General features: G+C 69.3%; 47 protein-coding genes and 2 pseudogenes (1 of these 49 running past the window's edge). 13 read left to right on the top strand and 36 right to left on the bottom strand.

Annotated elements, in window-relative coordinates; all coding sequences use genetic code 11:
• Positions 1-1,700: the beginning of a CHAT domain-containing protein gene (locus D1J63_RS00235; protein WP_125627187.1), read on the bottom strand. The gene continues 3,313 nt to the left of window position 1, outside the view; the window shows 1,700 of its 5,013 coding nt (coding positions 1-1,700); it begins with the start codon at positions 1,698-1,700; the stop codon falls past the left edge of the window.
• A gap of 103 nt (positions 1,701-1,803) precedes the next feature.
• Positions 1,804-2,057: pseudogene (locus tag D1J63_RS00230) on the bottom strand (hypothetical protein); the annotation flags it as partial.
• 66 nt (positions 2,058-2,123) lie between these two features.
• Here D1J63_RS00230 and D1J63_RS00225 point away from each other — a divergent pair.
• Both D1J63_RS00225 and D1J63_RS00220 read left to right on the top strand, forming a co-directional pair.
• Positions 2,124-3,623, top strand: coding sequence for a hypothetical protein (locus tag D1J63_RS00225; protein WP_241235489.1), 1,500 nt, complete (start codon positions 2,124-2,126; stop codon positions 3,621-3,623).
• A gap of 57 nt (positions 3,624-3,680) precedes the next feature.
• Positions 3,681-4,223 (top strand): hypothetical protein, encoded by a 543-nt coding sequence (locus D1J63_RS00220; RefSeq protein WP_125627185.1) that lies wholly within the window; start codon positions 3,681-3,683, stop codon positions 4,221-4,223.
• Positions 4,224-4,301: 78 nt separating this feature from the next.
• On the opposite strand, the gene D1J63_RS00215 is transcribed toward D1J63_RS00220, so the two are convergent.
• The 4 genes from D1J63_RS00215 to D1J63_RS00200 all read right to left on the bottom strand — a co-directional run bounded on the left by D1J63_RS00215 (position 4,302) and on the right by D1J63_RS00200 (position 7,039).
• The gene (locus D1J63_RS00215) at positions 4,302-5,456 is read right to left on the bottom strand and encodes an NAD(P)/FAD-dependent oxidoreductase (protein WP_125627184.1); all 1,155 of its coding nucleotides are present in this window, start codon (positions 5,454-5,456) and stop codon (positions 4,302-4,304) included.
• Positions 5,453-5,698 (bottom strand): helix-turn-helix transcriptional regulator, encoded by a 246-nt coding sequence (locus tag D1J63_RS00210; protein ID WP_102930112.1) that lies wholly within the window; start codon positions 5,696-5,698, stop codon positions 5,453-5,455. Before D1J63_RS00210 ends, D1J63_RS00215 begins: the two co-directional genes overlap by 4 nt.
• Positions 5,698-6,189 (bottom strand): DUF2975 domain-containing protein, encoded by a 492-nt coding sequence (locus D1J63_RS00205; protein ID WP_125627183.1) that lies wholly within the window; start codon positions 6,187-6,189, stop codon positions 5,698-5,700. The genes D1J63_RS00210 and D1J63_RS00205 overlap by 1 nt, the downstream gene beginning before the upstream one ends.
• A gap of 103 nt (positions 6,190-6,292) precedes the next feature.
• Positions 6,293-7,039, bottom strand: coding sequence for a helix-turn-helix transcriptional regulator (locus D1J63_RS00200; RefSeq protein ID WP_125627182.1), 747 nt, complete (start codon positions 7,037-7,039; stop codon positions 6,293-6,295).
• A 54-nt stretch (positions 7,040-7,093) separates the two neighbouring features.
• Between D1J63_RS00200 and D1J63_RS00195 the strand changes: the two genes are divergently transcribed.
• Positions 7,094-8,281 (top strand): MFS transporter, encoded by a 1,188-nt coding sequence (locus D1J63_RS00195; RefSeq protein ID WP_125627181.1) that lies wholly within the window; start codon positions 7,094-7,096, stop codon positions 8,279-8,281.
• Between the two features lie 155 nt (positions 8,282-8,436).
• Here the strand turns inward: D1J63_RS00195 and D1J63_RS00190 are convergent, their stop codons facing one another.
• Entirely contained in the window at positions 8,437-9,108 is a 672-nt protein-coding gene (locus D1J63_RS00190) for a DUF4328 domain-containing protein (RefSeq protein ID WP_240798602.1), read from the bottom strand.
• A gap of 373 nt (positions 9,109-9,481) precedes the next feature.
• On the opposite strand from D1J63_RS00190, the gene D1J63_RS00185 reads away from it, so the two are divergent.
• The gene (locus D1J63_RS00185; protein ID WP_125627179.1) at positions 9,482-10,264 is read left to right on the top strand and encodes a hypothetical protein; all 783 of its coding nucleotides are present in this window, start codon (positions 9,482-9,484) and stop codon (positions 10,262-10,264) included.
• Between the two features lie 257 nt (positions 10,265-10,521).
• Here the strand turns inward: D1J63_RS00185 and D1J63_RS37515 are convergent, their stop codons facing one another.
• Positions 10,522-10,647: a hypothetical protein gene (locus D1J63_RS37515; RefSeq protein WP_276323108.1), complete on the bottom strand. Its 126-nt coding sequence runs from the start codon at positions 10,645-10,647 to the stop codon at positions 10,522-10,524.
• A gap of 659 nt (positions 10,648-11,306) precedes the next feature.
• Here D1J63_RS37515 and D1J63_RS00170 point away from each other — a divergent pair.
• Together D1J63_RS00170 and D1J63_RS00165 are read left to right on the top strand one after the other, a co-directional pair.
• A complete protein-coding gene (locus D1J63_RS00170; protein WP_125627177.1) occupies positions 11,307-12,008 on the top strand; it encodes a restriction endonuclease in 702 nt (233 codons plus the stop codon).
• Between the two features lie 178 nt (positions 12,009-12,186).
• Complete coding sequence (locus D1J63_RS00165) at positions 12,187-12,714, top strand: GNAT family N-acetyltransferase (protein ID WP_125627176.1); 528 nt, start codon at positions 12,187-12,189, stop codon at positions 12,712-12,714.
• Between the two features lie 464 nt (positions 12,715-13,178).
• Here the strand turns inward: D1J63_RS00165 and D1J63_RS37000 are convergent.
• The 5 genes and pseudogenes from D1J63_RS37000 to D1J63_RS00140 form a co-directional block, all read right to left on the bottom strand.
• Positions 13,179-13,301: pseudogene (locus D1J63_RS37000) on the bottom strand (transcriptional regulator); the annotation flags it as partial.
• Between the two features lie 9 nt (positions 13,302-13,310).
• Complete coding sequence (locus D1J63_RS00155) at positions 13,311-14,051, bottom strand: hypothetical protein (protein WP_125627175.1); 741 nt, start codon at positions 14,049-14,051, stop codon at positions 13,311-13,313.
• A 291-nt stretch (positions 14,052-14,342) separates the two neighbouring features.
• Positions 14,343-15,005 carry a response regulator transcription factor gene (locus D1J63_RS00150; RefSeq protein WP_125627174.1) on the bottom strand — a complete coding sequence of 221 codons (663 nt, stop codon included), beginning with the start codon at positions 15,003-15,005 and terminating at the stop codon, positions 14,343-14,345.
• A 92-nt stretch (positions 15,006-15,097) separates the two neighbouring features.
• Positions 15,098-16,816: a histidine kinase gene (locus tag D1J63_RS00145; RefSeq protein ID WP_125627173.1), complete on the bottom strand. Its 1,719-nt coding sequence runs from the start codon at positions 16,814-16,816 to the stop codon at positions 15,098-15,100.
• Positions 16,817-17,259: 443 nt separating this feature from the next.
• Positions 17,260-17,895, bottom strand: a complete 636-nt coding sequence (locus D1J63_RS00140) for a PKD domain-containing protein (RefSeq protein WP_125627172.1) — start codon at positions 17,893-17,895, stop codon at positions 17,260-17,262.
• A 1,500-nt stretch (positions 17,896-19,395) separates the two neighbouring features.
• Between D1J63_RS00140 and D1J63_RS00135 the strand changes: the two genes are divergently transcribed.
• Entirely contained in the window at positions 19,396-19,836 is a 441-nt protein-coding gene (locus tag D1J63_RS00135) for a MarR family transcriptional regulator (protein WP_125627171.1), read from the top strand.
• 275 nt (positions 19,837-20,111) lie between these two features.
• Here D1J63_RS00135 and D1J63_RS00130 read toward each other — a convergent pair whose 3' ends face one another.
• From D1J63_RS00130 to D1J63_RS00095, 8 genes are all read right to left on the bottom strand, one after another.
• Positions 20,112-20,435, bottom strand: a complete 324-nt coding sequence (locus D1J63_RS00130) for a hypothetical protein (protein ID WP_125627170.1) — start codon at positions 20,433-20,435, stop codon at positions 20,112-20,114.
• Positions 20,436-20,504: 69 nt separating this feature from the next.
• Complete coding sequence (locus tag D1J63_RS00125) at positions 20,505-21,482, bottom strand: hypothetical protein (protein ID WP_125627169.1); 978 nt, start codon at positions 21,480-21,482, stop codon at positions 20,505-20,507.
• The gene (locus D1J63_RS00120) at positions 21,479-21,727 is read right to left on the bottom strand and encodes a hypothetical protein (RefSeq protein WP_125627168.1); all 249 of its coding nucleotides are present in this window, start codon (positions 21,725-21,727) and stop codon (positions 21,479-21,481) included. Before D1J63_RS00120 ends, D1J63_RS00125 begins: the two co-directional genes overlap by 4 nt.
• A gap of 71 nt (positions 21,728-21,798) precedes the next feature.
• Entirely contained in the window at positions 21,799-23,763 is a 1,965-nt protein-coding gene (locus D1J63_RS00115; RefSeq protein WP_125627167.1) for a DUF3732 domain-containing protein, read from the bottom strand.
• A 4-nt stretch (positions 23,764-23,767) separates the two neighbouring features.
• Positions 23,768-24,247: a three component ABC system middle component gene (locus D1J63_RS00110; protein WP_125627166.1), complete on the bottom strand. Its 480-nt coding sequence runs from the start codon at positions 24,245-24,247 to the stop codon at positions 23,768-23,770.
• Positions 24,240-25,262: an ABC-three component system protein gene (locus D1J63_RS00105; protein WP_241235488.1), complete on the bottom strand. Its 1,023-nt coding sequence runs from the start codon at positions 25,260-25,262 to the stop codon at positions 24,240-24,242. The genes D1J63_RS00110 and D1J63_RS00105 overlap by 8 nt, the downstream gene beginning before the upstream one ends.
• Before the next feature lie 543 nt (positions 25,263-25,805).
• Complete coding sequence (locus D1J63_RS00100; protein WP_125627164.1) at positions 25,806-26,750, bottom strand: hypothetical protein; 945 nt, start codon at positions 26,748-26,750, stop codon at positions 25,806-25,808.
• A protein-coding gene (locus D1J63_RS00095; RefSeq protein WP_241235487.1) for an IS5 family transposase occupies positions 26,747-27,618 on the bottom strand; the annotation gives its coding sequence in 2 pieces (ribosomal slippage) (positions 26,747-27,258 and positions 27,258-27,618; 873 coding nt in all). The genes D1J63_RS00100 and D1J63_RS00095 overlap by 4 nt, the downstream gene beginning before the upstream one ends.
• A gap of 469 nt (positions 27,619-28,087) precedes the next feature.
• Between D1J63_RS00095 and D1J63_RS00090 the strand changes: the two genes are divergently transcribed.
• The gene (locus tag D1J63_RS00090) at positions 28,088-28,789 is read left to right on the top strand and encodes a hypothetical protein (protein WP_125627163.1); all 702 of its coding nucleotides are present in this window, start codon (positions 28,088-28,090) and stop codon (positions 28,787-28,789) included.
• 293 nt (positions 28,790-29,082) lie between these two features.
• Here D1J63_RS00090 and D1J63_RS36995 read toward each other — a convergent pair whose 3' ends face one another.
• The 6 genes from D1J63_RS36995 to D1J63_RS00065 form a co-directional block, all read right to left on the bottom strand.
• A complete protein-coding gene (locus D1J63_RS36995) occupies positions 29,083-29,508 on the bottom strand; it encodes a hypothetical protein (protein ID WP_241235486.1) in 426 nt (141 codons plus the stop codon).
• A gap of 743 nt (positions 29,509-30,251) precedes the next feature.
• A complete protein-coding gene (locus D1J63_RS36625; protein ID WP_164712661.1) occupies positions 30,252-30,719 on the bottom strand; it encodes a hypothetical protein in 468 nt (155 codons plus the stop codon).
• 329 nt (positions 30,720-31,048) lie between these two features.
• Complete coding sequence (locus D1J63_RS00080) at positions 31,049-32,077, bottom strand: TniB family NTP-binding protein (RefSeq protein WP_125627161.1); 1,029 nt, start codon at positions 32,075-32,077, stop codon at positions 31,049-31,051.
• Positions 32,065-34,209, bottom strand: a complete 2,145-nt coding sequence (locus D1J63_RS00075; protein WP_164712660.1) for a Mu transposase C-terminal domain-containing protein — start codon at positions 34,207-34,209, stop codon at positions 32,065-32,067. The genes D1J63_RS00080 and D1J63_RS00075 overlap by 13 nt, the downstream gene beginning before the upstream one ends.
• The gene (locus tag D1J63_RS00070) at positions 34,206-34,976 is read right to left on the bottom strand and encodes a TnsA-like heteromeric transposase endonuclease subunit (RefSeq protein ID WP_241235485.1); all 771 of its coding nucleotides are present in this window, start codon (positions 34,974-34,976) and stop codon (positions 34,206-34,208) included. Before D1J63_RS00070 ends, D1J63_RS00075 begins: the two co-directional genes overlap by 4 nt.
• A gap of 225 nt (positions 34,977-35,201) precedes the next feature.
• The gene (locus D1J63_RS00065; protein WP_125627160.1) at positions 35,202-36,197 is read right to left on the bottom strand and encodes a hypothetical protein; all 996 of its coding nucleotides are present in this window, start codon (positions 36,195-36,197) and stop codon (positions 35,202-35,204) included.
• 819 nt (positions 36,198-37,016) lie between these two features.
• On the opposite strand from D1J63_RS00065, the gene D1J63_RS00060 reads away from it, so the two are divergent.
• The 5 genes from D1J63_RS00060 to D1J63_RS00040 all read left to right on the top strand — a co-directional run bounded on the left by D1J63_RS00060 (position 37,017) and on the right by D1J63_RS00040 (position 48,793).
• Positions 37,017-38,609 (top strand): DUF2397 family protein, encoded by a 1,593-nt coding sequence (locus tag D1J63_RS00060; RefSeq protein WP_125627159.1) that lies wholly within the window; start codon positions 37,017-37,019, stop codon positions 38,607-38,609.
• Positions 38,606-39,979, top strand: coding sequence for a DUF2398 family protein (locus D1J63_RS00055; RefSeq protein WP_241235484.1), 1,374 nt, complete (start codon positions 38,606-38,608; stop codon positions 39,977-39,979). Before D1J63_RS00060 ends, D1J63_RS00055 begins: the two co-directional genes overlap by 4 nt.
• Complete coding sequence (locus tag D1J63_RS36990; RefSeq protein WP_241235483.1) at positions 39,976-45,918, top strand: SbcC/MukB-like Walker B domain-containing protein; 5,943 nt, start codon at positions 39,976-39,978, stop codon at positions 45,916-45,918. Before D1J63_RS00055 ends, D1J63_RS36990 begins: the two co-directional genes overlap by 4 nt.
• Before the next feature lie 156 nt (positions 45,919-46,074).
• On the top strand, positions 46,075-48,522 hold the full coding sequence (locus tag D1J63_RS00045) for a DEAD/DEAH box helicase (RefSeq protein WP_125627158.1): 2,448 nt from the start codon (positions 46,075-46,077) through the stop codon (positions 48,520-48,522).
• Between the two features lie 85 nt (positions 48,523-48,607).
• Complete coding sequence (locus D1J63_RS00040) at positions 48,608-48,793, top strand: hypothetical protein (RefSeq protein WP_125627157.1); 186 nt, start codon at positions 48,608-48,610, stop codon at positions 48,791-48,793.
• A 22-nt stretch (positions 48,794-48,815) separates the two neighbouring features.
• Here D1J63_RS00040 and D1J63_RS00035 read toward each other — a convergent pair whose 3' ends face one another.
• From D1J63_RS00035 to D1J63_RS00005, 9 genes are all read right to left on the bottom strand, one after another.
• Positions 48,816-49,055: a hypothetical protein gene (locus tag D1J63_RS00035; protein ID WP_125627156.1), complete on the bottom strand. Its 240-nt coding sequence runs from the start codon at positions 49,053-49,055 to the stop codon at positions 48,816-48,818.
• Between the two features lie 438 nt (positions 49,056-49,493).
• Positions 49,494-51,218 (bottom strand): hypothetical protein, encoded by a 1,725-nt coding sequence (locus D1J63_RS00030; RefSeq protein ID WP_125627155.1) that lies wholly within the window; start codon positions 51,216-51,218, stop codon positions 49,494-49,496.
• Positions 51,219-51,552: 334 nt separating this feature from the next.
• Positions 51,553-51,837 (bottom strand): hypothetical protein, encoded by a 285-nt coding sequence (locus D1J63_RS36985; RefSeq protein ID WP_241235482.1) that lies wholly within the window; start codon positions 51,835-51,837, stop codon positions 51,553-51,555.
• The gene (locus D1J63_RS36980; RefSeq protein WP_241235481.1) at positions 51,795-52,421 is read right to left on the bottom strand and encodes a hypothetical protein; all 627 of its coding nucleotides are present in this window, start codon (positions 52,419-52,421) and stop codon (positions 51,795-51,797) included. Before D1J63_RS36980 ends, D1J63_RS36985 begins: the two co-directional genes overlap by 43 nt.
• A 57-nt stretch (positions 52,422-52,478) precedes the next feature.
• Positions 52,479-52,658 carry a hypothetical protein gene (locus tag D1J63_RS36975; RefSeq protein WP_241235480.1) on the bottom strand — a complete coding sequence of 60 codons (180 nt, stop codon included), beginning with the start codon at positions 52,656-52,658 and terminating at the stop codon, positions 52,479-52,481.
• A gap of 629 nt (positions 52,659-53,287) precedes the next feature.
• Positions 53,288-53,521: a hypothetical protein gene (locus D1J63_RS00020; protein ID WP_125627154.1), complete on the bottom strand. Its 234-nt coding sequence runs from the start codon at positions 53,519-53,521 to the stop codon at positions 53,288-53,290.
• Positions 53,522-53,926: 405 nt separating this feature from the next.
• Entirely contained in the window at positions 53,927-54,679 is a 753-nt protein-coding gene (locus D1J63_RS00015) for a hypothetical protein (RefSeq protein ID WP_125627153.1), read from the bottom strand.
• A 416-nt stretch (positions 54,680-55,095) separates the two neighbouring features.
• On the bottom strand, positions 55,096-56,046 hold the full coding sequence (locus D1J63_RS00010) for a helix-turn-helix transcriptional regulator (protein WP_241235479.1): 951 nt from the start codon (positions 56,044-56,046) through the stop codon (positions 55,096-55,098).
• 728 nt (positions 56,047-56,774) lie between these two features.
• A complete protein-coding gene (locus D1J63_RS00005; protein WP_125627152.1) occupies positions 56,775-57,569 on the bottom strand; it encodes a hypothetical protein in 795 nt (264 codons plus the stop codon).
• Positions 57,570-57,671 lie beyond the last annotated feature (102 nt).

The following is a 57,671-nucleotide window of genomic DNA, read 5'->3' as shown; positions in this document are numbered from 1 at the left end:
TGGTCCGGGCCGAGGGACTCAAGCCCTTGGTGGGCTTCACGCAGCTCGGCCAGGGCCGCCTCCAGGTCTCCCGGCCGGCCGTGGAACTGGTGGCGTCTCAAAAGGGCTTGACCCAGGTAACCGTGCGCCTCGGCCGTCGTCACGGGATCGCCGCCGGGCGTGCTGGGCATGGCTGCGCGGATCGCGTCCACTGCCTCGTCCAAACCTGTGGAGTCGCCCGTATGCGTGACGCGGGCCAGCAGAGTGACTCCCAGGTTGGCTTGGTAGACACGGTAGTTGGGATGGGCGTCCCTGGTTGCGTGGACAGCCGCCCGCCCCGCCTCCACGGCTTCATCGAGATCCGCAGGCACCCGGCTGCGCTCGAAGCGCCTCCGCAACGCGATGGCCACATTGGACAGGTAGTCGGCACGGTCCGGGTAATCACGAGGAGTCACTCGGACAGCCTCCCGTCCCGCCTCGACTGCCTCGTCCAGATCGGAGAGCTCGCCGGTGCACTCGAAACGCATCTGCAGCGCGGCATCGAGATTGTTCAAATAGGCGGCGCGACGGGGTGGGTCGGACAGGGCGGCATGCGCAGCCGCTCGCGCTGCTTCAATTGCCTCGTCCAAATCCGTGAGGTCCTCGGTGTGTTCGAAACGCTCCTGCAGTGCGAAACCGAGGAGGTGGAGAGAGTAGGCATGCGCGGAATCGTGACCATGAGTGCACCGGACGGCCTCGCGCCCCATCTCCACGGCCTCTCGCAAGTCCTCCAGGTCCTGCGTTCGCTGAAACCGGATCCGCAGATTGCGAATCAGGAAGTTCAAGTACTCGGCCCGGTCGGCGTGGTCTTCCGGCATGGCCCGGACAGCGGCACGGCTCACCTCCACAGCCTGCTCCAGATCCGCCGCCTCGGCTGTCCGGTCGAAGCGGACCCGCAGTGCAGAAGCAAGGGTTCCCAGATGCATCGCTCTGTGAGGGCTGTCCTCTGGAGTGGCCTGGACAGATGCCCGTGCCGCGTCCACCGCGTCGTCCTGATCCCGGGGCGAGCCGAAGCACTCGAACCGCCCCACCAGGGCGACCGCCAAGTCCGACAGGAGCATGGCGTTGTAGGGGTGATCGTCAGGAGTTCCTCCGACTGCCGCATCGATCGCGTTCACCGCCTCATCGGCGTCTGCCGCTTCCCCAAGGAGTGCGAACCGCCGCTGCAATGCGGCACCAAGGTTCGCCTGGGCCCGGGGCCACTCCGGAGCACCAGCCGGGATGTTGTCCGCGATGCGCCGCCACAATGCGACGAGAGATGTCAGAAACGTCGGGTCGGCAGTTCCCTGGGACGCGTATTCGAGCCCGTCCATCCCGGCAGGGACCGCCCGTTCGGCCAGAGCGGCGAGAAGCGGACGTGGGAGATCGTTCCATCCCGCGATGAAGCATCCGGTGAAGAACTGGAGCGAGTCCTCCAGGTCCCGTCCAGCTGTCGCATCGGGCAATGCCTCAGACCGCAAGTAGTGCAGCCAGCCCAGGGCATACGCTGCCTCCACATCGAATTCGCCCTCGACGCGCTCAGCCAGACGGCGCGCTTCCGAGCGAGCCGCAGCGGTCAGCACCGCAGACGAGTCGCCTGTGGAACTCACCTCGTCCACCCGTGCCCGCACCGCGGTCAACAGTTCGTCACGCTGCCCCACGAGCCCCCCGCAATCGCCGACCCGACACTTATCAATCAGCAAAGAAGGATGCTAGTGGCTGGGAAGGGCCGGCGTGGGGGGTTGAGATACGTCCGAGAGGGATCACTCGGCGTAGCCAAGTGCTACTAGGGGGCTTTCACTTCCTAGCCGTCCACATCACCCGATCGACGGCACCGGCGCGGTCGCACAGAGCCAAGGACGATTCGTACCGGCCACAGGCCCGGGGCAGCCTGGCCATGGCGGCCAGTGACTCCGGGACGGGATCCCGTTCGGACACCACGTCGAGGCCATGGAACCAGGGCGCGAACCCCTCGCGCATCTCGTCGGTGTCCAGGTCGTGGCCGTAGTCCAACGTCCGCAGACACGCCTCGGCCAGCGCGCCGCGGCACTCACCGCACCATCGGCGGGGACGGATGCAGAACCTGGCGGTCTGCCGCGTACGGTCACGGAGGGCATGATGACGTGGTGCCCGACTCTCTCCGTGAACTCTGGCTGCGCGGCATCGCCTTCAACGCGGCGGCGCCCGCCGACGTGCTGACACGTCTCCTGGACGAAGCGGCCGGTGAGGCCGGTTCGCTGATGTGCGAGGGCCGCGACCTGCCCGACGACGTCACCGACATGGCCCTCCGCCACCCGGCCGAGCGGATCCGCGGCGCCCTCGCCCGCAACCTGCACGTCGACCCCGCACGACTCGCTCCCTTGGCATCGGACCCTTCGGGACTCGTCCGTGCGTATCTCGCCGGTGGCCCCCGGCTCCAGCCGCGGTGGGTCCGGCCCCTGCCGGACGACATCCTCGTCACCTTCCTGACCGCCCAGGAGGGAGGCGAGGACGGCAGGCTCACCGAAAGGGAGATCGCCGGAGAGCTCTGGTCCTCCCGGCAGGTCCCTCCGTCCTTCCCGCGGGACATGGCCGGTCACGACCACCCCGCACTCCGTCTGTACGCCGCCTTCCAGTGGCAGTCCCTCACCGCTGCGCAGCGCGATGCCCTGCTGGACGATCCCGACCCCGCCGTACGGGAAGCAGCCAGGAGGGGTGGCCGACAGCTGGACCCGGCGACAGTGGAGGCCGAGCTGCCCCCCATCGGATCACGCAACAGATGGTTCGTACTCGGCACGTGTGCCCTGTCACCCGCGGTCGTCGAGCAGTGCTTCGCGCACGACGAGGCGTACCCGCTGGCCCGGAACCGTCACACTCCGGCCGATGCCCTCGCCAGGCTCGCCCGCCACCCCGATACGGAGATTCGCAGGCTGGTCGCCACCCGGCCCGACCTGGGACCGGAGGCGGCGGAGCTGAGACAGGACCCGGACGAGGACGTGCGGATGCGTGCCCGCCTCCAGTCCTCCATCCGTACCTGGGCCGAATTCGAGGAGGTTCAAAAGGTCGTCGACCACGGTCCCGACTGCACCTGCCCGATCACGCGGCCGGCCACCGAACCGTCGTCCGACTGGTACGTCGCCTGCGCGGCGTCCGAAGAGCCGGTGCTTCGCCGGGTCGCGGCGAGCTGGCCCGGTCTGCCCGCAGAGCTCGTCGGGACTCTGGCGCTGGACGATGACGAGGAGGTACGGATCCGGCTGGCCTGCCACCACCCACTGGCCCCGCCCCGTCTCCTGCTGGACGTCTTCGTCACCCGCCCGGCCCACCGTCCGCACCTGCTGACCCTGCCCGCGTTCCCCTGCACCGGCCGGGCGCACCTCGTCGGTCACCCGGACCCGGAGGTGCGCGCCCTGGCCGCGGCCGACCCGACCGTGCCCGAACCCCCGCTGGAAGACCCCGACGATGCGGTACGCCGGGCAGCCGCCACCAACCCGACCCTGACACCGGAAACCTTGGAAACCCTCCTCACCGACCTTCGCACCGCAGAGGGCGCCGCGGCCAACCCGTCCCTCCCCGTCCCCCGCATGCACACGCTCCTCGACCACTGCCTGAGCGGAGCCGCCACCCCACAGACGGGGGCGCGGCGTTGAACGACGCCCCCTGTAGCGATCGCAGGGGGTGTCAGTGCCCGTCCATAGAATCACCGCATGTCTGATGCCTTCACCGTGTTGTGGACCCAGGACGTGTGCCGCGCGCTGCGCAAGGCCGGCCGTGTGGGGGAGCGGCCGCCGGTTGCGTTCAGCGGTGTTCATTCCTCCCTCCCCGCGTGGACGGGGGCTCAGGCGGGCGATGAGGTGTACGCGTTGCATGTCAACCGGCGTGAGGTGTTCGTGGTGAGCCGGATGCGGGTGGTCGATCGTGAGCGGCGCGCCTGCTGCGGTACGGCTCCCGCAACGTGGGAGGACCCTGCCCACCCCGGGCACGACGACTGGTCGATGCTCGGCGCCGGGGGCTGCGGCGCCGAGCCGGTGCATGTGGACGCCACACCCGTACGCTTCGACACCCCCATTCCCGGTGAGCTGCTGGCCAGACTCACCTGGCGCAACCGCCGAGGTCGGACCCGCCAGCTGAAGTATGTGGTGGACGGCCGTCTCGAGAACTCGGTCAGCCTCCAGGGCTTCTACCGTCTGACCTCCGACTCGGCCGCAGAGCTGGCCGACGTCACCGCGAGCGCCGTCTCCAGCCGCTGACAGACAACCCGGGGTACGCCTCTTCACCTAGCTGATCACCACGGAGTGGCCCTGGGCGGCGGGCGATCGGTCTCGTGGTCAACGGGCAGGGGTCGGGAAGGACTTGTCGCCGAAGAGGATCCGGCCCGCCGCGGCCCGGCCGACCGGCGTGCGGAGCAGTGTGAAAGCCGCTTGGGCCATGGCGGGTGTGCGCACCTGGGCCAGTCCTCTGCGCAGGGTCAGCCGGCTTCGGAATGCGGCACGCAGAGCGGCTCCGTCGTAGGTGGACAGCGTGTCCGGCCGCCCGATACGCAGTGCGTGGTCCAGGACTTCGGCCGCGAACTCCGACAGCCGCAGACAGGGATCGAGGCCGCCGGCGGTGAGCGGGGAGACCGCGCCGGCCGCGTCCCCCACCAGAAGGCCGACGGCGCAGCCGATCCGGCGCAGTACGCCCCCGACGGGAATCGGGCCGCCGCGCCGCTCCACCGCTTCCGGACGGTCCACGCCGGACACGCCGGGCGCTGACGCGCTGAACCGTCGCAGTGCTCCTCGGAGTCCGTCCGGGAAGCGGTCCGCATAGCCTGCGACGCCCACGTGCGCGTGCTGGCCGTCGTTGACCACCCACGCCAAGTAGCCAGGAGCGATCGAGGGGTCGAGCACGCAGTGGAAGGTCGGAGGCCCGTCGCGGCCCGCAAGCTCGAAGACCTCTTCGGCTCCGACCAGCAGGTGGTGGTTGCGGTCGAGGGCGAGGTCGCGGGCGACGCTGGAGCGGGCTCCGTCGGCACCGACGACGAAACGCGCTCGGACCGCCGTGGGCCCGTCGCGGCCGAGGAGGCGGAACGTGTCGCCCTGCCGTCCGGCGTAGCGCGTGCCCAGGGCGATCCGCACGCCGGCGGTCGTCGCGGTGGCTGCCGTCGCCGTGTAGAGAGGGGCCATGTCTCCTACGCGGTACTCGTCGCGGCTGCTGACCAGGGCGACGGGGCGGCGCAGGTCGGGTGGGTACAGGACGACCCGACGAATCGGTGGGCCGAGGTGCTCGGGCGGCAGCGGGAAGTCGTCGAGCGTCTTCCGTACGAAGATTCCCGTGGTGCGGACAGCGCCGGCGAGACTGGTGCGCCGGTCGACCAGGAGGACGTCGTGTCCCTGCCGTGCGAGGAGTGTGGCGGTGTGGAGGCCGGCCAGCCCGCCGCCGACGACGAGGACGTCGGTACGGGCGGTGGGCCCGAGCTGGTCGGTGCCGGTCGGTGTCGTCACAGGTGACGCCCCGCGGCCGTGGCCTCGTTCGCCAGGCTTTCGGGCTCCCAGCGCAGCAGGTCCCCGGGCTGGCAGTCCAGGACCTCGCAGAGCGCGGCCAGGGTGGTGAACCGGACCGCCTTGGCACGGCCGTTCTTGAGAACCGCCAGGTTGGCGGGGGTGATGCCGACGCGTTCGGCGAGTTCGCCCACGGACATCTTGCGCCTGGCCAGCATCACGTCGATGTCGACGACGATCGGCATCAGATCACCCCGGCCAGCTCGGCCTGCATCCGGGTCGCCTCGACCTCGCGGGCGACCGCCTGGGCGAGCAGCATCCGCAGCACGAGCACGATCAGGGCGACCGCGAAGACCGCCAAGGAGATACCGCCGAGCAGCAGGACGACGCCCGGGGCCACGGCCTCACCCGGCGCCAGAACGACGCCCAGCACGAAGACCAGGAGCGCCGCAGCGGTGAAAGCGCCGATCACGACATGCACGTACCGGAAGGCGCCGTCGGAGAACACGTTCCCGCGTCGCACCATGTTCACCAGCCGCCATACGCAGACCAGGACGGTCTGGGCCGTGCCGATGCCCAGGACCACGATCAGCAGGATCGGCACGCGCCGGTCGGCGAGCACACCGCCCTCCATGTCGTCGGCCAGCAGCGCGACCATCACGGTCTGCACGAACAGCGAACCGGCGAGCAGTGCCACGAGCACGGCGCGCAACGCCAGCACGGTGATCTTTCCCATCACTTCTCCTTCGATCGAAAGGCAATGGGAATCTATCGAGATTCGATAGGTGAGGCAAGGTGGCGGCCGGCGGCCGGGCCGCACGCGCACACGCGCAGTCACGTCAAACGGCGTTGTGGTGGCTGCCCGGCGTGTGGCCGAAGGTGCGGCGGAAGACGTCGATGAAGGTGCTGGCCGACGACCAGCCGCACTGGTGGGCCACGGAGGTGACGGGCGTCTTCTCGGAGAGCAGGACCAGCGCATGGTGCAACCGCATCTGTGTACGCCACTGCGTGAAGCTCATGCCCAGGTCGCGACGGAACATCCTGGACAGGGTCCGTTCGCTGGTGCCGACCCGTCGGCCCAGCTCGGCCAGGGAACGGCCGTCCGCCGGGTCCGAGCGCAGCATGTCGCACACCTCAGCCAGAAGCGGCATGGAAGGGGCAGGCAGGTGCAGCGGCTGCTGGGGAGCGAGCCGCAACTGGTCGAGCAGCACCGCCCGCAGCCGGAGCTGCTCGTCGCTGTGCCCTTCAGGGGCACTGGTGTGGGAGATGATCAGCTCCCGCAGCAGCGGGCTCACTCCCAGTACGGCGGGCTCGTCAAGAGCCAGTGGATTCTCGCGCGAGGGAACGCCCACCAGATGCAACTCAAGTTGCCCGTGGGCCTGGTGGGCGTGCACGGTTCCGGCGGGCACCCAGATCGCGCGCGTGGCCGGCGTCACCCACGTCCCCGCGACAGTGGTGACCGCGATGGTGCCCCGGCCGGCATAGATGATCTGGTGATCGTCGTGCCGGTGCGCGTCGATACAGGCGCCGGAGGCCAGGTGCTGGGTACGTGTCGGCGCCACCGGCGTGTGGCGGATTTCCTGCATAAGTTGGCACCTTACCGAAAGCGCGACAGCCGGACGGCCGCCAGCATGGGAGGGGTGCGTACCAGAACCTCCCTCACCCTCTTGTCCGTCGGACACGCCTGCGTCGACATCTACCAGGGCGCCGTGGCCTCTCTCGTGCCGTTCTTCGTGGCCGAGCGCGCCTACAGCTACGCCGTCGCCTCCGGGATCGTGCTGGCCGCGTCCTTGCTGTCGTCCGTCGCCCAGCCGGTCTTCGGGGCGCTCACTGATCGCTGGGCCATGCCCTGGCTCCTCCCGCTCAGCACCTTGCTGGGCGGCGTCGGCATCGCCCTGAGCGGGCTGAACGGTTCATACGGCATCACGCTGGTCTTCGTGGCCCTTTCGGGGATCGGCGTCGCCGCCTACCACCCTGAATCAGCCCGGGTCGCCCGACTCGCCAGCCGGGGCAGCCACACCGGCATGGCCTGGTTCTCCCTCGGCGGCAACGTCGGTTTCGCCCTCGCCCCCCTGATGGTCTGCGCCGTGATCGGCCCCCGGGGGCTGCAGGCCACCCCGCTGCTCGTCCTGCCCGCCCTGGCCGGCACGGCCCTGTGCCTGCCCGTCCTGCACACGCTCGGCCGGCGGAATGCCACGGGTACCGGCACCGGGACCACGACCGGGGACGACGACGTGAAGTCCTTCGTAATGCTCTCCCTGGCCGTAGTGTTCCGCTCGATCGTGTTCGTCGGCCTGAGCACGTTCATCGCGTTGTACGCCCAGCAGCGTCTGGGGGGAAGCTCCGCCGCCGGAACTGCGGCGCTCTTCGTTCTCTACCTCGGTGGGGCCATCGGCTCCGTCCTCGGCGGCCACCTGGCCGGCCGGTGGGACCGCGTCCGAGTGTGTCGCCGGTCCTACCTCATCTCGGTCATCGCCGTCGCCGGCGTCGTCTTCGCTCCCGGCCCGGCGCTCTACCTCTTCGTGGCCCTCACCTCGGCGGGCCTGTACGTCCCCTTCTCCCTCCAGGTCACTCTCGGGCAGGACTACCTCCCCTCCCGCGTCGGCACAGCCTCCGGCGTCACGCTCGGCCTGACGGTCAGCATCGGCGGACTGGCCGGTCCCGTACTCGGAGCCATCGCCGACTCCGCCTCCCTCAAGACCGCACTCGTCCCGCTCATCGTGATGCCGCTGCTCAGCTGGCTCCTCTTCCGAGGCCTGCTCGAGCCCGCCGTACACCGAGCCGTACAGCCTCGCAACGACGTAGACGCGCAGGTAACCACCACTTGAGACACGGAGCACCGACGCCAGGAAGGAGTCGCCCCGTACTGCGGGGGCTGCTGCCCGCCATCCGGTCCCTTCAGGCGACCCGGGGAAAGCTGCTCCACACGAACCGGCGCATCGGGTCGACAGCTTCGTGGCTACCGAGCCGGCCGACTGAGGGCTCAATGTTCCGGTGCGGTCGGCTTCGCGAGGGCTTTCGCGTGCTGGGCAGCGGTCAGTCGGCGTACGAAGAGAATGGCGAGCACCGCCGCCAGGACGTCGAATGCGGCACTGGCCATGACCAGCTCCGTCGCGTCACGGATCGCGTCGGGGTCCTGGGCCTTGTCATACGTGTTGGAGGCGTAGCGGTCGAAGGTCACGGTCCAAACCCAGGCACCCCACCAGGCGTTGAGGAGCCCGCGGTGCCGCAGTACTCGGCTGTAGGGCTCGGGCTGCGCGGCCCGCAGTATGTCGGCGGCGATGGTGCGCGGGATCCAGAGGTTCGCGATCGGGATGACCCAGCAGGCGATCGCCCAACCGGGAGTCTTGCTCTGGGTGTCGGGCGCGAACACCTCGGCGTTGTGGCGTACCCGGTGGAACCAGATGATGAAGACGACAGCGGTCGCCAATACGGCGGCGCCGTACAGCACGGCCGATCCGGCCATCGCGTAGTCGGCACGGTTCGCCTCGTCCTCACCGACGTCGACGATGCCGCCCGAGGTCACCTCGCCCATCAGCCCGCGCATGTTGAGCGAGGCAGCGACGATCAGCAGATCGGCCGCGATGACGACGGCGAGCAGCACGGTGACGGCGTGCGCGAGGCCGACGGGCGAACGCAGCACGCGGCGGGGCACGGGCGGTTGCGAACTGGGCACGGGTGTGGACGCATACGTCATGAAAGGCCTCTGAGCTGGAGGTGAGTGCGGCGCCTCTCCAAGGACGGCGCGGCAGGCGACCGTGTCTGGACGGTCGGCACCGGGACCTTATCCCATACGTGCAGCCGCCTCCGGCCGCTCCGGCGCCCCGCCCGGTGTGCGGCTGCCGGGCTGTCGCCGCCGCACACCAGCGGAGGGGGTGCGGCGACGGTCGGCTGATACTGCGTGGCGCCTACCGAGGGGTGTGCATAAGCTCCTTGAGTCGCATAGATGTTCGCATGTGTTGAGGGTAGGGGTGGGGATGTTCAAGTCCGAGGGAAAACGCAGATACGGCCTGTTCAAGGGGCGCCGCATGAACCGTGTGGGGGTCTTGGCGGCGGCAGGTCTGCTCGCCTCGGCGCCTCTCACCGCGGCGCACGCCGACGAGATCTCCGCGCCCTCCGTGCCGACGGAGCAGGGCATCGTTGGGGGCGGCGGCGTCGGTTGTGCCGCGGACGAGTCCGCTCCCGACACCATCGGCAGCCCACGGCCGCAATTGACCGCCCGTGTCCACGACGAGGCTGACGTCTCACCATCACCCGACCTCCGGGCCGACTTCACCGTCGACAGCCGCAACCCGGACGGTTCGTGGGCGCCGGTCGCCGACAGCCTGGTCCCCTCCACGGGGTTCGTGAGCGACGACATGCTCGTCACGACGGTTCTGTCGACGAGTCTCGCCCCGGGCACCGTCTACCGGATGTCGGCCGCGACCTGGGCCTACGCGACTGACCAGACCCAGTACACCGCCTCGGCCGCCACCGCGTTCTGCTACTTCACCGTGGACCCGACGGCGCCGCTCGCGCCGAAGATCAGCTATGGCGGCCCGTACAGCGAGTGCACCGCCAACTCCTGCGTAGCCGCAGGCGGAGCGGGGATCACGGGCACCTTTACGTTCACCCCTGCGGACGGGGACTCCCCGGTCGTCGGCTACCGCTTCAGGTTCAGGACCGACAGTACGTGGACGCACGTCACCGGCTCCTCGGTGACCATCACATTCGCCCCGCCCTACCGCACCTTCGAGGACCTGCAGGTGGCGGCCCGGGACACGCTGGGCCGATACGGGCCCAACACGATCACGTCCTTCATGGTCGCTTAGCGGTCCTGACAGAGGCGTTGGACGTGGCGGTGGCGGTGGGGTGTCCGATCACTGACGCGGAAGGCCGGATGACGGAGGAGTCAGGGCGGGTCGTCGCCGACGCCGAGCCCCGCCTGCGGACCATGAAACCGAGAACCTGAGAGCCGGAGCCGCCGACGTCGGCATGCCGCACGAGCCCATGGGTCGGCGGCGCCCGCCAGGATGGGCGGGGTGACCACCCCCACCGCAGACCTCTGGCATCACTACGGCCGCACCCGTCACGCCACCGACCGCGCCGTGCCCGACCGCTTCTCCTGGAGCTGGAGCTGGAGCTGGAGCCAGGACAGCGGACCCGGAGCCGCGGTCCTCGGCGCCAGGACCCCGGACGGAGAGGTGGCCGGCATGCGCCGCTGGGTGCTCCAGGAACAGGTGTGGCCAAACCCCTCGACGAGGCGGGCTTCACCCGATCAGCACGCAGACGCTGCCCGGCGGGACCGGACCGCGCGCCGCCGACGCACTCCTGGTGACCGCGTTCCCCACGGACCGGTCCGCCGCGTAGCGCCCCGGTGCGGGCACTGGCAGAACGGGCACGCCTGCTACGGCTCGCAGTAGCACGCGTGCGCGCGCACCCGGCCAGCCGTGCTTGATGTGGCGCATAGCCTTCACGTCTTCCCTGACCTGGCTTGTTCTCCCCTTTCTCGATCACCTTGCGTAGTGATGTGCTGACGCGTTGTCAGTGGCTCCTGTCAACATGGGTGGCTGTGCGGGGGAGTGGCTATGAGGGGGAGGCTTGTATGCCTTTAGTGCGGTCATACGTGCGCTCTGACGGGACATCGGTACGCAGCCATTGGCGGTGGGCTCCGGGCGCCAAACGGGAAACGATGATCTTCGGTGTGGTGGCGTTGGTCGTGGTGGGGCTGGGCAACGGCAACGTCTCGGCAGGGAGCGGGGAGACTCCGGGGCCGCGGACCACGGTCCAGTACCCGATCCGGTTCGACGACGCCCCCACGGCGCGGACGCCACAGCCTCGGCCCACGGTCCAGTACCCGATCCGGTGGGAACGGTGACCCGGCGGCGGCCGCCGGCGAAGCGGCGTACGAGGAGGCCCGGCCGGAGGAGGCAGCAGCGGGACGCACAGCTGGTCGTCTTCGCCGTGGTGGCGGCGGCCGGCATCGGGCTGGTGGTGATGGTGGTCAACTGGCTGCTGGCGCACTGGTGGGTGCTCGTCGTGGTCCTGGTGTTTGTGGTGCTGGCGGGCGCCGGCTGGTTCTACAACCGGCAGCAGCGAGCCCGGTGGGAGACGGTGCGGGCGCAGGGTCTGCGCTACGGCCTGCCGCAGCTGGACGCGCTGCACCACACGCGGTTCGAGGAGGCGATACGTGAGCTGATGCGGCGGGACGGCTGCCGGGATGCCCAGCGGGTCGGCGGGCGCGGTGACCTGGGCGCGGACGTGAAGGCCACGGACCCGTTCGGGCGGCGGTGGGTGATCCAGTGCAAGCACCGCCGCGACGGCGCCCAGGGCTCGGCGGTGGGAACGCCGGACCTGCAGGTGCTCAACGGGACGGCCCGTCAGGTGCACGGCGCAGACGTCGCCGTGATCGTCACGAACGGCCGGGTAACCGGACCCGCGGTGACGTTCGCCAAGCAGCAGCGGCTGCACGTCGTCGACCGCCAGACGCTGGCCGTATGGGCGGCGGGTTCGCGTCCGCTGTGGGAGCTGCTGCGGGCGGTGCCGCCTCCGCGTCGCCCGTCGTCCTTGAGCTGAGAGCGCGGTTGCCCCTTGTCGGGGGTCGAGACTGGCTACTCCAGCTCGTGGAGGACCACGGGCACCGGCTTACCGACCGCTGGCGCGTGACCACGGGTGCCCACCTGGTCGCCCGGGTCCGCTCCGGTGCGTAGTGCAAAGACGGCCTCCTGGTCGCACGTCCTGGGAGAATCGCCGCATGACCGACCAACGCTACGCCACCGCCGAATCCGACCGGCCATTTGCCGAGCCGGCACGACTCGACCTGGCCGATCCCAACACCCTGCGGCAGCTGTGGGATCTCCAGCAGGCCTCCTATGCGGTCGAAGCCCGAATCATCGGCTTCGACGGCCTCCCGCCCCTGCTCGAATCCCTCGAGCAGTTGCGCGCATGTGATGAGTCCTTCCTGGGGGTGCGCGACGAGTCGAAGCTGGTCGGAGCAGTCGGCTGGACCCGCTTGCCGAGCGGCGCTCTGGACATCTGCCGACTCGTGGTCCATCCCGTCGCACATCGCCGCGGCGTCGCAACCGTGCTTCTCGACGCCTTGGACGCGATCGAGCCCGCGGAACTGACCACCGTCTCCACCGGGACAGCCAACCTGCCCGCACTCACGCTGTATCGCCGACGCGGATTCACGCCCGTCGGCGAGCAACAGATCGCACCCGGCGTCACGATCACACTGCTGGAACGCAACGCCTCAGCACCTCAGTCCATCCGCAACCTTTGATGCGCGCTCGCCACCGGAAAGATGCCTGCTCGTGCACTACAGCTTGAGAGGTCACATGCCCCATCCGCGTCCGCGCTTGCGCATACGGAACCTCCCACCCCGCCCGCCGATTCGGCAACGACCGTCAACGTCCCACCCCGCGCCTGCAACATGGCCGCGCAGAGCGCTCCGCTCCGTCCGCACCTGGTATTAGTGCGCCGACTGGAGCAAACACACCGCTGTCATCGCGGCCGCTGTCGCCGCCCTGGGTCTTGGGGTGACTGCGTGGGGCACGCTCATGTCTGCCAGTGTCGCAGAGGACCAGCTCAAGGAGTCAAAGGAGCAGCGCACAGAGCGTTCCAAGGAGCAGGCAGGCCGGGTCAGCTGGAACGTTGCCATTTTTTTGCCGTAGGTGTCCGAAAGGTAGATCATCGACACATACACGGACGAAAGGTCTGGAGCAGGTGGGCGTCGCGCCCGGCGCAGTTTGGTGCGGTGCCCGCAAGGACGCGGAGGTGATCGGACTCTGCGCCGGTGAGCGGCAGGGCGCCGGTGATCGCGGCAAGGACGGCGCCCGAGAGGCGCGGCACCCTGCCCCGCTCGAGGCGGCCGCACCCCTACTGCGGTCGCATCAGGTGCAAGTCCTCACCCCATGCGTCCAGCACCGCGCCGTGCCCCGCCCGCCGGGCCGCTGCCTCGACCTCGGCGAAGAGGCGACGCTGGGTTGATACATCACCTGTTGCCGAGATGCTGTCCGCGGCGTCGAGTAGCTCGGCGCTGTCCCAGCCGGGCAGTGGAAACCGGGCAAGCTCCCATTCCAAGTACTTGTTGAAGGGGCGGGGCCGACGGTCGAGAGCGAAAAGCAGCTCGAACAGGAATCGGATGCTGTCGGCGGCATCGAGCCTGCATGCAAACGCATGGCCGTCCCGGGCGTTTTTGACCGAGCGGTAGAGGGAGTTGGAGTAGGCATCGAGCCATTTGTCCGCTTCTTGGAAGGCTTCGTCGGTGTCGAGCAGTGCCTTACCAGCGAGGATCCGGGCGATGCCGCCGTCGAGCCGGTCGAGTACGACCTCGCCCCGGGCGAGTGCGTAGCGATCGAAGCCTGGGATTCCAGCGGTGCCGCGGAACTCGTGCAGGCCGACGATCACGAGGTCGAGTTCCGTGGTGCGGTGACCGGCGAACCGTGAGAGGTTCGTCTCCCTGTCATCGTCGAGAACGACATACAGGTCATGGTCGGAGTGCTCGGTGGTCATGCCCTGATGGGCCCGAGAGCCTTTCAGGACGAGCCCGACGACAGCCGGGTCGGCGGTCGCGAGTTCAACGAACGCGTCGTAGGTGAGGGCCTTCTGAGCAGTCATGGTCGCGCTCCGGGTGCGGTGATGAGGGGAATGCCAGCCACGCGGTCCCCGAACGCATCGGGCCGCTCACCGTCTGCGGCGGGACTCAGCCGCCGCCCGGAAGATCAACGCACATGCAGACACTACCGGCCGGCAAGCCGACGTGTCTCGACATCGGCAGCCTCGAGGCGCCGCGAGCTCACAAGGCGGTCCTGAACCCCACAAGATCAACGTGCAGTCCGGCTCACGGGGCCCATCCGTGAAGGGAGTTCGGAGATCCGTTCCACGTACGGTCTGCCGGAGCACTGAGGTTCACTCTACGCACGGCTCCAGGCCCGCGTCGCGAGCCAGGAGCGCCGCTTGGACCCGGTTGTCGCAGTCGAGCTTGGTCAGGATGCGGCTGACGTAGGTCTTCACCGTCGCCTCGCTCATATGCAGGCGGGCGCCGGCGTCCGCGTTGGACAGTCCTTCGCCGAGCAGGGCCAGCACTTGGCGTTCGCGATCGGTCAGCCCGGCCAGGCGGCGGCGCGCCTCCTCGCCGCGCACGGTGGCGGCGGGGGAGGCGAGGGTGTCCACCACGTGGCGGGTGGCGGCCGGGGACAAGTAGGCGTCGCCGGCCGCCGCCGAGCGGACTGCGTGGATCAGCTCTTGCGGGGCGGTGTCCTTCAGCAGGAAGCCCGCGCTGCCGTGACCGACCGCCCGCAGGACGTTGTCGCGTTCCCCGAACGTCGTCAGCATCAGTACCCGTACGCCCGGCGCGGCACGGCCCAGTTCGGCCAGCGCGGTCAGCCCGTCCATCACGGGCATCTGGATGTCCAGCAGGGCCACGTCGACCGCGGTGCTCCGGGCGGTGTCCACCGCCTCCCGGCCGTCCCGTGCCTCGGCGACGACCTCGATGTCCTCGGCGGAGGTGAGGATCATTCTGATGCCTGCTCTGATGAGCGGCTCGTCGTCGGCGATGAGGACCCGGATCATGCGGTCTCCTGCGCGGGATTGGTTGTGACAGGCGGACAACAGGCCAGCTCATCATGCCCGATCCGGCCGGGAGCGCGGTCACAGACCTCCGGTCAGGGGCTGTACGTGTAGGACACCTTGGAGGCGAGCTTCCCGTCGCGGAAGCAGAATCGGTAGACGATGTCCTTGTCGTCGTCCACGAAGTGTTCGCAGGCCGCGTCGTCGGGCAGCGGAGGCCCCTGCTTCTCCACACCCTCGGTGAGCAATGAGCCGCCTTCGGGGAACTTCCCGCGCAGGTCCGCTTCGGCCTCGCCGACTCGGGCCGACTCGTACACGCTCGCCGGTATGACCCCCTTCTCCACCTCGTCGATCAGTTTCGACACCCCCCACACCAAAAGGGCGCCGACGCCCACGGCGAGGACCACGGCGGTGGCGGCGCATCCCAGGGCGGCGTTCTTCTTTCTGCTCATGATGGTGGTGAACTCCTTGTGCGGTACATCGCGTTCGAGGACGCCCCCACCATCGCTCGCCGAGGCCCCGCCGATCTGCCCTCGGAAGTCGTCGTCCGCAGCGACCGAAGTCGCGCCGTCCGAAGAGGGCTGCCGTTCGCCGCCGGCGTACGGCAGCACACCGGCGAGACGGAAGCCCCCGCCGGGGATGAGGCCGGTGTGCACCATGCCGCCGACGAGTCGGGCGCGCTCCCGCAGGCCCGTCAGTCCCTGTCCGCCGCTGATCGCGGGGGGTGCGGCCGGAGCCCCGGCCGGTACTGGGCCGTTTGCCACCTCGACTACGAGGCTGTCCGGTTCGTAGCGCAGTGCGACCGTGATCGGGGCGCCCGGCGCGTGCTTGTGTGCATTGGTCAGCCCCTCCTGCGCGATGCGGTACGCCGCTCGGTCGACAGCGGGGCTGAGGGGCCGCTGGGTGCCGGAGCGCTGCAGTTCCACTGTCGTGCCCGCAGTCCGCGAGGAGGCGACCAGCTCGTCGACGGAGGCCGGGGCGCGGTTCGAGAGGGACCCGGCTCCCTCCGGACCGGGCCCGGACGTCTCCGAGTCGTTCCGCAGGATGCCCACGGCTTCGCGCAGCTCCCGCATCGCCGATCTGGATGCCTCTCGGAGGACGCCCACAGCTTCCCGTTGGCGGCTGTTGAGCTCTGGGTCCACCTCCAGCGCCCCGGTGTGCACGGCGATCAGGGCAAGCTGGTGGCCAAGGCTGTCGTGCATGTCCTGGGCGATGCGCTGCCGCTCCAGCAGCCGGGCCTGGCGCGCCACCATTGCCTGCTCGCGCACCAGTTGGGTGTTGTGTCGCCGCAGGGCGTCCAGCAGGGCGTGCCGCTGGGCGCGGTACCGGGCGGCGAAACCGGGCGTCACCGCCAGGACCAGGAATGGAGCCCCGGCCAGTACGACGGTCGCCGGAGCCGACAGTCCGAGGTCTTCATCCGGTGCGGTGGCCACGCCGACGGCAAGGTGGAGGACGAAACCTGCCGTGAAGGCTGCCAGTGCTCGCGCCGGACGGTCGATACGGCTGCCGGCGGACCAGCCGGCGCAGACCAGCAGGGCGAGCGTACCGAGAAAGGTGCCTGCCAGGGCCGACGCGGCCAGCAGTACCGAGGCCGGCAGGGCACGACGGGCCAGGGACAGTGCGGCGACGAACAGAGCCAGTGCCCCGCCCTGCACCAGGGAGCCGGTCTCTGTCGTGCCGAGGATGCCCGCGATCCCGGAGAGTACGGGGGTGAGTACGGCCTCGCCGACGATCCGCCGTCGGGGCCATGGGGAGGCGACGGCGAGACGGAGGCGGAACGACGGTCCGGTGCGGGGAGTTTCTGCAGCATCCACGTGCAGACGATAGAAGGCCGCCCCGGGACGCCCGCATCCTCCCTTCGGTGCGGTTCCGCGCGACGAAAGTGGACCCCGCGCCCCTGGGAGTCCCGTTCCCTTTGGTCGTTAAGGGTGACGACTTACGGAGACTGTCGCAGGGCGGGCGGCCCGGTGACGATGGCTCCGCCGGACGTACACAGCGGCAGCGTAGGGAACGACGGCTTCGGGAGCGGAACAGTGGACAGTGCGGGTTGACTGGCGGCCTTGCTCCGGGGGACGAGGGCGGTCCAGTGGACGGCGAGTATGAGCCATCCTCGTCCGCGGACTCAGTGGTTGTCAGCGGTTCACGTCGAGTCAGGTTCGCGGCGGGGTTCGCAGCGTGTCGTCCAGCAGGCCGCCGGTGCACGGCAGTTGCGGAAGCCCTGGAATCCAACGCGAGTCGATGATCATTGCTCCCGCCGTCACCCTTTTGGTTCGGCCCGGTCGATGTCCCAGCTCGCTCCCGGGCTGGTGTCGTACAACGGCTGCTCAGGCGGGACGTTTCCCGCGGAGAGGGGCCAGACCACCCCCTGGAACTTGCCTGCCTCCGCGTAGCCGAGGAAGCTGTGGCGGGCGGACTCGCCCTTCACTGCGGCCTTGCCGTCCGGCGTGATCATCAGCCACTCCAGCTTCGTGGGCACGACTTTCAGGCGTCCGTCCTGCGTGGGAACGCTCGGTACGGCGGTCCTCGCCGGCACGGTGGAACCTGCGGACGGGTACTTGCCGGCCACAGTGAAGGCGCTGCCGTCGACAGTGCCGAGTCCGGTCAGCAGCCCGGCCCTGGGGTCGTGGGCAACGGCCATGGTCTGTCCGTTGTCAGAGCCGTTGTCGTCGTCCGCTGCCTCCACCTTGATCGTTCTCGTTCCGGCATGGTTGAAGCGGTGCCCGGCTTCGCAGGCACCGTCTGTCGCGCTGGAGGTGGACATCTGCCCGTTGTCCCAGGTGACCTTGCACGTGTGGGTGTCGTTGGAGCCGGGATCGGTGAACGTCGCCCGGACCGACGCCTCGTTCTTCACCCGGTGCACCGACCAGTCCTCCGGGCCAGTCACTTTGATCACGGGGGCGACGTTCTTCACGGTGACCTGCGCACTGTCGCTGACGGGAGGGTTCACGCCGTCGTCAGCGGTCAGTGTGACGGTGAACGTGCCGTCGTCGGTGCAGGAACCCGGTGTCCGCGCTCGACGTGTCCGTGAAGGCGCAGGTGGTTCCCGCGTCCGCATCGTCGCCCGCGGTGTAGGACCACTCGGTTTCCGGACGGCCGCCGTCGTCGGAGGCCCGTCGGGCCGTACCTGTGAGCCCTCGTCCCCGGCGGTGTCAGGTCCGGCGTGGATCATCGGGGATGCGTCGTCAGGGTCGCCGTTCACGGGAGGGATGGTGGGCAATCGGTCCCCGGTGAAGCCCCAGTTGCATTCGTGGTCCAGGACCTTGCTCGGGTCGAGCACCTCCTCCCACGGGATGTTCGGGTGCTCGGCCTCCAGATCCCACGTGGGGCCGCCTGTCTGCCCCGGTATGGCGTACAGCAGATGGCAGGCCAGTTGCTTGAGCATCGACTCGTTCTGGTCTGCGGTGATGCCCGGGGGCAGCGGTGTGCGTTTCCAGGAGCTCGTCCCATCGCGTCCAACAGGGACACGTACCAGGTCGTCTCCTCCATGATCTCGGGGGCGTAGCCGGTCTTCACCGTGTGGGTGCGATAGGGGAAACCGGGCAGCAGGCACTCGTCCGTCAGTGTCGCGACGCGGGTCCTCGTGTTCTCCGTCCAGGTGACTTTGGGGGTCAGCCCGTCCCCACAACGGTCCAGAACCCGAAAGGAGTTCACTCCGGGACCGGGCTTGCCGTTGTGGTGGTAGTAGTGCAGCCCCGAGTTGAACTCCGCCTTCGCCAGGAACTGACCGTCCTCATTGCGCACGACATCGGACGAAGTTGCCGCGTGCGCCGATGGGCCAGGCCGGCGGGTAACGCCAGCAGTCCTGATGCCACGCAAAGCGTGACCAGTGTCCGCAGTGTTCGTCTTTGCGTCGGCATGAACTTCCCTTTGGAATGAGGTGACCCGTGGATCGAAGCGTTCGGCCACTGAAGCCGCCACCCCCGCGCCGCCGAGGGAGAGGCCTTCACCGGATACGCCCACTCGGAGTGAGCGCTTCGCGCCTCGGCAACTCGACGCGCTGGGCGGACGGCCAGTGGCTGGCCAACGCCACACGGGAGTCGTGCTGGAAGGGCTGCGTCGCGAACCGGGCGGGGCCGCCCTTGCCCGCCCATCGACCAGGTGACCGGGCCGTGGACGACACATACGTCGGTCATTGCCTGTCCGTGTGCTCGCGGTCGGTGACATCCACGGAAGTCGGACTGCGGCCTCCCGGTTCTGGGCTTGGGCCAGCAACAAGTTCCGGCCCGGGCAGCAGTAGGTGCGCTCCGCGTCACCGGCGTGGAACCGCCGCTGCGGCCGTAGCGGTGGCGGACGGGTTCAGCGCGCGGAGGTCCGGCGCGGCAGCGTTTGTCCACGTAGTGAGACAAAGCCCAAAGGCTTGATAGTTAACCTGGCAACAGTTAGCGTGCTAACTATGAATGGATCGAGCAGAGAGAGCACGCTGGAGCTGATGCGGTGGGTCGTGTGGGGGCAGCGGCGCGTCGCTGAAGAGTGGATACGGGAACGCGGTCTCACGCACGAGCAGAGTGCCGTGTTGGCATACCTCTCGAAGAACCCGGACGCCATTCAGCGTGACGTCGCGCGGGCCATGCGCACCAGTGCGCCGAGCGTCTCGCGACTCCTCGCCGGACTCGAGCGGCGCGGACTCGTGGAGCGTCAGGCGCAGGAGAGTGACACACGCAGCCGCCGGGTGCGTGTCACTCCGGCGGGCTCCGGGCTGATCCAAGGATTCGAAGAGGCCATGGACGGCGTCGAGGAGTCGATCCTCGCGCCGCTCGGTGCCGCGGAGCGGGCACGGCTCCATGAATTGCTGGAAGAGCTCGTGTCCCGGATCGAGTCACCCAGCTCTCCCTGACCCGGTCCACTGCTCCGTACAGCGGCTGGGGCTCGCGGGCAGGTGTCGTCGCCCAGTCGTTCTGCGTGGCTTCTGTGGCTACGAGCTGGGGTTTCTCAGTTTTGTGGGTGGTCTTCCTGGTGGGCGGGGTCCTCGGCGTGCGGGGATGAGCGCGGAAGTAGCTGTCTGACCTGCGCTTATGCGCTGTGTGCAGGTTGATCGAGCGTAGTGCAGTTTTCCTGGGTCGCTATTTGAGGTGCCATTGGGGTGGCGCGGGATGCTCTGCGGTGTGGTGGCTAGAACCCCGGTCCTGGGTCGCCGCTGGCCTTTTGGCATTCCGTGGCAGCGTCGAGCCATTCACGTGCTGGTTCGATGGCCTGCTCGCGTTCAATGCCGGAGTCCACTTTTCCGTCAGCGGGGCGGGCTTCGTCGGCGATGTCGCGTGCCCGCTGGCACGGATCTGATGAGGGTCCGGACAGCTCAGAGAGACCGCCGATGACGCTGAACGACAGGGCGATGACCGCCGCCCCGGCCATCATCAGGCCCGCGCTCCGGTCCTGTATGAGGCGCGGGAAGTGGCGCTGCCAGCGGAAGTACGGGATGCGGTCCCGGCTGTTCACAGTGCTCCCTATTGGGTGGCAGGCGCCTTGAGGTATGGATCCTGCCGAAAGTACCTGCTCACTCGGGCGTCAGGAGGCGTCGGGGTTGGTGAGGTCGTCTCGGGTGAGGGTGACGCGGGTGGCTTTGCCGGCTTTGCTGGCGGTGGTGGTGGGTGGCAGAACGCGGACGTGGATGAAGTAGACGCGGACGCCGGAGAGTTCGGTGTATGGGGGCCAGGCTCCGGGGGTGCCGTCGGTCGGCAACTCGAGGAGCTTGTCGCTGATGTTGTAGATGACGAGGTAGGCCGTGTGTTGCCCGTAATCGTGGGCGTACTTGACGACCTGGTGCATGCCTTTGACGAGGTAGCTCTTGCCGCGGCTTTTGCCGTCGAAGATCTTGCCGTCGCAGACGAGGGGGTCGCGGCCGTCGAGGTCGCCGATGAGGTCGGCTTCGCCGGAGGCTGAGCGGGGCTTGGCGTGGGTGATGTGGTCGCCTTCGAGGAAGAGGAAGCGCTGCAGGTCGAGGTTGTAGACCTCCTCGCCGTTGGCGCGGTCGGCTTCGAAGCGGGTGTACAGCTCTTCGCGGTCGAACCATTCGATGCGGGTGCGGTAGCGCTCGAGGGTGTGAAGGATGCTGCTTTCGGCGCCGACGCGTTCGCTGAGGAAGTCGAACAGGGGCTGCAGGACGTCCTCGGCGAACTCCCGCCAGCTGTCCTGGAGGCTGCTCTTGGGGCTGTAGTCGCTCGCGACGCGCCAGCCGGCTTCTGGGTCCTCTGCTTCCGCCTTGGCGATGTCCTGCATCAGCTCCCAGACGAGCGAGGCCCGCCCTTCCTCGGTCCGGCTTGGCCAGAAGAACCGCCCGCTACGGGACAAGCCGGTCTGGAACTTCTCCCGGTCCAGGTCCGGCTCCTTCCGGGCTGCCTCTTCGAGGAGTCCTCTGAGGGCTGGCTGATTCTTGATCCAGGTGACGGCGAGGTGGACTTCGTGGCCGGCGCTGGAGAAGGGCGTGGTCATGAGTTTGCGCAGGCGTTCGCGCACGGCGACCTGGAGGCGCTGCTGGTACTTCACCGGAAGAGGCCTTTCAGAGCTTGGGAGATCTGTTGCTGGACGACGTCGCCCGCGTTCTGCGCGCTGCCGGTCTCGTCGACCAGCCAGATCTGGGCGTAGCAGCAGGGACAGATCACGGCTGTCTGAGCTACGACCTCCGAGTAGCGGATCCACATCAGGTAGCGGCAGCTGGGGCAGGCCGTCTCGAGGTCCGCGCTGAGGAACTGCGTCGCGAGGGATTCGCCCATGAAGGCATTGTTCCGCACGGGTCTGACAGTGCCGCTGTTGTCGGTTCTGCCCGGGCGGATCGACGGTGGAGAGTGCCGAGGGTGCCTGGCTACGGAGTGGGGTTGTCGTCGAGCCAGGTGGTGGGGATGAGTTTGTCGCCGTTGCGCCAGTTGTAGCGGATGGAGTCCTGGTACCAGTCGTGGGGCAGGTCCGCGTGGTCGCTGACGATCATCTGGAAGTTCGGGGACAGGTCCCTGACGACCTGGTGCATGAGTTCGAAGAGGCGGGTGACGGTCACGCGGTCTTCGTCCAGGGTGATGTCCTCCAGGCGTCCGCGCTGTTTGGCCATGTCGGAGGGGTAGTAGGGCTGGGTGGGTTGGTCGAGCATGAGGAAGCGGGGTACGGGCCGGCTGTTGGTGACGAAGTACTGGTGGAGGGCGAGATGCGTGGCCACGTGGTAGCCGACGTGGTTCTTGCCGCTGCCGATGCGGAGCAGTTCGGTGATGCCTTCGTCGGTGTCGGCGACGACGGTGAGATTTTTGAGGTCCAGACGGACCAGGCGGTCGCCGTGTTCGAGTCTCAGGGTTCGGGCGTGGCTGGTCATCTTGCCGCTGAGGTAGCTGAGGCCGTGGGTGAGTCTGTCGTCGAGGGTCTCGGTGTCGAGCTGCTCTTCGAGGCCTTGGACGAGCCGCTGGGCGACGGCGACGTCTGACTCCAGGCGCTGGAGGTGTCCGCTGTCGGAGGCGGCGCTGATCTGGCCCAGGTAGGCGCTGATCCTGCCGCGGGTGTAGGCCTGGGCTTCGGCCTGTCCAAGGAGACCGGCCTGCTGGTTGCGCTGCTCGGCGATGATGCTCAGGGCGCCTTCGATGCCGCGGAGATGTTCGCGTAGACGCGTCGCCGTCTGCTCGATCTCGCGGAGGGCCTGCTCACGGCGGGGCTGGACGGTTTGGACGCTGTCGAGCTGCCCTCGGAGGTCTGCGAGGGTGGTGTGCATATCGGCGACGGTGGGGTCGGGCTCGGTGAGCTCGTTTCCGCACAGAGGGCAGCTGTGTTCGCCGGAAAAGTGGTCGGGTACGAGGCTGAGCGCCGACAGACGTGACATGCCGCGGGCGACGGCGCCGGTGTAGCCGGCGGCCTGTGTCTCCAGGTCGTTTAGGAGTTGGCGTTCTTCTGCGAGGGAGCGCAGCTGCCGTCGGAGAGCGGATGACTGTTCGGTGAGGAGGAGTTCCTGCCGCCGCTGTTCCTCGTCTGCGTTGTCGGGGGTGGGCCGGAAGGAGGCAGCCTGTTGCAGGGCCTCGATGACGGCTGCTCTGTCGGAGGTGTCGACGCTGTTGTCGGGGAGCAGGCCGTGGACGCGGGCTTCGCTGAGAAGGGACTCAAGGCGGGCCTCGATGCCTTGGTTTGCTTCCTGGGCGGCTTTGAGGTCGTTCTCGGCACGGCGGAGGGCTCGTTTGGCTTGGGTGAGCTGCTGCTGGAGCGTGGCCTGGTCTTCGGGGACCGCACCGAGGAAGTAGGGGATCGTGGCCTTGAGGCTCTCGGGGATGCCGCGCTCGTTCTGCCGGTGGAACAGGGCGCGTTTGGAAGCGACTTCGTCCTGGTTCTGGAGACAGAGCAGGACGGCGTGGCCGAGGTTGGCGCTGAGCGGGGAGAGCAGGCTTCCCGGCGCTGGTTCGCTGCGGGTATCTCCGATGCCGATCCGGCGTCCGAGCTGCTGGCGCAGCTGTGTGGAGTCGGTGTTGACGCGGAGGTCGGGCAGTTCCGGGATACCGAGGTCGTTGCCGACTTCGAGCATGGCGTTGGTGACGGATTTGGCGCCGGGGCGAGGCGCCGGCCGTGCGGCGAGGATGCGTGTGTCGGGCAGTTGCAGGATGACTGCATACCACGCGACGGTGTTGAAGATCGGGCTGATCGGGAGCGTGGCCTCGTCCCTGCCGAGGCAGAAGTCGACGATGTCGAGCAGCGCGCTCTTGCCTGTCTGGGAGGTGCCGGTGACGATGTTGAGCTCACCGAGCCGGAAGTCCAGGACGCGCTTTTCGCCGCTCTTGCTGTAGAGGATGATCGACCGGATCTGCACCGGCTCAGGGTCTCACGCCCAGCAGCGCAAAGATGGTGGAAGGGTTGTCGGACTTGGCAGTCCAGCGGCCTATCAACGATGCGGCCTTGATCAGATCGGCAAGTTCGCCCTCGATGCGGGACGTCGACGGAATCCTGCCCCTGAGGGACCCCTGCTCGATGGTGAGCATCTGATGGCGCAGCCCGAAGCGCAGGCCTTCCCGTACGGAGGGCGCGAGTGAGGTGCTGCGCGCGGCAAGGCCTGCGACGAGTGCCGGGTGGTCCGTCACCCAGTTCGTGAGATGGGTGCGCGTCGAGGTGGGCAGCGCTTGCCGCGTGGGCCGGTGCAGGACCAGCGGGGCCACGACGAAGGCCATCGGCCACGGCATCAGCCTGCCGGAGGCCTCCCGCTCATAATCGCGTGCCGCAGTGGCGGCGACGGCCGCGACGAGAGCAGGGTTGAGGAAGGCGGCGCTGGCTTGCGGCCGCTGTGTCCAGCTAGGCACGGGCGGCCCTGATCAGATTCTTCACCCGTGCCTCGAAGTCGGGGTGCCATCCGACCCGTCCGCGGTCGGCCAGCTCGTGGTGCTTGCCCCGAGAGAAGAACGCCTCGTCGTACGCTTCACGGATTCGGTACCGGGTCTGGTCCAGGGTTTTGCGTAGCAGCGCCTTGCCGGCCTGTTCCTGCTCCCGGTCGGTGGCATCTTCACCCAGGTCGTCAAGCATCCAGTCGAACTCCCGCTGCCACTCGTCGGCGAGGTTGTCCTCGAACCGTGCCAGCTCGTCGAGGTCCACCAGGTCGTCTTCGAGCCAGGCCACGGTCTGGGTGTAGGCGCGGTAGTAGTCCACCATCGCCTTGTTCAACTGGCGGCCGGCGCCCACCCAGCGCAACTGGTGGACGAAGCAGGCATCGGCCAGCTCGGTCTCGGCCTCCTGCGGAAAGTCCTCACGGTCCACCAGGGTGGGCAGTCTGTCGGAGGTGTAGTCGTCGCGGATGCGGCTGATGCGCTGCATCAGCCGGGTCACGGAGACGCTGGTGTGCCGCTTCTGCAGCATGTCCACGGTCTGCTCGTACCACCACGCCCACAGCTGCCGCATGAAGGAGTCGGCGTGCCCGTCGGGGAGCGCGGCCCTGAGCTTCACCCGTACCTGCGCGTCGAGGTCGTCAATGGACGGCGAACCGTCGATGACCCTCATCCGCTGTACGAAGACGGCACGCTGCGCCGGCTGAAGTGCCAGAAAAGCTGCTCGTGCGTCCTTCGTTCCCCTGGCCTCCGACTCCTGCGCGGCGGCGATGAGTAGGTCAAGGGCCTGTGCGGGTGCGGGATTGGGCGCCTTGAGCGCGGCCATAGCCGTGCCCGGCCTGGCCTCCTGCGTGGTGACCAGGGTCAGCATGGGGCCGTACTCGTCGCCAGGGGCGTGGGTGTCCATCCAGGACTGGATAGTCCGCCACACGTCATCGTCCTTGTCTCCGAGCGACCGCACACTGCGGATGTGGTGCTTGACCTGCAGGAGTTCCAAGGGCCGACCGTCTTCTTCCCACGCGACATCGTCGTGGAGCTCCAGGCTGATCGCCCCGTCCGGGCGATCCTCTTGTCCCCGTAGCAGCTCAAGGAGGGCGAGCTGCGCCTGGAAGATATAGCCCAGGGCTGACGCAGATGCCTCATGCGCGGAGGACGCCATGCCCACAGTCTCCCGATTCTGATGTTGCCCGTCCAGGACATCACAATAATCGAACACAAGTATGACGGCGGCGATGTTGTCGGCTCTATCCCGGGTGGATGCCCATAGTGGGGAGGAGATGCATGCTGGGGATGCGGGCCTGGCTTGGCCAGTCGCGGCGTTGACCTGGATCCATGAGGTGATCCGTGGCGGGTAGGGCGGCCGGTGCAGTGGCAGGACTGGGCTTGGTGGTACATGCAGTGCCAGTGGTAGGGCCAGGGTGGGTTCACCAGGGGCGATGGTTTCCAGCTTCGGGCGGTGGGAGGCAGGGCACCACTGCGCTCCGCGCGCACCAACTCTCACACATGGGCAGGCATCGGGCAGTGGGCAGGATCTGCACCGTCACAAAATTCTCGGGCGCAGGGGCACGTCGTCGGTGCCGCAGGGGTAGTGCAGGTGAGAGTAGCCGCTCCACATCCGCGCTACCGCGGCGTCGCTGGCAATCGGCTCAAGACCGACCGCAGTGAGCTCCGTCGGTCTGATCTCCGAGGCCCGTTTGTGACGTGAATTCGTGCACTCGCGCTGGAATAGCGGCTGGTAGGAGCGCTTCAGCAGATCCAGCCGGGACATGGCGGCCGGGGTGAGCCAGGGCCGGCTAAGCGCGTCCACCACGTCGCGACGGAGTGCAGTTTCCGCTGCTGCGAGCCTGCGTTCCCAGTTCGGATGGTGCCGTAGGGGGTGCAGTCGTTGCCGGTAGCGCTGGATGATGTTGGCGACGCGGATAGTCTCGGGGAACGTGATCGGTTCCCTGGCCGCCACAGCCCATAGCTCACTGTCGATTCCGGCAGGCGTGAGCCGGCGGGCCCGCTCCCGCCACACAGCGTCGCTGGTCCGGTGTTCCAGCCACCAGTACTTCACCGCTGTGTAGGCACAGTTGACCGGTGAATCCGATGCGTAGCGCCAGTAGGCGGAATAGGATCCGCGGCTGGGCCGATAATGCCGGAACGCGGCGAAGACTTCAGGGGCGTTGCTGACGTCGGCGTGCTGGAAGTCGAGGACGGTACCGTCGGCGCTCTGCGGGCCGAGCATCCACCGGCGGTGTTTGGGGCACAGCAGGCTGAAGTATGTGCCGTAGGCGGTGACTTTGCTGCCGGCCTGACGGCCGGCGACACACCTGGAGCAGCGCGCCGATGGAAGGTGGGAGGGAATCCGGAACGTGGCGTGCCGGGGCCCTTTGCGCTGCGGCCGCTCTCCCTCCCGCCACGTGGGCAGTGCCTCGGTGAGCTTTTCATGAGGTATGCCGCACATGGTGACGATCGCCCACTTAGGCAGTTTCGTTTGGATCACCGGGCGGACCAGAGGAAGATGCCCGCGATGTGGAGTCCGGCCAGGTAGATGGTGGCGGTCTTTTCGTAGCGGGTGGCGATACCACGCCACTGCTTCAGGCGGTTGATGCACCGCTCGACGGTGTTGCGCTGCTTGTAGGTCTCGCGGTCGAAGGCCGGTGGCCTGCCGCCCCGGCTGCCCCGACGTAGCCGGTGTGCGCGCTGGTCTGCGGGGACGGGGATCACTGCCCGGATGCCGCGCTTGCGCAGGTGCTCGCGGATCGCGCGGGAGGAGTACGCCTTGTCGGCCAGGACCAGGTCCGGCCTGGTGCGGGGTCGTCCTCGTCGGCGGGGAACGCGCAGGCGGGCCATGACGTCGGTGAACGCGGGTGCGTCACCGGCCTGGCCTGCGGTGAGAACGAACGCCAGGGGCCGGCAGCGGGCGTCGGCAGCGAGGTGGATCTTCGTGGTCAGTCCGCCGCGGGACCGGCCGATGGCATGGTCGGTCGGCTCGCCGGCCGGGGCCCCCTTTTGCGGGCTCCGGCCGCGTGCTGGTGGGCCCGCACGATGGTGGAGTCGACCGAGACGGCCCAGTTGAGGTCCTCGTCCGCGTCTGCCTGGGCGACCAGGGCGGTGAAGACTCGCTCCCAGGTGCCGTCGACGGCCCACATCCGCAGCCGGTTGTAGACCCCTCGCCAGTTGCCGTACTTCTCCGGCAGGTGAACCCACTGCGTGCCGGTCTGGAACTTGTAGGCGATCGCGTCGATCACCTCTCGATGGTCTCGCCAGCGACCACCTCGCCTCGGCGTCCGGTCCGGGAGCAACGGCTCAATCCGCGCCCACTGCGCATCAGTCAACGGCACACCCGAACCAACGACCGACTGATCCAAACGAAACTGCCTAGCTCCGGCCGACAGCGAGACTTCCCGGGTCTGTCCGGTGCGTGGGACAGCTGAGTGCTCAACACCCAAGGACTTCAGCAAGAGAGCCGGTTTGAGCCGATGGGCCTCGGCCAGCCGAGTGAGAAAGGACCAGGTCGTCTCGCCCCGGAAGGGACAGATGCGCACCACGCTCGGGGAAGGCGATATGTCCTCGGAGAGGATCACGTGAGCTCCTTCGAAGGGATGTGCGTACCGTTGAGGGCGCTGCGGACTGTGGCCTAGGGCTGGGGCACCCTCTCGCTCGCTGAGCGGCGGACGCGCCGCTTAGGTAGCGGGTGCGTGTGACCGTATCGGCCCACGCCGGTCTGCCCGGTGGCGATACTGCCCTGGCAGTCTTGTCTGCCAGGCAGCCGCCCGTGCTGCGGGCCGGGTGACCGAGCGCCCACTGATCCAGCACACCAGGAGCCTTGTGAATCCGATGGCATCCACTGCCGAGCCGTCCGCCCAACCGTTGCCGGCTGCGCTGAGCAGGCTCAGGCTCACCCACACCCACCACGCGGACGCGTTCGAAGATGGGCACGGCGCACCGGACCTCTGGTACGTGTCCGCTGACATTTGGAACCGGGAAAGCGGGGCGACTGTCGAGCATGTCGCCAGCTTCGAGTTCGCTCGTGTCGAGCCGTTCGAGACAGACGACCTGCTCGGCGTTCTTGACGGGCACAGTGCCTCCCTCAGCGCGATGGCCCGAGCCGTGATCGACCCGGCAACCGACGACCTGCGCGACGACCTCGACAAGTTCACCGAGCCGATCGAGCCAGCGCTGCTGTTCCTCACCCGTGCCCAAGTGCAGCCCTTCTGGCAGAAGCACGGCCTGGGCCCTGTCCTGGCAGCGCGGGCGATCCGCACCCTCAGGCCGGGCTGCCGGGGCATCGCCTACCACCCCGCCTCCTTCACCGCCAGCCCCGACGATCCGGACGACGAGGAAGGCCAGCCCGTGGCTATCACTGCACGTCTCAAGGCGTGGGAACGGATCGGGTTTAGGCACTACCGCAACGGAGTCTTCGTCCTCAACCTCGGCACCACCGCCCTGGACGACTTCCTCAAGGCCGCGTCTAACCAGCCGGCAAACGCCCCGCAGGTCCGCGAGGCTCACTACCCGAGCGGACGCGGAACCACCTGACGACGCGGCTCCCGAGTTGTCCAGCAACGTCGGACAGCCAACGCTCACAAGGCCACTGCCGGTCTGGCCTGGCAGAGGACTGGTGATCGAAGCCTCAATACGAGCAATAACCAGGAGAGCGGCGGAGCGGACCTGCGCGCCCTTCGGCGGCGCGAGCACCGGCCGCAGCAGCGGCATAGTGATCCGCCACAGGTGCGGAAAACAGTCCTGCTGCTGCCTAGGAGGGGGAGCTGACATGTCCCGTGCCCTCGGGGGTCCGCACGGGAAGAGAGGCTGGCCCGCACGGTGCGGGGTCATCGGCGCATCCATGGAGAACGCTCGTTCTGGCATTGCTCAAGGCGGTGCGAATAGGCGGACCACAACACCGAATGAGCCCCCTTGGCGGGGCGGCCCTCATAGCCCAGGACTTGCAGTTCCGGCACGTCCAGATCGCGTGGCACCCGCTGGTGGATCGGATGACGGCACGGTCGGCGGCCACCGCTCATACCGGGGCTGAGGAAGATGATGTTGCTGCTCCGTATCAGATAGCGGCGGGTCAGCCACGGTCGGGCACATCGCGCCAGCACGCTGTCCTCGAACAACCTCTGTCGCGCTCTGGGATCTTCCCCGGGCAGTGTGGGTTCGCCGTAGTGGTGCCGGATCAGCAGACGCGTTAGGTTCACCGTCTCGGGGTACATGAGCACCGCCTGCGCCAGGATTCTCCACATCTCCGCGTTCACGGGGCCGTGAGCCAAAGATTGGGCGCGCGCCCGCCACACAGCATCCGAGCTGCCGTGATCGAGCCACCAGTACCCGACTGCCGAGTAGGCCCGGCTGAATGCCCGTGCCACCGCGTCGCCCGGGTGCCGACGCAGCAGCCGACGGTACGCCCGGCTGGCGGCGGCTACCTCCGCCAACGCCCGCACATCAGCGTGGGCGTAGGGCACCGGCTGCCCTGCCAGAGTGTGTTTTCCCAGCGACCACACCCCGTGTGCGCGGCACAGGAGGTGGTGAAACGGCAGGTACAGGGCAGGCCGAAGGCCGTGCACGCGGGCCGCGAGACATCGTGGGCAGCCCTGGGCGGTCAGCCGGAACGGCACGCGCATAGCCGTGGCTGCGGACTCCTCCGACCACCGCGTATTAGGTGGTGTGTGCGTCCAAGCGGGCAGCAGTCGCCGCAGACGCTGCTGGGGGATCCCTGTCAACGAAGCGACCGTCGCCTGTGCGCCGGGCGACAGGTAGATCTCGCCTTCGGCCTGGAGCCGTGCCCTGTACCCCACCCGGATGCCCAGTTGAGCGAGCAACTCCGGCAACTCCCAGTGATGCGCTGCCGCCAGGCGTGTCAGGTAGGACAGTGTGGACTCCCAGCGGACCGGTGCCAAGGCGGCGGCACTGGCTCGCAGGGTGCGACCGTGCGCCCCGGGCTGGGACACCAGTCGGACACAGGCCGGAGCGCCTGCTGCGTGGCGGGGCGGGTAATTGTTCACAGGATTCCCGTCTCCGAGGAGCTGTGGGGAAGACGCTGGCTGGCTGCCGCACCAGCGGGTGCAGGCGTGGCCTTGGATCGAGCTCTCCTCACGACGCACAGCGTTGCGGGGCCGAGCGCGCCTGGGGTGATCCACGGACGTCTGGGCGCGCCCCATGCCAGGTAGATGCGTGTGATGCGCGGCAGGTAGCCGTCGGGCGACCGCAGGGCGGGAAGCCGGTCGTGCGGCACCTGCGGCAGCCCGGGGAAGACGGCCAGCCTGGCCATAGCTGGGCCGTTGACGAGCACTTCGCTTCCCGGGGCGTGGTTGCCCCAGCGCACGCTGCCCAGTTCGGGAAAGCGCTGCCCCATCACGGCGCGGAGTAGGTCAGTGCAGGCCTGACCGTAGCTGCGCCGCGAGGCGGTCATCTCGCCTTGCAGCGGCATGGCCTGCATGACGCCGACCGGCGGTGGCGGCAACGACATCAGGCTTCACCTCCCGATTCTTTGCGACGACAGCGACACGCAGCCGCCTGGCGACAGCCCCGCCCGCCGTGCAGCGTTTCCGCCTTAGGCCAGGCGGGCTGGCGCTACCTGGTCCAAGGGCGCCACCGGCCTGCGGTAACCGTCGCCTCATCCGGCACCGTCGGCCCTTGGATGGTCCCGTGGCGGGAACCCATGTCACACGGCCCGGATGCGACCGTCCCTTCGACGGGGCAGGGGAGTGGGCCGCACCTGACGGGTCCCTGCCGATGGTGAACAGGCACCACGCTCGAGCGGGCCCACCGCTGCGCTGACATCGGCTGTGCTGCACGTCAGGCTGAGAGGTCGCCGGGGCGCTGCCGCTCCTGGGCGCGGACATCCAGATGGACGTCCGCCAGCAGCTTCTTCGTGATCCTCTGCGAGCCGTCCTCGATGCTGGCCAAGGCCGCAGCACGGATCAGGTGGGAGAGGCTGCCCATCACCCCTGCGGTGCGGCGGTGGAGGTACTCCGCGTGCCGCTCGAGTGTGCCGGGCCGGTGGTGGCGCAGCCGCAGGGCTACTTCCATGTCGCCGACCAGGTCCCGCCACGTCTGCCGCTGTTCGTCGGTGCCGTAGGGCAGGGCGGTGTGGCGCAGCAGTGTGAACCGTCCGGCGATCTGTGCTCCGCGCGGCCCGGTCAGTAGGGGGGAGTGTTCTACGTCCACACCTGCATAGACGAAGGTGGCGGCGATGCGTTCGCCCAGGTGTTTCATCTGGTCGGCGGTCTCCGCTCCAGTGCGGGTGCGCGTGTTGAGCAGGTGGACGTCGTCGACGAAGACCAGTTGGGTGGCCTTCTCAGCCAGGACGTGGCAGACCGCGTCGGTGATCTGCGCCTGGTTCATGCGGGCGTGCACGGGGATTCCGAGGAACCGGGCGAACTCGCTGACCAGCATCTTCGGGGTCGCGGATGGAGGTACGGACACGAAGGCCACCGGGAGGCGGTCTTTGAGGCAGGGGTGGCGGCGCCGGTCGGTGTGCTCGAAGATCCGACCCAGCTCCATCAGCGTGGTGGTCTTGCCGGTCGTGGGCGGTCCGGAGACGATCAGCCCGCGCCGCGCGGTTCCCTGCTGGCGCCGGTTGAGTACGAGCAGGCGCCGAAGCTGCAGCGACACCTTCTTCATCGAGGGGGTGGTCATCACCACGAACCGTGAGTGGTAGTCCTCCAGGTCCTGTGTGTTCCACGACGGGTCGTCTGCCGGCGGGGCTTCCAGCCGAAGGGTGCCCACGAAGTCCTTCCAGCCTTGCCAGATGCTGATCGGCAGGAAGGGCCCTTCCTCGCTGTCCTCGTTGTCGAAGTCGGCGAATGCCGTTACTGAGGCCACTGGTCGGGTCCTTTGCGTGCGTCGTTGATGATCCCCGCGCCGCGGGCGCGGTCGGCCGGTGCGGCGGGGTGCGCAGGCGCTTCCTCGTCGAGCCAGGCCAGCAGGTCGTCGTCCTTGTCCGGCCAATCGGTCTCCTCGTCCCAGTCCTCGGCCGCCTCCGTGAGGTGAGCGGCCGGGGCGAGGGTGGCCAGTACGTCCTGCCCGGCGGCCGGGGCGGGAGGACGGGGGAAGGGGACGGCGGCCGAGGCGCGGGCTGCCAGGGTCCGTTCACGGGGGCTTCCCTGCCCGGCGGAGGCACGCCGGAGCAGGGCGTCCAGCGCGCGGGCCAGAGCGAGCTCGTGCTCGTCCCGAGTGCCTGTACGGGAGACGGTTTTGCGGATGTGGTTCCAAGTGAAGCTGGTGAACGGCAGTGTGACCTGTGTGGCGTGGATCCAGGGCACGTCCACGAAGCCGTCCGGCAGCCGCACCCAGATCCGGGTCGGGTCGTAGGGGTGGTAGTGCACTTCCCACTTGCCGTCCTGCCCTGCGTGCCGGGAGCGCTGCCCCCGGTAGTCGTTGAGGGCCCGGCTGTCGTAGGTGCGGTAGTCGAAGCGGATGCCGCTATCGGTGATGGCCTGCCACCGCACCGGCATCAGCTCGATGTAATCGTTCATGGAAAAGGGAACCGGGACGTACCCGCACACTCCGATCAGCGCCTGCCACATCTCGTTCGGCGTCAGAGCACGCCTGGGCATCCACGGATGCCGCAGCCCCTCATGCGGCCGGTGCTGCCAGCCCGCCACCACCCACTCGTCCAGCAGGTCCTGCAGCTGCGCCAGACTCCAGCACGCCTCCTCCTGCGTAAGCGAGCCGCGCTGGGTGACATCCGAACCGGTGTAGCCGGCCACGTACTGGCAGAACTCGGTGTTGACCGACGCGAACGTGCGCTCGACCCCGCCCTTGGCCGGGCCGTTGGCCGGCGGGACAGGCTGCACCGAGATGCCCAGCGACCCGCACGCGGTGATGAACGATGTTGACACGAACACACGCCCCTGATCCACCACGACCGTCTCCGGCATGACCACCGGCCGGGCAGCCGCCTGCGCCAGCCGCTCGTCCAGGGACACCAGCCGCTCATACGCGATCACCGACGCCCGCATCGCGAGCGCTTCATCCCACCCAGAACGCATGACCATCGGGGTGGCCGCCTCCGCCAGCAGCAGCGCCGCATCCACCGCGCTGGTCCCCGCAGGGCGCAGCACGGCAGCCACGATGCTGCGCGTGGCCAAGTCCAGGGCAAGCGTCAACTCCACGCGGCCGAGCACCCCGTCGTCCAGCACCGCCATCACATCCAGCGGCGTGCTGTCCATCATGACGAGCTCGCCCGGGCGGAGCGCGACAGTCGGCGTGAACGGCGGCTCGGGCCGGGAGGAGCGGTGACGCCGCTGCAGCGCTGTCCCCAGCAGTCCCCGCCCCTGCGCAACGGCCCGAGCCAGCCGATTGAACGTCGACTCCGGCGGCACGGCCACCACGCCAGGACCGTACCTCTCATCCAGAGCCCACCCCACCTGCCGGCGCAGCCGCGACAGCGTCCCCGTGGAACGGGGGGCGTTCTCCTTCAGCACCTCCAGGAGGGTCTCCACCACCCGTTCGTCCGCCCGGCCCAGCGGGGACGAGCCGCGAGCGGCCCGCTGATCCACCAGCCCCCATACTCCCTGCGCACGGTAGCGGGCCCGCATCCGCCGCACCGTGGCCACACTCGTCGGCGAGCCACCGGCCGTCAGCTCCCGCGCCTTGGCCGCCTCGCGTTCGCCCAAGCTGTGCCGGGCCGGGTCGTAGCAGTCGCTGACCTGCCCCGAGCCGTCCGCAGACCCCGTCTCCACCTCCCGCACGTGCCGCTCCCACTGGAGCGCACGCTCGCGGGCCTCCTTTTCGAGCGCGTCCAGCATGCCCAACGGCCCGACGGCGCCGGGCTTGGCCTGCCCGACGACCTCGAAGTGCTTGTCGGCCAGCAGGTGCGCCCACGCGACCGACGCCACCGCCCCCTCGGCGTCGACCAGTTGCACTCGCAGGCCTTCCAGCACCGCCACCGTCCACGTCCGCGCCTGGAAGACGACCTGGCCGCCCACCGTCACGCGGGCCCGCCGGGTCACCGCTCACCTGCTCGCGCCACCCGGGCCACCGTCTGCTCGTGCAGCGGCCTTCCCAGGTCCGCCCGCAAGACACCCGACCACAGCGCGTTAAACACCGCAGGCCACGCCGCCAGCGGATCGCCCACCTCCCGCACGGCCTCCACCAGCGGCCGCGGCCGCTCGAAGCACGCCGCCACCGCGTCAGTGTCGGCACCCGCCGCATGCCGCGGGTGCCTGAAGCCCGCCAGCCACCGCACATTGGCCGCGAGCACCGGGTCCGGCGGGCCGGCGATGCGGTAGTGCCAGCCCACCGTTGCGGCCGCCGCCTCCATCACCCGCGCCCGTCCCGCAAGGCGCCGGCTGACCCCGCCCCGGCCCGCGCAGTCCACCAGGGCCGCGCTGCCATCGGACAAGCGGGCCAACAGGTGCGGCACGTGGCCCACCCGGCGCCCGCCCCGGCCCTGCCACACCAGCTCCACCGGGCTGCACGCCAGTGCGGTCACCGACCGGTCGAAGTCCAGCAGCATCACCTGCGTGCGCATCGCGCCGAACCCGTAGTGCACCAAGCGCTCGTCGGTGGCCGACCACCACCAGCCCGGGGCGATCCTGCGCCCCGGACGCACCGGGAAGGGCCGCACTGGCACGCACCGTTCGAGCTCGCACTCCGCGACCTGGAGCCACGGCACTTGCCTCAGGACGCCCCGCACGTCGAGGAACCGGGCGTCGATCAGTGATGCGTCGACCAGCAGGCGTCGGCGCGCAACCTCCGCAGCGTCTGGTGTGCCCAACCTTCGAACTCCAAGCAGGCTCGCTCAATGTGTCTGCCCAGAGTGCAGCTTCACCGGCTGAAGGGCACCGCTCCTCCCCGAAGGTCGCGCATTCTCGATGTCCCTGTGGTAAAGGGAGCTCGCCCGAGGCGGCCTTATCGCCGCGAGTGACGGGTCTCCCGCCATCACGGCGGCCGGGGCTAGTCCGTCGCACCGGCAAGCCGGTATCCCTTTGCGGACGCCCGATCAGGAGTCGTAGCGCTTTGTCACCACAGCCGTTGTCCCCGCGAGCGCCGCGCCCACCGGCGTCTCGGCCCACTGAGCAAGCAGCAGCGGCTTCTCCTCCACGGACTTCAGCAAGTGCGCGACCTCGTCGGCGTCCGGTACAGCGGGAAGGGCACAGCCGATCACGGTGCTGCCCGTGGCACTGCTGTGCTCCCCGTACTCCTCGTCGGGATCGTCCGGTTCCCAGCGCCCGACCTCGACCTCCCAGCAACCGTCGTCATCGCCAGGCTCCGGCGCCTGGACCGTCATGTAAAAACCGTCGGAGTCGTGCGGCTCGGCGAAGAGCTCGCAGCTTGGGTCGTCCAGTGTGGCCCACATTCCGGTGCACCGGGAGTGCGCTGTGACCAGCACCCGGAGGCCGGCGACAGCCTTCTCCCGCTCCTCCGAAGTGAGCCCTGCCTCACGGCGGTCGAGCCGTTCGCGGGTCTCGTCGCTCAGTGTGTCCATTCCGTCGTCATGTTTCACGAACGGATGGGCGAACTCCCAACAACGCAGGTTCTCCGTCTCAGGTCCCGAGGAGGTTCCCGAGAAGTCGTCGAGTGCCGCACGCAACTCGGCTTCTTCCAGCTCCAGTTCGGAACGGATCGCCCGACGGACCGTATCGGGCACGCTCACCAGAGCGTTCTCCAGATCGACCAGCGCCTGGTGAAGCCGCAGACAGACGTACTCGTACCAGAGGCTGTGGGCGCCACAGAGGAGATCGGCACGGGCGGCAGCCTCTGTCAGTGCCGCAAGGTGCTTGCGCGGGTAGTAGTCCGCACGCTGCCCCCGGCGGTCATGGACGCTGACGGGAACGGTGGCGAAGGCGGAGATCCGATTGAGGGCATCGACGATCGGAAGGGCAAGGCGCGGGTCGCCCAGGCTCGTCACAGTCTTGGATTCGACGCCGTCCAGACCCCGGTAGGTCGCCAGGACCTGGGTCTTCCCACGGTTGGCGTGCTGAGAGTAGATGGTCAAGGGGACGCCTTTCGCCCGCCCGGCATACGCCGGACGGGAGGGGTGCGCAGGGATGGGAGGAGGTGGTGGCGAGGGTGCTTTCCGACGCTCCGTACCTCAAGGTGATTGGTGGTGGCCCAGGTACTTTCCCAGGCTCCTTGCCTGCCCGCAGGCTAGACGTATCGGCGGTGCGCCACAAGCGATTTTCTCGAGCAACCGATGGCGTGGGTCCGCGCGGCCGGGTGAGTCCATGCTGGGGGCTCATGAGCGATTGAGTCCAGGCGGTATCGACGCCATAGGCGTGGGCGATTGCGCCAAGGCCGTCGGCCGAGCCATGGCGGAGGACCCGGAGCTTCCCTGCCGGCTGGCCGTTGCGGAGTGACGAACTCACCGAAAAGTCGAACATCTTATCGAATTTCTGGAGTATGGAAGGCGCGCCCCTCGACGGCCACGCTTATGGCCTGGGCTTCATCCCTCAACATGGCTGAATACCTTCCGGTAGCTCCCGGAGGTGAAGGCTGCGATTCCAGTCGCCTCAGCGCCGATTCCGCGGGCAGCCCCCTACTTGCTGCCGCGGCCATCGAGGCAGCTCAAGCATGCCAGTGGTGCTGCGCGGTAAGTCAGTTGGCCTGGGGTAGTTCTTGATCACCTCTGTCCGAGGGGAGGTGATGCATTCTCGTCACAAGCGGCATAACGGGAGCCCCTTGAATCCGGCCTTTCCGAGGACGTTGTCAGTGGGGGCATCTACCTTCCAAAGGAGGCTTGGGACAAGCGCCCATGGCGGTCGTGAATGGGGGAGTGGTGTCACCAGAAGAAGAGAAGCCCGCCACAGCCGACAGCGTGACCGACGCGCGTAAGGCCGTGGAATATCTGGTGCGGCCGGAGTCCAGCGAATACATCCCGATCATGGAAGTGCTGGAGGGGTCGGTGACCGACCTGACGGTTGCCGAGGTCGCGGCAGCGCTGGTGGCTGCCGGAGTGCGCCTGGACGCACGCCTGGTAGAAAGACGCCTGGACGCGCTGAAAGACATGGGCGCGGTTTCGTTCCGGTCGGACACCAGCCACGCCCGCCGCTACGCCGAGATCCTGCCCCGGAACTGGCGCTACACCGCCAGCCCGGCGGGCAGGCACGTCCAGCGCTTCTACCGCCAGGTCCTGGCGGGAACGGTCACCGCGCGGGAAATCCCAATCGTGTCGCTCAGCCGCATCGTGTCCCACCTTGAGCAGCTCGCTGCAGCCCTGGGCGCGGGCGAGCCCGATGCCAGCCTTCTCGACGCTACCGTGCTGGACGCCGTGAGTTCCGTGTTCACCAGCCACGACGACCTCGACGCCGCCCTGGTCGGTGCCGAGGACGCCCTGATCGGTCTCGCCGACCGGTTCGACCTGGACGAGGAACACACCAACGACCTCAAGGGGCTGCTGGTCGACTACGCCACCCGCGTGGCAGCCGAACTCGACTCCGGCTCCGCACGGGCCGCCGCAGCACTCGCGGTGCTGCGGCCGTGGTTCGGCCTGCTGGCCCAGGCGGCTGTCGATGCCTCCCAGGCCCGCGCCCTCATCGCCGCAGGTGCCCTCAGCGCCTCCCGCGGCGGCCGCGCGGAGGACTGGGAAGGATTGTGCGCGTGGTTCGACGCCCGCACCGGACGGGCCGCACGGTTTTCGCTGCGCCTGGTGAGGGCGCTGCCGGGCATGCACGCCAACCTGCGTCGGCTGCACTCCTCGGCAGGCACCGCCTCCACCCGCAGCCGCGCCCTGGCCCTGGCCCGGGCGGTATTGACCCCGGAGATCGGGGTGCAGATCTTCCAGGCCGCGGTCGGCGACCATTCCTGGCGCAAGCTCTACGGCCAGGCCGACGCAGACGACCTGGGCCGCAACCCGTCCTGGCGCGGCGGACCGCAGGTGCCGGTGCCGACACTGCTGCGCACCGCCGGCCGGTCCGGTCCGCGCGGCAGAGGCGCCGCACCACGCGACGACACCAAGGCCAAGGCCCAGGTCGCCGAGGCCCGCGCACGCCGCCAAGCGGGACACCAAAGGGCGCTCGCCGCGGTCCTGGCCGCCCTTCCCGGCCAGCAGCTGGACGAGGCCGCCGCCCGGGCCGCGCTCGCCGCCCTGATGGCCGCCGCCCGCGCCGCCGCAACCGGGCCCCGCCGCACCGGCACGAGCGGCGGTCTCGCCTGCACACTCGTCCACACCGGCTCCGGGACCGGAACCCTGAACGCCCCCGCCTGGCGGGTGCTCCTGCCCGGACGCATCCCGCTCTTCCACCGGCCAGGCCAGCGTCCTTCCGCCGCGGCTCTCACCGCCCTCGCGGGAACAACGACGACGGAGGACCCCTCGGCGCACGCAACCCTGCGCATCACCCCGCACACCGGTCCGAACCCGCCCGACAACGGCCCCTCTCCCCTCGTTGCCCGGCAGGAGGGCGCAGCATGAGCGAGGATACGGACCTTCCCGCACGCGAGCCGGCGCCCGCATCGGATGCGGCACTTCCTCACCCTGCGCATCGGCGGCGCAGGGCATGGCGCCCCGAAGCCGACGCCGAAGTCGCCGCACTCCTGCGCCGCCTGGCGGCCACCTGCTGGCTCATCGGCGGCCGCCACGACGAACTCATCGCCGCAGTACGCCGCAACGAGCACGCCCTGCGCTCCGCCGTCGCCCGGCTGGGATGGGTCCTGATCGTCGAACGCGACCTGGTGCGCCTGCGAAAGAGCCCGCCGCCACGCCCCCAGGCCTGGGCCGACCGAGGACCGAGTCCCGCCGCCTGCTCCTGGTTCTTCCTGCTGCTGGCTGCCGCCGAGTCGATGCCGCCGCGTACTGCCGTGGGACACCTGGTCACCCAGGCCCACGCCGCCGCTGCCGAGGCCGGACTGCCTGTCCACCACGACATCACGGAGCGTCGGGCCATCCTGGCCGCCCTGCACATGCTCGACGACCGCGGCGTGATCGAACGCCTCGACGGTGACCTCGACCGCTACCTGCACGATGAACAAGCACCCGTGCTGCTGGCCGTCCACCACACCCGGCTGGCCTACGTCATCGCCAATCCCGGCACCCTCGACCCGGCCGCCGACCCACAGGCATGGCTGGAACAGGCACAGCGCGAACCGGACGCCGCCCGCCGGATGCGCCGCGCGCTCGTGGACGACACCTGTGTGCACACCGCGCTGCTGGACGATGCCGAGGCCCAGTGGCTGAGCCAGCGTGTGCGCGGCGACGACGGCGGCCCGCTGGCCGACGCGTTCGGGCTCGTGCTGGAACGCCGCGCGGAGGGAGCCGCATTCGTGGTGCCCGACGAGGCCTTCCGCCACCTCAGCGAACTCGGCCCGATGCCCTTTCCGGCACCCGGAACCATCGCCCACGCCGCGCTGCTGCTCCTCGACCACGCCGCCCTGCACGGCACCGCTGAGAACGCCCCCGGGCCGGGCTGGCGCGGCCTGAGTGAGGAGGCGGTGGTCGCAGCACTGACGGCATTCGGCGCCAACAACGCCTCCGGCCGCGGCGGCTGGAGCACCGAGTACGTCCAAGAACCCCTCCTGCTCGTCGGTAAAGTCCGCGACCTGCTGACGGGCACCCACCTGGCCCGGCTGACCCCCACCACCCCGCAGGCCGACGGCAAGACGACGCCCCTGTGGTGGTTCGCCCCCACCACCGGCCGGTGGGCGGAGGAAGGCACCGCCCAGCCCAAAACCGCCCGCACCCGCTCACGCCGCGGCACACCCACACCGAAGCACCCCCAAACCCTCCAGCAGGGTCTGTTCAGCACGACCGAGACCGACAAGAACCCGGAGGAACACCCTGCATGAGTGACATCCTCGACCTCGACTTCGCCCTGCCCCCGGCGCCCGCACCGTCGGGCAACACCGGCCGCTTCGGCGGTCGCTGGCGGCTGGTCGGAGCCGGACTGTCGAACGTGTGGCGCTACGGCGACCTGGAACTGCCCGCGGCATCGGGCCGGCTGCTGCTGCGCGGACCCAATGGCACCGGCAAAACCACCGCGCTGGAAGCCCTATGGCCCTACCTGCTCGATCTGAACGGAGCCAAACTGGCCGCCGGCAAGGCACGCCCCACCACCCTGAAACTCCTGATGAGCGAAGGCGCCCCGGCCAAGGGCCGCCGTTACGGCTATCTGTGGCTGACGTTCGCCCACCCGGCCGGCGAACCGGCACCGAACACGCCGGACACGGCGGCAGACGACGACGCCGTCAGCTTCGGTGTCCGGCTGCAGTACTCACCCAGTTCCACCCCCGCCGTCAGGGTCGTCCCCTTCACCGTGCCCGGCCGGCCGCTGAAGGGCCTGGCGCTGCGCGGCCCCAACAACAGCGCCTTGGAGCATGAGGAGTTCTCCGACCGCGTCGAGGCCGCCGGCGGACGGGTCTTTGCCGAGCCCGAGGACTACATCGAAGACCTCGCCGCCCGCATCTGGTCCACCACCTCCGGCGAACTGAGGCTTCTCGCCTCACGGCTGCGGGAAGTGCGCAATCCCACCCTGCTGGGCGACGTCTCCCCGGCCGCAGCCGCCGACGCACTGCGCCAGTCCCTGCCCGGCGTGGCCGAGGACGTTCTCACCGCCACCGCCGAGGCCCTCGCCGAATCCGACACCACCCGCGAGGCGTTCGAACGCGACGAGCACGCCGCCACCCTCCTTGAGGAGTTCGCCCGCGTATGGACCGGGCATGCAGTCGACGTCACCCGCACCGCCCACACCGCCGCACGCCACGCCCACGACGACGCCAGCACGCGCAAGCGCCGCGTCCAGCAGTGCACCGGCCTGCTGGAGAGCGCGAAGGCCGAAGCCGACCGGGCTGCAGGCGACGTCCAACGGCTCGACAACGCCCACCACAAGGCCCAGGCCGTCGTCCGCGCCATAGAAACCAGCGACGCCTACCGCTCCCACGGGCACGTCATGGACCTGCGTAAACGGCTCCGTGCCGAACAGCGCGCCGCATCCAGCGGCTACGACAGCCTGCACACCGCCGCCCAGCAGGCCCGCACCCAGACCAAGACCGGCCAAGAAGCCCTCGACGACGTCATCGGCGACCTCGCAGAGACCCTGGCCGGTGCAGAGGCGGCCGGTTCCCCGCCGGTGGCATTGGAGACCCTGCTCGCCCACCACCCCCGGGCCCGCGTCACCCGTCAGGTCGCCGACCGCATCGCCGACCCGGGCCCAGGCATCACCCTCACCCATGACCGCGAAGGTCTCGACCAGCTGGCCGCCACGTGGAGGGCCCGAGCCCAGGAACACCGTTCCACGGCCGACCGGGCCGCACTGGTCCTGCGCGACCACGACCCCGTCGCGGCAGCCGAAGAGACAGCCGCGACCGCACACCGCACGGCAGCCGGCGCCGAGAGCGCCTACGACGAAGCCAGCCAGGCCCATGATCGCGCCACCGCAGCGGCCCGCTCGGCCGCCCGCCAGGCCCTCGCCGAGGTGACCCGGTGGGCACCCGAACACCCCGCTCTGCGAGGCCTGCACGACGAAGTAACCCTGGACGGGGACGAACTGACGGTGTGGGATACGGAGGACGTTGAGTCCTTCATCCACGCAGAACCCGCCGCGGTTCGCGACCAGCTCAACACCTGGGCCCACCAAGCCCTACGCATCGGCGAAACCCTCGCCGCCGGTCACGAGAGCGCAGCCCAACAACACCTCGCCACCGCAGCAAGCCTCGACACCACCGCAGCCCAGCACCGAACCGAAGCCCGCCACCTGCGCTCGGGACGGCTCCTGCCACTGCCGCGCCCCTCCTGGGCTCGGCCGGACGAGGACGACACCGCGCTCGGCAGCCTGCTCGAATGGCACCCCGCCCTCGACGACGCCGACGACCACAAGGCCCTGCTGGAGCTGGCCCTTGCCAGTTCCGGAATCCTCGGCGCCCACTTGCACGAGGGCGGCGCCACCACCCACGCCTGGCACATCAGCCCCAAGGGGGCCGTCCAAGAGCACAACCTGACCGATGTCCTCAACATTGCGCCCGGCCACCCGCACGCCGACCTCGCCCACGCCGTCCTGCAGCGCATCGCCCTGGCCGCCACCGCCACCGCCTCCGACCACCGGGACACGCCGACGCTCGTCATCGGCCGCGACGGCACCTTCACCGCCGGACCCCTCGCCGCCGACCCTGCCACCGCCCTGCGCGCCGCCAGCAGCCCGATCCCCGTCGCCTCACACATCGGAGCCCGCACCCGCCTCGCACGGGCACGCGCCAAGGCTGACGAACTCGACGCCACCGCGCAGGAACTCGAGACCAGCGCCGCCGAGGAGCGCCGGCTCGCCGACGGGCGCCGCCAGCAACGCGACGCCCTCCGCGCCGAAGGACGGGGCTTCCCGCCAAGGGACGACCTGACCACCGCCGAGGCCGAACGCTCCCGCACCGCCAAGACGGCGCATGAACGCCACCGCACCGCACGGACCCTGCGCCGGCAGGCCGATGACGCCGCGGCCGAACACATCCGCCTGCGCACCGCCTGGGAGACCCGCGCCCGGAGCCTGGGCCTGCCCGCCGACCCCGGCGGCCTGGCCCAGCTGATCGACACACGCCAGGCGTCCGCCCAGAAGCTGAACGGCTGCGCAACCCAGCTGGCCACACGACTGCTGCCCCGGATCCAGCGCATCGTGCAGACCTTGCCCGACGAAGCCGCCCTCACCGAGCGCCTCGCCAAACTCCAGCACACCGCCCAGGACATGCACGCCACCGTGCTCGAGACCCAGGCAGAACTCACCGAAGCCCAGGCCCATGGCGACGCCGACGACGCGGCACGCCGCTACGAGCAGGCCACCGCACAGGCCAAGGACCTCCACCAGCAGCTCAAACACGCCGCAGAGCAAGCCCTCATCGCCGAAAAACACCTCAGCACCTGCGAAAGCGACCTCATCGCCGCCCAAGAACGCCTCAACGAAACCCTGCCCCTGCAGAAAACCACCCGGGCACACCTGACCGCACTGCTGGCCTGGCCTCCCCTTGCTCAGGCCCTTGGCGCCGACCCCCGCCTTATCTCCCAGGACACCGACACGGCCGACCTCCTTACCGCCGTCGACGACCTGCTGGCCCGCCGCCCTACCGCCTCCAAGAAGACCCTTGGCGAGCGCTACGACGCCGTCCGCGCCGACCTCGCCCAGACCTGGACCATCGCCCGCGACGACCCGCCCGCTGGCATCGAACAGCTCGACACCTTCGTCCTCACCCACGCGGAAACCCACTACGACCCCCTCACCGCCGCCCAGCGAGCCCAGACCCTCGCCGGACGGGCCAAGGCCGCACTCGACGCCGCGGAAGCGGCTGCGTTGCGCGATTTCGTCATCGGCCGCCTGCCCTCCGCCATCGGAACCGCATGGGCCGCCCTGACCGCCTGGAAGAAGACCGTCAACCGCAAAATGCGGCGCGACCTTCTCAACCGGCGTGCCGAACAGGCTGCGGCCAGGGAAGAGGAACTGACCGGAGCGATCACCGCGGCGGAGAAGCAAGGAGAAGGCCGGGACGCCCTCGCCCAGGCCGCGATGCTCCTGAATACCCTCGCAGAAACCGCCGAGGAACACCGAGACGAACGCGACCGGCTGGCCTCCCTCACCACACAACTCGACGACGAACACGATGCCATCGCCACGGCTGAAGCGGAACTGGCAGAACGGGCCGCACACGTCGAAGCGACAGCAGAGGCAGCCCGCGCCGCCACCCAGACCAGCAAGCAGATCCGCACGCACAGCACCACTGTCCGCACCGCGTTGGACGCGGCCCTCCTGGCGGCCCGGCGCGTCGCTGACACCGCGCGCGCCCATGCCACCGCAGTGGACCGGCAGAAATCCGCCCACAAAGACCTCGGCCCGGTGGAGGCCGAGGCAGCTGCGGCCCACGGAGATCTCACCGCGGCCGAGACACACCTGGAGGCGCTCCGGCTGCGGAAAAAGGCAGCCGCGATCGCCGCCGACCTCCACCCCGACGACGACTGCCCTGTATGCCGCCGGCAGCTCCCGGCCGACTTCCACCCCACAACGGCCGACGCGGAAGAACTGACTGAAGCGCACACACAACGAGAGCAGGCCAAGAGCGCACACGACAGGGCCATCGACCTGCGCGCCGAAGCCCGCGCCGCCGTGACCGCCGCCGACAAAGCGGTGCTCGAACGCGACCACGAGCACCAAAGCGCACAGCAGACGGCGCAGGAGACGACCCAGGAAGCAGAACGAGCCTTCCGAAGCCTGGAGGCGCTGGCCACCGCAGCAGGCACAGACTTCGACGCCCGGTCAGCCTCAGCAAGGCTGACCGCCGCTACCACTGCCCTGGCCGCCCCCGCCGCCAGCACCACCCCATCACCGCACCAGCAGCACCTCGAGCAGGACACCGCAGCGATCACCCACGCCATCGCAGCATGCGAACACGCGGCCACCGCACACGCCGAAAAGCTGCAGGCCGAAACGCACCGCCACACCGCTGGAATCGAAGCGGACCACAAAACACTGGCAGAACGAAAGAAAGCACATCACCGCGACACAAAAGATGCATCCGCAGCTCAAGAGCGGCATGCCCGGGCCGTAACAAGGACCGCCGCCGACATCGGCATGCTTCCAGCGCGCATCCAGGCGATGCTGCCGCCGAATCCGATCGACATCGTCATCGGACAGACGGACGCCGCCACCACAGCGGTCAACGCCCGGCAGACCGAACTCCAAGAGCTGCTCGACCAGAGAGAAGCAGCCCGAGCGGAGAAGACCGCAGTACTCGCCGACCAGCGCACCCTCGACCACGACACCCACACCCGCCTGGAACGCCCCCTCGACAGACTGCGTGACAACCTCGACGCATGGGCCCAGTCCGCAGACCAAGCTCGCACCCGACTCGAAGAGGCCGACCGGCCAGCGCTGCCAGAAGCTCCCACCCAGCCGACGATCGCCGAGGTCCGCAACTACGCCGCCGCCCTGTCGACGACGACCTCAGTACTCGGCGACAAGCTCATCGAGCGAGCCACCACGGCGACAGAACGCGCATCCGCCGCCGAAAGCCGCCTCGGCGAGCATGCAGCCGCACTCGCCGACATCGACGCCTCAGCCGACCTGACCACACCCAAATCACTTCACCCCCTCGTTGCCGCAGCTGCGCAGGCAACCAAAGAAGCCGAAGACCAGCGCTGCAAACAGCGAGAAGCACAGGACCTGATCAAGCCGGCCGCTGACCTGGACTTCGCCATCACCGCAGGCGAAGCCCGCTACGAAGCCCTCGAGGTACTACGCCGCGAACTGGTCGACGCCAAGTTCCTGGGCCACCTCACCACCCTGCGAACCCGCGCACTGCTCGGCGTCGCCAGCGATCTACTCGGGCAGATGTCCGACGGTCGATTCGGTTTCGCAGACGACTTCGACATCATCAGCCGCAGCTCCGGGGTCGCACACCACCCAAATCGCCTGTCAGGAGGGGAGAAGTTCATGGCGTCCCTCGCCTTGGCCCTGGCACTTGCCGAACTGCATTCCCGCAGCGGGCCGACTCTCGGCTCCCTCTTCCTTGACGAGGGCTTCGCCGCCCTCGACACCACCGCCTTGGACCTGGCACTGGAGGTACTGCGCGCCCAAGCCGGCGGTGACCGCCTGGTAATGGTGATCAGCCACCTGCACGCCGTCGCCGAAGCCGTCGACGATGTGCTGTGGGTGGAGCGGACCACCGCCGGCTCATCCGCCCGGTGGCTCACACCGGCTGAGCGAGACGACATGGCCCAGAACAACCTCGCCAGCGGACTGCACTCCCAGGCGCGATAACCAATACAGGGCACGGAAGGGCTGACGGAAACGGCCGGGAGATACCGCCGGGCACCTCTGCGCACGGCTGGGCTGCCGTGCGGCCCCAGGCCAGGTAGCCTCGGCGGCTTCGCCGCCTACCCGGCCGCCGCCTGCTTCGGATCGAGGAAGAGCTGTATGACTGTGGTCGAATTGCCGAGGCCCGGCCGCCCCGAGCGGTCGCGGCTCTTCCCCGACCAGGCCGAGGCCGTTAAGCGGCTGGCACGGCACCTGCGGCGCGCGGGAACGCGCGGACTGTTCGTGTCGGCGACGGGCACTGGCAAGACGCTGGTGTCGATCCGGGTGGCGGACGAACTCCGCGCACGGCTGGTGCTGTTCGTAGTCCCCACCCTGGACCTGGCCGCGCAGACCGCACTGGCCTGGCGCCGCGACGGCCACGGCGAGCACATGGTGATCGTCTCCTCGCTGGACGCCGCTGGCCGCGATGACCTGGTTGCCGCGCGCGTTGGCTCGACCAGCGACCCGCTCGCGCTGGCGGCGGCGATGTCGGTAGTGGGGGAGGGGCCCGACCAAATCCAGGCTTTGACGGTGATCTGCACCTACGACTCCCTGGACAAGATCGAGCAAACCCAGAGCAGCGGGTACGCGGTGCCGCCGTTCGACCTGGCGGTCATGGACGAGGCACACCGCATCGCGGGCCGCGCCGACAAGAAGTGGGCCATCGCCAACGACGCACAGCGCATCCGCGCCGACCGCCGCCTCTACATGACCGCCACCCCCCGCACCTTCCTCGCCCCGGAACTGGCGGAGTCCGCCGACACCACCCGCCCGCGCCGCCGCCGTACCGCCGAGCCGGACGGGGACCTGGACGCGTTCGTCAACTCCATGGACAACGAGCAGGTGTACGGCAAGAAGGTCTTCGAATACACCCTCGCCCAGGCGGTGGAGGACGGCCGGGCCGCGGACTACCGCATCGTGGTGCCCACCCTGACCGACACCGACCTGCGCCGCCGCCTGAACATGCCCGCCCCAGGCACGACCACGAACACCGCCGCCGGTTCCGGCGAACAGGGGGACGACGGTGCGCTGCGCACCACCGCCCTGCACCTGTCCGTCCTGCGCGCCATGACCGAACACCGCCTGAGCAAGGTCCTGGTCTACTTCAACCTCGTCTCCGACGCCCGCCGCTTCGCCCGCGAACTCCCCCACACCCTGCGCCTGCTGGCCCGCACCGACCCCGGCCTCGTCCCGGACATCACCCCCAAGCTGTTCTTCGCCCACGGCGAGCACACCCCAGCCCAGCGCGCCGACACCTTCACCGCGTTCGCCGCCGCCGACTGCGCGATCCTCGCCAACTCCCGCCTGATCGCCGAAGGCGTCGACATCCCCAGCGTCGACGCGATCGTCTTCGCCGACCCCACCCGCAGCGTCATCCGCTGCGTCCAGGCCCTCGGCCGCGCCCTGCGCCTCGACGTGAGCGGCAAGACCGCCAGCCTGATCGTCCCCGTCTACGTCCCGCCCGGCGCCGACGGCGAGAACATCCTCGGCACTCCTTACGAGCCGGTGTGGGCGATCGCCTGTGCCCTGGCCGGCCACGACCACCGCATCCTCGAACGCCTCCCGGACAAGGCCAACCGCCTCCCACGCGAGACCAGCGATGTCATCGCCCGCCGCTGGCACTTCGACTTCACCGTCCACCCCGAACGCATCGCCCAGGCGATGGACCTGGTCTCCTTCGACCCCCGCGACGCGGCCGTCTCCCGCTCCCGCCGCCTTGGCCTGGCAGCCGCCCAGTCCTACCACGACCAGTACGGCCACCTCGACGTCCCCACCGACCACACCGCCCCCACCGGCTACCGGCTCGGCACCTTCATCACCACCATGCGCGACGCCCGGACCGCCGGCCGCCTCGAAGCCGACTGGATCGCCGAACTCGACGCCCTCGGCATGATCTGGGACAAGCACGACGCCGCCTGGCGCTCCCGCCTCGCCGCCGCCGCCGACTACCACCACGCGCACGGCCACCTCGCCGCCCCCGCGACCACCCCCGTCGGCGCCTGGCTCGCCGAACAACGCCACCTCGCCACCAAGAACACCCTCGATGCCGCCCGCGCCGACGCACTCACCGCCCTCGCTGCCGACTGGCGCCTGCCCCACGGCGCGGACTGGCACCGTAAATACCACCTGCTCCGCGCCCACCTCGCCTCCGGCGCCGATCCGGCCGCCCTCACCCGCGACACCCTCCTGGCAGGGGTGAAGATCGGCTCCTGGCTCCACCGCCAACTGACCACCTGGGCCGCCCTCCACCCCGGCCAGCAGCACCTGCTCACCACCCTCGGCCTCACCCCCGACACCAACCCCCTCGCCCCGGCCCGCCGCACCCGCCGGACCTTCGAACAGACCGTCCAGCTCCTGGAACTCTTCCTCCACCGCGAAGGCCGCGCCCCCACAGCACGCGAGACCATCCGCGTCGACGGCGACACCGTCAAGATCGGAGCCTGGCTCGCCAAAGCCCGCACCAAGCACCGCACCGGCCAGCTCCCCGACACCCATGCCTGCCTGGTCGCCGCCCTCTTCGACGGCGACTGGACAACCGAGACCGCCGTCCCCGCCATCCTGGCCTGACCGCCCCGCTGCCAGCAGGCGGGTCCGGGGGCCCGTATGCTGCGCCGGTCCGGCGTACCGCCCGCTGAAGGGAAACCGCCCCGCCGTGTTCCAGCAGACCCCCGTCTACGACCGCCTCGTCGCCGAACGCGGCGACGTCCCCGTGCAGGTCCGCGGGGAGGCCGACCGGATACGCCGCGACCTGGCCCAGGTCCTGCGCCAGGCTCCCGCCCCCCAGCCGAGCACCCCGCCAAGCGTCTTCGAGCTGAAGCAGCCTCCCAGAACCCTGTAGGCATGCGGCCGTGCCGCGACCGTCAGCCGTCGGGCTCGGCCGCCGCCGGGGCGTCCGCGGCGGCGTGCAAGCTGCTCCGCCCTGCGCTGGCCGCGTCCCGCTGCAGCTCCTGGAACTCGTCGTCGGTGAGGTCGTCGCCCCAGGCCTCCGTCCGCTGCTGCTCGGCCTCTTCCCCGTCACATAACTGCCGCTCGCACTGGCGCACGGCCGCGTCCCGCTCGCGCCGAGTCTCGGCCTCCTCGACGACGCCATACGGGTCCATCAGCCAGGGCCAAGGGCGGGGTCCGGCCAGGATCCGTGCGCGGGCGGCGAGCAGCGCGCGGGCGGTCTCCAGCCGGTGAAGAGGGCGTCCCCCGCCGCTCAGACGTGTCGGCCTGGTCCCTGAGGACCCTGTCCGGGCGCGGGGGGCTGCGGCACGGCTGTCCGCGGCGGTACGGATGGTGGCTGGGATGTCAGGGCGCGTGCGGCCTGGCCCCGCAGGAGCCGTTCGGCCATGGCCTTGATGTGGGCTGCCCGGTCAGCGAAGGGCCGCGTGCCGCCCCGGGTCCAGCGCGCAGGAATCCCTCCTCGTCGTGAAGTCACCACGGACGGCGGCGCGCGGCGACTGGCGCACGAAGCCGGTCAGCTGCACCTCGTTGGGCGAGTGCGAAAGCGGGCCACAGCCCCCTTCACGCGCCACTTCCTGGCTGCGCGAGCCTTGTCACCGGGGGTGCCAGTAGGCGTGCGTGTGATGTACGTCAGCGTCGATGACATCGCGCAGGACCTCGCGGTCGTCTGCGGGCAGGCGACCGCCGAGGAGGTTCGCGGAGAGCCGGTACGCCTCGGCCAGTTGTGGGTCGGCGGCCGCGAGGACGCTGGAGAGCAGCGGTTCGTCCCGTTGTGACGCCGCGTCCACCAGGGCGATCAGGCGCTGGCGCTCCAGGTCCGTCATGTCGGGCAGGGCGGCGCCCAGTTGTCCTTTCAGAGCGGCCCAGGTGAGGGTCTGCTGGGCACGGGCTACCCGCATCAGAGCGCCGCGCACCGCTGCGGCCGCCGCGGCGAGGGTTTCGTCCGACAGGCCTGCGGCAGGGCGCGGGACGTGCTCTGAGGGCGCCGTCTTGTCCACGGCGTACTTGTCCCTCAGTGCCCGGACCTGCCGCCGGAGTCTGCCGGTCAGGGCGCTGCCGGCCGCGGTGACGGCGTCTTGGAGTTCCCGGATTTTCTCCTCACGGCGTCTGGGCGACATGTGCGTCTGCTGGTGCTCGGCCACCAGACGCTGGACCCTCAGCACGGCTTCCTGCTGCTGCCGTCGCACGCGTGCGTCGTCCGTATCGGGCCGGGGCGGCAGCACGGCTCCTGCGCGCGGCGGGGCCGGAGCGAGCCTGTCGAGCGCCTGGCGTCTACGGGCAGCCGTGTCCGGCGCCGGCTGGTGGTTCTTCTCCTGCAGGAAGAGGCGAGCTTTCTGCAGCACCTGCAGTTCGGCGGCGCTGGCACCGCGCCGGGTCAGGGCGGTGGCCCGGTTGTAGTGCTCACGCACATCAAAGGCACGCTTGTCGCCCACGGCGCGCTCCAGGTCCGCGAAGACGCTCTGCTGGTAGCCCATATGGCCCTCCAGCCAAGTACGGGCTTCGGCAAGGGCCTGCTCCGCTTGCGCCCGCGCGTGCGACTCGAGGGTCTCAAGGAAGGAGCCACTGCCCTCGCAGAGCCGGCGGACGTGCTCGACCGTGCCGGACCGCTGCGCCGATTCCAGTCCTCGGATCAGACGCGTGACCGCTTGCGGCAGCGGCTGCGTGCGCGGGAGCGGGTCCGCCCGCGAATCCTTCAAGATCCGCTGCGCGGCCTCGGTGACAAGGCCGTCCGCCGTCCACCCGCAATCCGCCAGGGGCACCCATTCCGTGGGGCGGGCGAGGCTCTCGGTGCCGATCCAGACCCGGCGGTCCGCCCCCTCGCTCTGCACACGCACCCGGTACACGTACCGGCACCGAGAAAGCGTTCCTGGTTCAAGCGGCAGACCCGCCCCGAGAAACGGCACGCTGCCCTCCCAGACCGGGCGGACCCTCCCGTCGAGATGAACCCTGAACTGCCGTCCATCGTCCAGGTCGACGTCCAGTACAGAGCCGATCGGATCCGGATAGGAGAACTGTGCCGCCCGCCCGTGACCCGCCAAGGACGCCTGCAGCGCGCCCTTCACGTACAGGTGGTCGGCGCTCGACTCGCCGACACCACGGCGCCGGCACACCGCCTCGCCTACGTGATGCCCGGCGGGATAGTGCTGGAAGTGGCACTGCCTGTCGACGTACAGCTTGTCCGCCAGACGAGCCCCGCACCCCCCGAGCAGCAGGCCGCACCAGAAGGAGTCACCACGATGACGCCGTCGGAACGCATCCAGCTCGATGGCCGCTACGGGCAAAACGACCGGCACGTCCGAATGCTCGTTGCCGATCACCGCCGTCTGCACAAGCCGTGAGTCACGCACCGGCGCCCCCCAAACCCCGCCCTTCACATTAGATGCTGCGCCCCCGTTCCCTGCTGGAAATCGGGCCGTGCAGGGCACAGCCACATCGCAAGCTTGGAGGGCGTGGCGGTGGCCCGAGCAGACCGCCCGTGTCCCTGCTCGGCCGGTGCCGAAGCGGACAGCTCGGGCGCGGCCGTCCACCACAGCCCTGGATGCCGCTGACAGCCCTCCGCCTGCCAGCCATGTCCCGGACGAACCGCGCGGACGCGAAGGCTGCGCCCCGGCCGCCCGCGGCGAGCGTCCTGCAGCCAGCCCCGCTCTGAGGTCACAGGGCCAGCTGCTGATGCCGGGCGCGGAGTTCGGTGAAGAAGTCCGTCAGCATGTGTTCCCCGCCCGGGCCGGTCAGCTCCCAGCCGCCGAAGCGGTAGATCTCGTATCCGGCCAGCCTCAGCCGACGGTCCTCAGCGACCATCTCCGCATACAGCCGCGGCACGGCGGTATGAGAGATCCGCCCCTGCCCGTCGGGTGGGTTGGGGCGGCTGTAGTGCTGCACTCCGTCGACCTCGATCACGATCCGCGAGCGGTCCGGCGCCAGGAGCAGGAAGTCCATCCGCTGCCGGAACAGCGCCCCAGACTGTTTAGCGCTCTGCGCGTGTAGGGGTCGTAGTGGAGGTAGACGTGGGGGATCAGCGCGGGCAGGTCGAAACCGCCTTCCTCGGCGTAACGGGCGCAGTAGCTCCGCATCACCAGCTGCTCGGGCGGGGAATCCAGCGACCGGTACAGACGCCGGTACAGGCTCTCCGTCGCAATCTTCCCATCCGCCCCCGGCTGGTGGTTCTCCGCCCACCAGTCGACCAACTGGCGCCAGGTCAGCCCATGCGGCGGCAGGGGATCGGTGAACACCAGACAAGTATCGGCGTGGCGGACGATCTCCACGTCGTTGTTCACGGCGTCCCGCAGCACGATCTGGGGCTTCGCCCCGTCGGCCGCGAAGATCAGGTTCTTGAAGTTGCCCGACGGCCCTTGGTGAAACGGCGCTCGTACTCCAGCTCCTGCAGCTCTCCAGCGCGTCCCTCGTCGGTCCCAGAATCTGCTCGAAGCAGTCCCGGCGCGCGGTCCGAAACGGCCCCACGTCGGGGGCTTGAGGGCGAGGTGCTCCAGGACGGCGCGGTGCGCCTTGATGACCAGGGGCACGTTCTCGTCGTCCAGATGCCTGCCCTGGTCGTCGGTCCCGTGGGAGACGAAGTCGTGTTACAGGAGCCGGGTGAGCGCGATCGCCACGTCCAGATCGGTTCGGCCCTCCAGAGGGCCGAACCGCAGGGCCTCGATCAGCCCGACGTCCAGCACCCAGGGCTGCGCCCATCCGTCGCCGCTGCTGAAGAACGCCGTCAGCTCCACGCCCACCCCCGCTTGGTGATCTCCACGGGACATCGTCGCCCCTCAACAACGCGGCCACCAGAGGCTGCACGGGCTGCCTCGCTGGTCCGGTGTCACCTCCGGTCGTCCCGTCCCTTCGCCTCAGACGGAGCCTTTGCGGGTGCCCGTGCGATGCGGTTCGCGGCCTGCGCGTTGACAGGTGCTCCGCGCAGACGGCCTGGACCGTGCTGGCTGGTGCACGCAGGGCGCCGCGGAAAACCGGGGAGAACTTTGTTCCGGAACTTTCATCCTGTGTCGCGGGCTAGCATTTCACTTCTCTACCCGGCGGAAAAGTAGATGCTGGATCTGGAAAGCTGAGACAACACCCGGAAATCATCCCGTATGAATCGAGGGGGAGAGTCCTCGGATTCACGCATCGTGAACGGAGCAGACGGAACACACATTGTGAAATGCTGTCTGAAATTCTGTCACGGAAAATTAATGCCGCCGTACGGTGATTCCATACGGCGGCGCGGTAGAATGCCGTGTCCGGCAAAGTGGAAACGATGATTCGCCGGACACGGTCTCGGATGTGCTTCATGCTCCCGCGAGTCCCTACGGACTCGACATTCGAGGACTCGCGGGAGGGCCGAGACGGTGCAGGGCCCGGGACCACTTAGCCGGTGGGACCGGGTCCTGCCGCCCTAACTGAGGTGCTGGAGCAGCGAGTAGAGCTGCTCCTGCGTCTGCAGCCACGCCTGCCTGGCGAGGGCGCCTCCGTAGTGGAGGATCCCCAAGGTCCAGTAGACCGTCTCCATCCCGCGCCGGAAAGCGCGGTAGAAGGTGGCCGCCTTGCGCGGCCCGGTTCCCGGCTTGTCGCCGGGGGCGTCATCGGGCGTCTCGGCCGACTCCGACGGCTTGTCATCGTGGTCGGCCATGGTGAATGTTCTGCCTTTCTCTCAAGCGGTGATGTCTGACGGTGATGACCTTATCGTGCGCAGCCTCCCGCCTCCTTTCTCGTCTCGGCCGAATTCGACCCGGGCCCGCTCTGGCTACCTGACCGGAGGGTGATTTGACCTCCCTTTCTTCACCTCGGCGAATGAATTTAGCCGCCTCTCGGTGATCTGCGTCTCATTCGGTGCGGCCGGGAGCCCGCGCGCCCCGAACACTTGTGCCACGCCGAAGAGTTGCGTCGGCAGGACCCGGGCAGCCCCGCGTGAGCCTGTCCTCCGGCTACGGGGGATCGCGCAGGTGGCGCAGGAGCATCTGCCGCAACTGGGCCTGCACCTCGTCCAGCGGCTCCCGGTTCTGCGTCTGGGCCGCGGCCTCGACCTCCATGGCCTCTAGTTCGTCGTCGGTGAGCGGGCCGGGACCCAATCGGCCGGCGCGCAGCACGGCTTCGTACCAGTCCTCGTCGTCACCGTCCTCGTCGGGCTCGGAGATGCCCGGTAGCGCGCCCGGCTGCGCTCCTTCTCCCAGTCCTCGTAGGCGCGTTCGGCGGCTGCGCACGGATACCACCCCAAGCTGTGGTCCTTTGGGTGGCCGATGCGCTCGCGGGCGGCCAGCAGTGCGCCGGCCTCGGTGTCGGGCGCGCCGCAGGCCGACAGGAACGCCTGGAGCAGCTCGGCGGTGACGTGACTCTCCCCGCGCAGCACCGCACCGAGCGTCGACCTCGGCAGCCGCGGGCCGCCCCGCGCCGCCAGTTCACGCTCGGTGGGCTGTCCGGCCCGGGCACGCACACGCTTCATCGCCCGCACCAAACCGGCCGACGTGGTGATCCGCCAAGCATCGGATCCCTCCCGCGCCCGGGGCTCGCGAGCGACCCGTACCCGCGTCAGCAGCTCCTCGCCCCGCGAGGGGTCCACCCCCGCACCGGCGGCCCAGGCCTGCACCACCCTGTAGGTGGGCACACGGCCGTCGACCGCCCGGCGCAAGGTCCGCTCCGTGACGACATGACCGGCCGCACAGGCTTCCTCGGACATCTGGCCGAAGGACTTGTCCCCGCGTGACCGGACCAGCCAGGCGCGCAGTTCGGCCAGTTCGGCCGCGCCCGGGACTGGACGGACCGCCTGCCTGCGCGAAGGCTGGCCTTTCACGTTCCGGCCTCCCACAGCCCCCCCCGGAGGAAGGACGGATGGGCCGGGAGTTGCGGCGGCACCGGGGCCGCGACGAACAGAACAGTACAAAACACAACCTTTCGGGTATAGCGGGGTAAGGGACCCGGCGGCAGGCAGGGGAAGAGGAGCGGTGCGGGTTCGGGGACCGACGCCCGGCCCCGCGCCGACCGGACGATCGTGGCAGGCTGAAAGGATCAGATGCCAGCGGCTTCGGCGCCCGGCGCAGAGATGACGTACCACCTGCTGCTGCTCATCACCGCAGGCCAGGCGTCGGCCCGGACATTTCTGGCCGGGTTCGCCGACGTTGGGCTCGCGCGGCGCGGTGACAGTGGTCGTGCCACGTGGGCGAGCGGCAAGTGTTGAGGCAGACCCTCGCCAAACGTCCGGCCCGTGGATCAGCCGGTGGCCGCATCCTGCATAGACGATCGCTCGTCGCCCCTGAGCTCGTGGGACGTCATACGGCCGTCCGCGGAGCGGATGAGCAAGAGGCTGGGGAACTCGGTGGCCCAGTCTGCGAGGTGAAGTTCGGGCAGGAAGGTTCCGTTGCGGGCTGCCTCCTCGCCCCAGTAGTGCATGACGGCCTCGAAAACCCTCCTGAGAGCCTCCGGGGGCAGGTATTGGGCCAAGCTCGCTGCATTCGAGGCCAGTTCCTGAGGCCGGAGACGTCGCGGGGTGAACATGACGGGGCCCGAGCGACCAAGACCCCCGGAGCGGGTCATGCGCCGTACATGCGGGGGCGTGGGGCGGGCATCGAACGCGGCGGTGATGCGCTGGTAGGCGGCGATGTACGGGCGCTGTCCGGGCGCATCGATGCCGCAGACAGTCAGAAACGTCACCAACTGCTCGGCGGTGGGCGGTAGCTTCCTGCGCTTGACGATCCGCCAGGCGGTGGTGCGCGGCAGGGGCGTGCGCCCGGCCGTGAAGCGGGCGTCGCTCAGCGGGGGCGCACCGGCCCGCTCGTAGGCGGCGGCCAGGGCGGCACCGAGGTCGTCCGCGGTGTGGATGAGGGCGGGAGCCGGGGCATCGAGGTGACGGAGCCGGTCACGCTGAGCCGTGCGGCCGCGAGCACGCAGGACATGGGCCCGGGCGTGGTCGTTCCGGCTGCCGGAGCATGCGCGTACGTAGGCGTCGAGGACGGTCGGCGTGGGGGCCGCGAGGCCCCGCTCGGCACGCTGGACAGCGCCGCGGGAGATATTGGCGACCTGGGCCAGAGTGCGCTGGTCCAGCCGCGCGGCGCGGCGCAGGGCGATCAGGTGCTTGGCGAGCGGGGCGAAGGGGAGCTCCGCCGTGCCGTCGGCCGGAGGGCGCGCCGCTCCGACCACGCGGGAGGCGACGAGGGTGTTCACGGTACGAGGGACTCCGTTCTGGCAAGGGCCGCCGACGATGCGCCGGGGTCCGGGCTACTGGTCGCAAGAAGGCGAAGTCCAGCGGTAGTTGGACCCTGCCGGTAGAGGACTACGCAGTGCACAGCCTTCCACGCACCACCGTTGCACCGCCGCGCCCAGTATCCACTTTCGGCGTTATGGGAAGTTCTGGCCTCGCGAGCGTTCCCCGCCCCGTCCCACAATCTGCAGCCGGGCCAGAGCGCCATTGCCGCCTCAGGGACGGCGGCTTCCCGGGGGACTACCCCCAAGGCGGCCTACTGTTTGTTCCAGCCGATTTGCGGCTAGGGCCCCTTCTATATGACTGTGGTCGGAGCAGAACGACACCGACGGTCAGCCGCCGGTGGACTCCTGACGGCTCCTGGTCGCAAGCCCGAACCCGTTTCAGGACCTTGGCAGGCGCGTTGGACCCGCACCTGCCGGCACATCGAGCCGACATCGCCTCGATGCCGGCTCGATGTGCGTACCCGCCCAGCCAGACGGAGGACAAACCGACGCTCTAGACGGCACTCCCTTCACCAACGCACGGTGATACGGACGGCCCCCCAGGACCGGAAGCGGGGCTGAACGTGGCAGGACCTCGCGCGCCTCGGTGACGTGAGGGGCCGCAGGTTCCGACGACCCTCCCTTCGAAGGGCATCGTGAACCGCCCGTTGGGCTGCGCCTTGTCTGGTCGGTGAGGTATGCCGCTCCTACCGCCCGGCCGGTCGGGCGTGGCCGTGGAGTAGCTCCATCCCTACGACGAGCAGGAGCTGCTTCCCGGCCTGGTCGAACTGTTCCTGGGGGGTGGTCTCGCGAAAGAGGCCGGCCAGCTCTCCGGCTTGGGCGGCGAGGTCGCTGCGCTGGGCGAGGTAGTCGGCCATGGAGGCACGGTAGACGGCACGGGCACGCTCCAGCAGCGCACCGTCCACGGTCCCGTCCAGGGTGCGGCTCAGCGCGGCGCTGAGGGCCTCGACGTGGCCCACGACCGCCTCGACGGTCATCGGCGTCTGCACGGGCCCGAGCGCCCGGACGAGGCCGCTGGCCGCAAACACCGACTCCGGCTCTATCACATCCCGCACGACGTCCAGCAGCTCGGCCCGCCCGCGCACTGTCAGCGCCTTGCCGTTGCCCAGCTCGGTGATCACTCGCACGAACCGGGTACGCGCCGTCTCGCCCGCCAGCTGATGCCCGACCTGCTCCAGCAGACCCACCGCGCCCTCGCGCGCCACCTCCTGGCTGCGCCGCCCGCGCCCCACCCACGTCACCCACGCCCGCTGCGCCTGCCGCGTGGGGACGCAGCCGTCCCACCACAGCCACATGGCCAGCGGCACCTGCGCGAGCGCGCTCAGGTGCGCCACCTGCTGCCGCTTGTCCAGCAGGAGCAGCAGCAGCCAGCGCTGGTTGGCGCTGTGCTCGGCCTTGTCCGAGCCGCGCCGCCGGGTACGACGACGCGGCTGGTCCAGCAGCCCCTTGGCAATCCAGTCGTGAACCCGCCGCACGTTCATGTCCGGATAGCCAGCGGCATGGGCATCCGCCACCAGATCGTCGATGGTGCCAGGCCCGCTGATGCTCTCCCAGGTGTACACGGGGTGGAAATTACATCGTTC

This window comes from Streptomyces sp. KPB2 (assembly GCF_003950055.1).
In the GTDB taxonomy this organism is placed as follows: domain Bacteria; phylum Actinomycetota; class Actinomycetes; order Streptomycetales; family Streptomycetaceae; genus Streptomyces; species Streptomyces salinarius.
Note: the sequence above shows the minus strand (reverse complement) of the source record. Positions and strands in the feature narration are given on the sequence as shown.

Excerpts from the sequence above, each read along its gene's own strand:
- D1J63_RS36990 (WP_241235483.1), top strand. The coding sequence starts at position 39,976 with ATGAGTGACATCCTCGACCTCGACTTCGCCCTGCCCCCGGCGCCCGCA.
- D1J63_RS00220 (WP_125627185.1), top strand. The coding sequence starts at position 3,681 with ATGTCTGATGCCTTCACCGTGTTGTGGACCCAGGACGTGTGCCGCGCG.
- D1J63_RS00090 (WP_125627163.1), top strand. The coding sequence starts at position 28,088 with ATGGCATCCACTGCCGAGCCGTCCGCCCAACCGTTGCCGGCTGCGCTG.
- D1J63_RS00185 (WP_125627179.1), top strand. The coding sequence starts at position 9,482 with ATGAACCGTGTGGGGGTCTTGGCGGCGGCAGGTCTGCTCGCCTCGGCG.
- D1J63_RS00045 (WP_125627158.1), top strand. The coding sequence starts at position 46,075 with ATGACTGTGGTCGAATTGCCGAGGCCCGGCCGCCCCGAGCGGTCGCGG.
- D1J63_RS00055 (WP_241235484.1), top strand. The coding sequence starts at position 38,606 with ATGAGCGAGGATACGGACCTTCCCGCACGCGAGCCGGCGCCCGCATCG.
- D1J63_RS00035 (WP_125627156.1), bottom strand. The coding sequence starts at position 49,055 with ATGGACCCGTATGGCGTCGTCGAGGAGGCCGAGACTCGGCGCGAGCGG.
- D1J63_RS00210 (WP_102930112.1), bottom strand. The coding sequence starts at position 5,698 with ATGCCGATCGTCGTCGACATCGACGTGATGCTGGCCAGGCGCAAGATG.
- D1J63_RS00150 (WP_125627174.1), bottom strand. The coding sequence starts at position 15,005 with ATGATCCGGGTCCTCATCGCCGACGACGAGCCGCTCATCAGAGCAGGC.
- D1J63_RS00155 (WP_125627175.1), bottom strand. The coding sequence starts at position 14,051 with ATGACTGCTCAGAAGGCCCTCACCTACGACGCGTTCGTTGAACTCGCG.
- D1J63_RS00200 (WP_125627182.1), bottom strand. The coding sequence starts at position 7,039 with ATGCAGGAAATCCGCCACACGCCGGTGGCGCCGACACGTACCCAGCAC.
- D1J63_RS00020 (WP_125627154.1), bottom strand. The coding sequence starts at position 53,521 with ATGGCCGACCACGATGACAAGCCGTCGGAGTCGGCCGAGACGCCCGAT.
- D1J63_RS36625 (WP_164712661.1), bottom strand. The coding sequence starts at position 30,719 with ATGTCGTTGCCGCCACCGCCGGTCGGCGTCATGCAGGCCATGCCGCTG.
- D1J63_RS00205 (WP_125627183.1), bottom strand. The coding sequence starts at position 6,189 with ATGGGAAAGATCACCGTGCTGGCGTTGCGCGCCGTGCTCGTGGCACTG.
- D1J63_RS00165 (WP_125627176.1), top strand. The coding sequence starts at position 12,187 with ATGACCGACCAACGCTACGCCACCGCCGAATCCGACCGGCCATTTGCC.
- D1J63_RS36975 (WP_241235480.1), bottom strand. The coding sequence starts at position 52,658 with ATGTCCCGTGGAGATCACCAAGCGGGGGTGGGCGTGGAGCTGACGGCG.
- D1J63_RS37515 (WP_276323108.1), bottom strand. The coding sequence starts at position 10,647 with ATGCCGGCCACCTCTCCGTCCGGGGTCCTGGCGCCGAGGACCGCGGCT.
- D1J63_RS36985 (WP_241235482.1), bottom strand. The coding sequence starts at position 51,837 with ATGGACTTCCTGCTCCTGGCGCCGGACCGCTCGCGGATCGTGATCGAG.
- D1J63_RS00005 (WP_125627152.1), bottom strand. The coding sequence starts at position 57,569 with ATGAACGTGCGGCGGGTTCACGACTGGATTGCCAAGGGGCTGCTGGAC.
- D1J63_RS00135 (WP_125627171.1), top strand. The coding sequence starts at position 19,396 with ATGAATGGATCGAGCAGAGAGAGCACGCTGGAGCTGATGCGGTGGGTC.